This is a genomic window from Pantoea piersonii, from assembly GCF_003612015.1.
GTDB lineage: Bacteria > Pseudomonadota > Gammaproteobacteria > Enterobacterales > Enterobacteriaceae > Pantoea > Pantoea piersonii.
Genome location: NZ_RARB01000002.1, coordinates 249,590 through 307,260 on the forward strand (window position 1 = coordinate 249,590; position 57,671 = coordinate 307,260).

General features: G+C 54.6%; 54 protein-coding genes and 1 other annotated feature (2 of these 55 running past the window's edge). Of the genes, 30 read left to right on the top strand and 24 right to left on the bottom strand.

Going from position 1 to position 57,671, the window contains the following annotated elements:
- The 16 genes from D7S44_RS06920 to gndA form a co-directional block, all read left to right on the top strand.
- On the top strand, nt 1-49 hold the 3' end of the coding sequence (locus tag D7S44_RS06920; RefSeq protein WP_120453302.1) for a phage tailspike protein. 2,198 nt of this gene lie to the left of the window's left edge; the window shows 49 of its 2,247 coding nt (coding positions 2,199-2,247); its start codon lies beyond the left edge, outside the window; it ends in the stop codon at nt 47-49.
- 235 nt (nt 50-284) lie between these two features.
- Nucleotides 285-1,547 carry a colanic acid biosynthesis pyruvyl transferase WcaK gene (gene wcaK / locus D7S44_RS06925; RefSeq protein ID WP_120453304.1) on the top strand — a complete coding sequence of 421 codons (1,263 nt, stop codon included), beginning with the start codon at nt 285-287 and terminating at the stop codon, nt 1,545-1,547.
- Nucleotides 1,548-1,551: 4 nt separating this feature from the next.
- The gene (locus tag D7S44_RS06930) at nt 1,552-2,775 is read left to right on the top strand and encodes a glycosyltransferase (RefSeq protein WP_120453306.1); all 1,224 of its coding nucleotides are present in this window, start codon (nt 1,552-1,554) and stop codon (nt 2,773-2,775) included.
- A complete protein-coding gene (locus D7S44_RS06935; protein WP_120453308.1) occupies nt 2,772-4,112 on the top strand; it encodes an MOP flippase family protein in 1,341 nt (446 codons plus the stop codon). The genes D7S44_RS06930 and D7S44_RS06935 overlap by 4 nt, the downstream gene beginning before the upstream one ends.
- Before the next feature lie 275 nt (nt 4,113-4,387).
- A complete protein-coding gene (galF, locus tag D7S44_RS06940) occupies nt 4,388-5,284 on the top strand; it encodes a UTP--glucose-1-phosphate uridylyltransferase GalF (RefSeq protein ID WP_120453310.1) in 897 nt (298 codons plus the stop codon).
- Nucleotides 5,285-5,337: 53 nt separating this feature from the next.
- Nucleotides 5,338-6,351 (top strand): UDP-glucose 4-epimerase GalE, encoded by a 1,014-nt coding sequence (gene galE, locus D7S44_RS06945; RefSeq protein ID WP_120453312.1) that lies wholly within the window; start codon nt 5,338-5,340, stop codon nt 6,349-6,351.
- Nucleotides 6,352-7,089: 738 nt separating this feature from the next.
- A complete protein-coding gene (gene rfbB / locus D7S44_RS06950; protein WP_120453314.1) occupies nt 7,090-8,169 on the top strand; it encodes a dTDP-glucose 4,6-dehydratase in 1,080 nt (359 codons plus the stop codon).
- Nucleotides 8,169-9,056, top strand: a complete 888-nt coding sequence (rfbD, locus tag D7S44_RS06955; RefSeq protein WP_120453316.1) for a dTDP-4-dehydrorhamnose reductase — start codon at nt 8,169-8,171, stop codon at nt 9,054-9,056. Before rfbB ends, rfbD begins: the two co-directional genes overlap by 1 nt.
- 47 nt (nt 9,057-9,103) lie before the next feature.
- Nucleotides 9,104-9,985: a glucose-1-phosphate thymidylyltransferase RfbA gene (rfbA, locus tag D7S44_RS06960; protein WP_120453318.1), complete on the top strand. Its 882-nt coding sequence runs from the start codon at nt 9,104-9,106 to the stop codon at nt 9,983-9,985.
- Entirely contained in the window at nt 9,985-10,533 is a 549-nt protein-coding gene (rfbC, locus tag D7S44_RS06965; protein ID WP_120453320.1) for a dTDP-4-dehydrorhamnose 3,5-epimerase, read from the top strand. The genes rfbA and rfbC overlap by 1 nt, the downstream gene beginning before the upstream one ends.
- Before the next feature lie 124 nt (nt 10,534-10,657).
- A complete protein-coding gene (locus D7S44_RS06970) occupies nt 10,658-11,491 on the top strand; it encodes an ABC transporter permease (RefSeq protein WP_120453322.1) in 834 nt (277 codons plus the stop codon).
- On the top strand, nt 11,481-12,863 hold the full coding sequence (locus tag D7S44_RS06975; protein WP_120453324.1) for an ABC transporter ATP-binding protein: 1,383 nt from the start codon (nt 11,481-11,483) through the stop codon (nt 12,861-12,863). The genes D7S44_RS06970 and D7S44_RS06975 overlap by 11 nt, the downstream gene beginning before the upstream one ends.
- A complete protein-coding gene (locus D7S44_RS06980) occupies nt 12,856-17,829 on the top strand; it encodes a rhamnan synthesis F family protein (protein WP_120453326.1) in 4,974 nt (1,657 codons plus the stop codon). The genes D7S44_RS06975 and D7S44_RS06980 overlap by 8 nt, the downstream gene beginning before the upstream one ends.
- Before the next feature lie 47 nt (nt 17,830-17,876).
- Entirely contained in the window at nt 17,877-18,797 is a 921-nt protein-coding gene (locus D7S44_RS06985; RefSeq protein ID WP_120453327.1) for a glycosyltransferase family 2 protein, read from the top strand.
- A gap of 14 nt (nt 18,798-18,811) precedes the next feature.
- A complete protein-coding gene (locus D7S44_RS06990; protein WP_120453329.1) occupies nt 18,812-19,624 on the top strand; it encodes a galactosyltransferase-related protein in 813 nt (270 codons plus the stop codon).
- Between the two features lie 314 nt (nt 19,625-19,938).
- Nucleotides 19,939-21,348 (top strand): NADP-dependent phosphogluconate dehydrogenase, encoded by a 1,410-nt coding sequence (gene gndA / locus D7S44_RS06995; protein ID WP_120453331.1) that lies wholly within the window; start codon nt 19,939-19,941, stop codon nt 21,346-21,348.
- Nucleotides 21,349-21,381: 33 nt separating this feature from the next.
- Here gndA and D7S44_RS07000 read toward each other — a convergent pair whose 3' ends face one another.
- The 12 genes from D7S44_RS07000 to hisL all read right to left on the bottom strand — a co-directional run bounded on the left by D7S44_RS07000 (nt 21,382) and on the right by hisL (nt 31,429).
- A complete protein-coding gene (locus tag D7S44_RS07000) occupies nt 21,382-22,680 on the bottom strand; it encodes a succinylglutamate desuccinylase/aspartoacylase family protein (protein ID WP_120453333.1) in 1,299 nt (432 codons plus the stop codon).
- A 106-nt stretch (nt 22,681-22,786) separates the two neighbouring features.
- Nucleotides 22,787-23,581: an ABC transporter substrate-binding protein gene (locus D7S44_RS07005; protein WP_120453335.1), complete on the bottom strand. Its 795-nt coding sequence runs from the start codon at nt 23,579-23,581 to the stop codon at nt 22,787-22,789.
- 62 nt (nt 23,582-23,643) lie between these two features.
- Nucleotides 23,644-24,120, bottom strand: a complete 477-nt coding sequence (locus D7S44_RS07010) for a YbaK/prolyl-tRNA synthetase associated domain-containing protein (RefSeq protein ID WP_120453337.1) — start codon at nt 24,118-24,120, stop codon at nt 23,644-23,646.
- A 77-nt stretch (nt 24,121-24,197) separates the two neighbouring features.
- On the bottom strand, nt 24,198-24,809 hold the full coding sequence (gene hisIE / locus D7S44_RS07015) for a bifunctional phosphoribosyl-AMP cyclohydrolase/phosphoribosyl-ATP diphosphatase HisIE (RefSeq protein ID WP_120453339.1): 612 nt from the start codon (nt 24,807-24,809) through the stop codon (nt 24,198-24,200).
- Entirely contained in the window at nt 24,803-25,579 is a 777-nt protein-coding gene (gene hisF, locus D7S44_RS07020) for an imidazole glycerol phosphate synthase subunit HisF (RefSeq protein WP_120453341.1), read from the bottom strand. The genes hisIE and hisF overlap by 7 nt, the downstream gene beginning before the upstream one ends.
- A complete protein-coding gene (gene hisA / locus D7S44_RS07025; protein ID WP_120453343.1) occupies nt 25,561-26,298 on the bottom strand; it encodes a 1-(5-phosphoribosyl)-5-[(5-phosphoribosylamino)methylideneamino]imidazole-4-carboxamide isomerase in 738 nt (245 codons plus the stop codon). The genes hisF and hisA overlap by 19 nt, the downstream gene beginning before the upstream one ends.
- The gene (hisH, locus tag D7S44_RS07030; protein ID WP_120453345.1) at nt 26,298-26,888 is read right to left on the bottom strand and encodes an imidazole glycerol phosphate synthase subunit HisH; all 591 of its coding nucleotides are present in this window, start codon (nt 26,886-26,888) and stop codon (nt 26,298-26,300) included. Before hisH ends, hisA begins: the two co-directional genes overlap by 1 nt.
- Nucleotides 26,888-27,955: a bifunctional histidinol-phosphatase/imidazoleglycerol-phosphate dehydratase HisB gene (hisB, locus tag D7S44_RS07035; RefSeq protein WP_120453347.1), complete on the bottom strand. Its 1,068-nt coding sequence runs from the start codon at nt 27,953-27,955 to the stop codon at nt 26,888-26,890. The genes hisH and hisB overlap by 1 nt, the downstream gene beginning before the upstream one ends.
- Nucleotides 27,952-29,028 carry a histidinol-phosphate transaminase gene (gene hisC / locus D7S44_RS07040; protein ID WP_120453348.1) on the bottom strand — a complete coding sequence of 359 codons (1,077 nt, stop codon included), beginning with the start codon at nt 29,026-29,028 and terminating at the stop codon, nt 27,952-27,954. Before hisC ends, hisB begins: the two co-directional genes overlap by 4 nt.
- Nucleotides 29,025-30,332 carry a histidinol dehydrogenase gene (hisD, locus tag D7S44_RS07045; RefSeq protein WP_120453350.1) on the bottom strand — a complete coding sequence of 436 codons (1,308 nt, stop codon included), beginning with the start codon at nt 30,330-30,332 and terminating at the stop codon, nt 29,025-29,027. Before hisD ends, hisC begins: the two co-directional genes overlap by 4 nt.
- A gap of 3 nt (nt 30,333-30,335) precedes the next feature.
- Nucleotides 30,336-31,235 (bottom strand): ATP phosphoribosyltransferase, encoded by a 900-nt coding sequence (gene hisG, locus D7S44_RS07050; protein ID WP_120453352.1) that lies wholly within the window; start codon nt 31,233-31,235, stop codon nt 30,336-30,338.
- A 50-nt stretch (nt 31,236-31,285) separates the two neighbouring features.
- Nucleotides 31,286-31,406, bottom strand: a sequence feature (His leader region).
- Nucleotides 31,382-31,429, bottom strand: coding sequence for a his operon leader peptide (hisL, locus tag D7S44_RS07055; RefSeq protein ID WP_100396937.1), 48 nt, complete (start codon nt 31,427-31,429; stop codon nt 31,382-31,384). It overlaps the preceding feature by 25 nt.
- 147 nt (nt 31,430-31,576) lie before the next feature.
- Here hisL and D7S44_RS07060 point away from each other — a divergent pair, with 147 nt between their 5' ends.
- Nucleotides 31,577-32,404, top strand: coding sequence for an SDR family oxidoreductase (locus D7S44_RS07060; RefSeq protein ID WP_120453354.1), 828 nt, complete (start codon nt 31,577-31,579; stop codon nt 32,402-32,404).
- Nucleotides 32,405-32,414: 10 nt separating this feature from the next.
- Here D7S44_RS07060 and D7S44_RS07065 read toward each other — a convergent pair whose 3' ends face one another.
- The 3 genes from D7S44_RS07065 to puuD are packed head-to-tail and all read right to left on the bottom strand — an operon-like array spanning nt 32,415 to nt 35,035.
- A complete protein-coding gene (locus D7S44_RS07065) occupies nt 32,415-33,692 on the bottom strand; it encodes an NAD(P)/FAD-dependent oxidoreductase (protein WP_120453355.1) in 1,278 nt (425 codons plus the stop codon).
- Nucleotides 33,693-33,716: 24 nt separating this feature from the next.
- On the bottom strand, nt 33,717-34,274 hold the full coding sequence (puuR, locus tag D7S44_RS07070) for an HTH-type transcriptional regulator PuuR (RefSeq protein WP_120453357.1): 558 nt from the start codon (nt 34,272-34,274) through the stop codon (nt 33,717-33,719).
- Nucleotides 34,271-35,035 (bottom strand): gamma-glutamyl-gamma-aminobutyrate hydrolase, encoded by a 765-nt coding sequence (gene puuD / locus D7S44_RS07075; RefSeq protein ID WP_120453359.1) that lies wholly within the window; start codon nt 35,033-35,035, stop codon nt 34,271-34,273. Before puuD ends, puuR begins: the two co-directional genes overlap by 4 nt.
- Before the next feature lie 209 nt (nt 35,036-35,244).
- Here puuD and D7S44_RS07080 point away from each other — a divergent pair, with 209 nt between their 5' ends.
- Both D7S44_RS07080 and D7S44_RS07085 read left to right on the top strand, forming a co-directional pair.
- Nucleotides 35,245-36,660 carry a glutamine synthetase family protein gene (locus D7S44_RS07080; RefSeq protein ID WP_120453361.1) on the top strand — a complete coding sequence of 472 codons (1,416 nt, stop codon included), beginning with the start codon at nt 35,245-35,247 and terminating at the stop codon, nt 36,658-36,660.
- Nucleotides 36,661-37,009: 349 nt separating this feature from the next.
- Complete coding sequence (locus D7S44_RS07085) at nt 37,010-38,365, top strand: APC family permease (RefSeq protein WP_033791508.1); 1,356 nt, start codon at nt 37,010-37,012, stop codon at nt 38,363-38,365.
- A 45-nt stretch (nt 38,366-38,410) separates the two neighbouring features.
- On the opposite strand, the gene D7S44_RS07090 is transcribed toward D7S44_RS07085, so the two are convergent.
- Nucleotides 38,411-39,676, bottom strand: a complete 1,266-nt coding sequence (locus D7S44_RS07090; protein ID WP_120453363.1) for an acid phosphatase — start codon at nt 39,674-39,676, stop codon at nt 38,411-38,413.
- A 105-nt stretch (nt 39,677-39,781) separates the two neighbouring features.
- The gene (gene ygbI, locus D7S44_RS07095; RefSeq protein WP_120453365.1) at nt 39,782-40,543 is read right to left on the bottom strand and encodes a DNA-binding transcriptional repressor YgbI; all 762 of its coding nucleotides are present in this window, start codon (nt 40,541-40,543) and stop codon (nt 39,782-39,784) included.
- Between the two features lie 262 nt (nt 40,544-40,805).
- Here ygbI and ltnD point away from each other — a divergent pair, with 262 nt between their 5' ends.
- The 6 genes from ltnD (at nt 40,806) to D7S44_RS07125 (ending at nt 46,982) form a co-directional block, all read left to right on the top strand.
- Complete coding sequence (gene ltnD, locus D7S44_RS07100) at nt 40,806-41,705, top strand: L-threonate dehydrogenase (protein ID WP_120453367.1); 900 nt, start codon at nt 40,806-40,808, stop codon at nt 41,703-41,705.
- 2 nt (nt 41,706-41,707) lie between these two features.
- Nucleotides 41,708-42,976: a 3-oxo-tetronate kinase gene (gene otnK / locus D7S44_RS07105; protein ID WP_120453369.1), complete on the top strand. Its 1,269-nt coding sequence runs from the start codon at nt 41,708-41,710 to the stop codon at nt 42,974-42,976.
- Nucleotides 42,969-43,595 (top strand): 3-oxo-tetronate 4-phosphate decarboxylase, encoded by a 627-nt coding sequence (gene otnC, locus D7S44_RS07110; protein ID WP_120453371.1) that lies wholly within the window; start codon nt 42,969-42,971, stop codon nt 43,593-43,595. Before otnK ends, otnC begins: the two co-directional genes overlap by 8 nt.
- Entirely contained in the window at nt 43,595-44,380 is a 786-nt protein-coding gene (locus tag D7S44_RS07115; RefSeq protein ID WP_120453373.1) for an HPr family phosphocarrier protein, read from the top strand. Before otnC ends, D7S44_RS07115 begins: the two co-directional genes overlap by 1 nt.
- 121 nt (nt 44,381-44,501) lie before the next feature.
- Nucleotides 44,502-45,857: a GntP family transporter gene (locus tag D7S44_RS07120; RefSeq protein WP_120453375.1), complete on the top strand. Its 1,356-nt coding sequence runs from the start codon at nt 44,502-44,504 to the stop codon at nt 45,855-45,857.
- Between the two features lie 99 nt (nt 45,858-45,956).
- A complete protein-coding gene (locus D7S44_RS07125; RefSeq protein WP_120453377.1) occupies nt 45,957-46,982 on the top strand; it encodes a Gfo/Idh/MocA family oxidoreductase in 1,026 nt (341 codons plus the stop codon).
- A 27-nt stretch (nt 46,983-47,009) separates the two neighbouring features.
- Here the strand turns inward: D7S44_RS07125 and sbcB are convergent, their stop codons facing one another.
- From sbcB to D7S44_RS07140, 3 genes are all read right to left on the bottom strand, one after another.
- A complete protein-coding gene (gene sbcB / locus D7S44_RS07130; RefSeq protein WP_120454183.1) occupies nt 47,010-48,434 on the bottom strand; it encodes an exodeoxyribonuclease I in 1,425 nt (474 codons plus the stop codon).
- Between the two features lie 142 nt (nt 48,435-48,576).
- Nucleotides 48,577-48,981 (bottom strand): type II toxin-antitoxin system HicB family antitoxin, encoded by a 405-nt coding sequence (locus D7S44_RS07135; RefSeq protein WP_120453379.1) that lies wholly within the window; start codon nt 48,979-48,981, stop codon nt 48,577-48,579.
- Nucleotides 48,982-49,044: 63 nt separating this feature from the next.
- Nucleotides 49,045-49,203 carry a type II toxin-antitoxin system HicA family toxin gene (locus D7S44_RS07140; RefSeq protein WP_371315477.1) on the bottom strand — a complete coding sequence of 53 codons (159 nt, stop codon included), beginning with the start codon at nt 49,201-49,203 and terminating at the stop codon, nt 49,045-49,047.
- Between D7S44_RS07140 and D7S44_RS23655 the strand changes: the two genes are divergently transcribed.
- Nucleotides 49,202-49,348, top strand: coding sequence for a hypothetical protein (locus D7S44_RS23655; RefSeq protein WP_167456954.1), 147 nt, complete (start codon nt 49,202-49,204; stop codon nt 49,346-49,348). The genes D7S44_RS07140 and D7S44_RS23655 overlap by 2 nt on opposite strands.
- Nucleotides 49,349-49,488: 140 nt before the next feature.
- Nucleotides 49,489-50,652 (top strand): serine-type D-Ala-D-Ala carboxypeptidase DacD, encoded by a 1,164-nt coding sequence (dacD, locus tag D7S44_RS07145; protein ID WP_179256389.1) that lies wholly within the window; start codon nt 49,489-49,491, stop codon nt 50,650-50,652.
- 34 nt (nt 50,653-50,686) lie between these two features.
- Here dacD and D7S44_RS07150 read toward each other — a convergent pair whose 3' ends face one another.
- The 3 genes from D7S44_RS07150 to D7S44_RS07160 are packed head-to-tail and all read right to left on the bottom strand — an operon-like array spanning nt 50,687 to nt 54,413.
- Nucleotides 50,687-51,904 (bottom strand): cytochrome c, encoded by a 1,218-nt coding sequence (locus tag D7S44_RS07150; protein ID WP_120453383.1) that lies wholly within the window; start codon nt 51,902-51,904, stop codon nt 50,687-50,689.
- On the bottom strand, nt 51,901-53,664 hold the full coding sequence (locus D7S44_RS07155; RefSeq protein ID WP_120453385.1) for a GMC family oxidoreductase: 1,764 nt from the start codon (nt 53,662-53,664) through the stop codon (nt 51,901-51,903). The genes D7S44_RS07150 and D7S44_RS07155 overlap by 4 nt, the downstream gene beginning before the upstream one ends.
- Entirely contained in the window at nt 53,661-54,413 is a 753-nt protein-coding gene (locus D7S44_RS07160; RefSeq protein ID WP_120453387.1) for a gluconate 2-dehydrogenase subunit 3 family protein, read from the bottom strand. The genes D7S44_RS07155 and D7S44_RS07160 overlap by 4 nt, the downstream gene beginning before the upstream one ends.
- A gap of 207 nt (nt 54,414-54,620) precedes the next feature.
- On the opposite strand from D7S44_RS07160, the gene D7S44_RS07165 reads away from it, so the two are divergent.
- Entirely contained in the window at nt 54,621-55,679 is a 1,059-nt protein-coding gene (locus tag D7S44_RS07165) for an FUSC family protein (protein WP_179256390.1), read from the top strand.
- A gap of 161 nt (nt 55,680-55,840) precedes the next feature.
- Nucleotides 55,841-56,161, top strand: coding sequence for a PTS system regulator TmaR (tmaR, locus tag D7S44_RS07170; RefSeq protein WP_103796801.1), 321 nt, complete (start codon nt 55,841-55,843; stop codon nt 56,159-56,161).
- Between the two features lie 74 nt (nt 56,162-56,235).
- Here tmaR and D7S44_RS07175 read toward each other — a convergent pair whose 3' ends face one another.
- Nucleotides 56,236-57,297: a LacI family DNA-binding transcriptional regulator gene (locus D7S44_RS07175; RefSeq protein ID WP_120453389.1), complete on the bottom strand. Its 1,062-nt coding sequence runs from the start codon at nt 57,295-57,297 to the stop codon at nt 56,236-56,238.
- A 93-nt stretch (nt 57,298-57,390) separates the two neighbouring features.
- Between D7S44_RS07175 and D7S44_RS07180 the strand changes: the two genes are divergently transcribed.
- A protein-coding gene (locus D7S44_RS07180; RefSeq protein ID WP_120453391.1) for a YdcF family protein crosses the window boundary here: on the top strand, nt 57,391-57,671 show its 5' portion. The gene runs 499 nt beyond the window's last position; only the first 281 of its 780 coding nucleotides appear in the window; it begins with the start codon at nt 57,391-57,393; the stop codon falls past the right edge of the window.

The following is a 57,671-nucleotide window of genomic DNA, read 5'->3' on the forward strand; positions in this document are numbered from 1 at the left end:
GCCGGGCAGGTCGATACCAGCAAGCCGAAAGGGTTTATCTCTATGGTGATTAACGGCGAACAGTGCGCCGTGCCCTATTTCGCCTTGAAAGGCTAGTTCGACATACCGCGCCCAGGGAAGGGCGCGAGCAGCATCCTCTGGAGCATTTTTTACATTGCATATTGGTTATTTTTTTAAACACAGAGTTTACTTTTGCCCGTCAGGACAGGGCGGCTTGTTTACCCGGCGCATCGCAGACGTCCAGGTCGGGTGAAAATTAAAAAAGAAATTTTTCGGAGTTTTTAATGAAAATTTTACTGGTGGGTAACCATACGTGTGGGAATCGCGGGGATGGCGCGATTCTCCGCGGGCTGATCGATTCGATACATGCCGCCCGCAGTGACATAGAGATTGATGTGATCAGCCGTTACCCAACGAGCTCTGGTTATTTGCTCCAGCAAGACATTCAGCAGGATTCGCTGTTTTTGCACAACAGTAAGTCAGCTAAGGGATTGATTGGAACGGTAAAGCGCAAGGTCGCTAACCGGCTGATGCCGAACATTATGATGGCGCATCTGGGAAAAGGTGGTCTGTTTAAATCTTTCGCCGTGCCGGCGCATCTTGAAGCCTTTACCGGCAGCCTGAAGCAGTACGACGCCATTATTCAGGTCGGTGGCTCGTTCTTCGTCGATCTCTATGGCGTGACGCAGTTCGATCATGCGCTCTGCGCCCTGATGGCGAAGAAGCCTCTCTATTTGATCGGCCACTCGGTCGGTCCCTTTCAGAATCCGCGCGTAAATGCACTGGCGAACTTCGTCTTTGACCGTGTTGACAGCCTGGTGCTGCGCGAATCGGTCAGCCTCGATCTGATGAAAAAAGATGGCGTCACCACGCGCAAAGTCGCGCCGGGCGTCGATACCGCTTTCCTGGTCCGCGCGCGCAGCGTCGAACAGCCGAGCCACAATCTGCTGCACTGGCAAAATATTATCAGCAGTCGCAAAACTATCGCGATTACCGTGCGTGAGCTGGCGCCGTTCGACAAACGCCTTGGCGTGACGCAGAAAGAGTATGAAGCCGCTTTTGGCCGCGTAATCAATGCGATGATCGCCGAAGGCTATCAGGTGGTCGCCTTCTCGACCTGCACCGGCATTGACAGCTATGCCAAAGATGATCGTATGGTGGCGCTGACGCTGCGCGACAGCATCGAGCGCCCGGAGCATTACCATGTCATCATGGATGAGTTTAACGACCTTGAGCTGGGCATCCTGCTGAGCCACTGTCATCTCACCATCGGCACGCGCCTGCACTCTGCCATTATCTCGATGAACTTCGGCACGCCGGCCGTCGCTATCAACTACGAACACAAGTCGATGGGCGTGATGAATCAGCTCGGCCTGCCGCAGATGGCGACCGACGTGAAGAGCCTGATGGACGGCTCGCTGATCGACAAAGTCAAAGACGTGCTGGCGAATTATGACGCGATTAAACAGCAGGTCGATACGGCGGTTGCGCACGAGCGCGAAGTCGGTAACCGGATCACAGAAGAGATCCTCAACGTATTGGGGTAATGCTATGAAACTCACTTTTTTCACCATGCGTTTCCCGGTCGCCTCTGAGACCTTCGTGCTGAACCAGGTGACTCATTTTATCGACGCTGGCTACGACGTAGAGATCATCTCGGTATTTCCCGGCGATCTGGTGAACCGTCACGCAGCCTTCGACGAATATCAGCTGGCGTCGCGCACGCACTATCTGCTGCCGGAAGAGAAAGTCTCAAATATCGACAAGCTCAACCAGCGGCTGAAGCTGGTGCTGCCGAAAGTAGCGAAGCCCGCGCTGATCCGCTCGCTTAACGTACGCCGCTACGGCGCGCAGTCCAGCAAGCTGCTGCTGCCCTCTATCGTGGCGAATACCCGCCAGCCCTATACCGCCGACGTGTTCCTCGTTCACTTCGGCTACGCGGGCGCGCTGGCGAATAAGCTGCGTGAGCTGGGCGTGCTGATCGGCAAGCAGGCAACGGTGTTTCACGGCGCGGATATTTCACGCCGCCATATTCTGGAAGAGCACAAGCAGGATTACGTCAATCTGTTCGAACAGAGCGAGCTGTTGCTGCCGATCAGCCATCTCTGGGAGCGCAAGCTGATCGAAATGGGCTGCCCGCCGGAGAAGATCCACGTCACGCGCATGGGCATCGAGCCGGAGAAGTTTAACTTCAAGCCGCGCAAGGCGTTTCACTCGCCGCTGCGCATCGTCTCCGTGGCGCGTCTCACTGAGAAGAAGGGACTCGACGTCGCGGTGAAGGCCAGCGAGCTGCTGAAACAGCGCGGCGGTCAGTTTGAGTTCACCATTATCGGCAACGGCGACCAGGATGCGATGATGCGCGAGCATATCGCCAACGCCGGGCTGGAAGATTGTGTCAGCATGCCGGGCTTCAAGCCGCAGGAGGAGATTCGCGCCGCCCTGAGCGAGGCGGATATCTTCCTGCTGCCCTCCAAAACCGCCGCCGATGGCGATATGGAGGGGATACCGGTGGCGCTGATGGAAGCGATGGCGGTGGGCTTGCCGGTGGTCTCCACCTTCCACAGCGGCATTCCCGAGCTGATTGAAAACAACGTTTCAGGCTGGCTGGTGCCGGAAGATGACGCCGAGGCGCTGGCCGATACGCTGTTCAGGCTGTCGCAGGGCGATATCGATGTGGCACCAGTGGTCGCGGCGGCGCGGCATAAGGTCGAAACGGAATTCAATCAGCATATCGCCTATGGAGAACTGGCGCGGCTGCTGGAGCAGCTGGCGTGAGCGGACTGAAAAAACAGGCGGTATGGCTGTTCGGCAGTACCTGTTTCGCCGCGCTACTGCAGGTACTGCAGCTCAGCGTGCTGGCGCGCAAGCTGGAAGCGCACGAGCTGGGGCTGCTGGCGATTATCAACGCCATTCTGGCGGTCGCCACCGTGCTGCAGGATATGGGGATGAGCAGCTATCTCGTGCATCGTCAGGAGATCACCCGGCGCGAGCAGAGCACCATTTACTGGGTTAACGTTTCGCTGAGCCTGGTGACCGGTTTGATCCTGCTCGGCATCGCGTATCCGGTCGCCTGGTTCTACCATCTGCCGGAGCTGGTAGGGCTGATTATGCTTACCAGCCTCAACTTCCTCGTGCTGGGTCACCTGTCGCAGTATCAGGCGCACTACATCAAAACCAAACGTATGGTGTTGCTCGCCAAAATCGAGATGGCGACCAAACTGTTCGCGTTTGCCTGTACCGTAGCGATGCTCTGCTTTACATCGCTGACGGTGGCGGCGGCGATCCTTGGGCTGTTTATCAACGCTTTTACCCGCATTCTCTGCATGATCGCCTTCGGCGAGAAGTCGTGGCGGCCCACGTGGGAGTTTGATAAAGCCACCTTTATCAGCGCGGTGCGTTACGGCATCTATCAGCTTGGTTCGCAGACCATCAATCAGCTGCGCACTCAGGCGGACGCCCTGATTGTCGGTAAGGTTATGGGCGCAGAGATGCTCGGCATCTATTCGCTGGCGAAAGAGCTGATCCTCCAGCCGCTCAAGCTGGTATCGCCGGTTATCAACCGCCTGGCGCTGCCGCGCTTCGCGGAGAAACAGCAGGATCCCGAGCAGCTCAAAAAGCTGTTCCTGAAGGGCACCTTCGTTATCATGCTCTTCAGCAGCGCGATGTACCTGGCTATCGGGATTCTTTCGCCGGTGATTGTGCGGGTGTTGTACGGCGCGTCGCACGAGCAGGTTTACCATCTGATCCCGCTGATGCTGCTGTTCGGCATGCTGCGCCCGATGGGCGGGCTGACCGGCGCTATTTCGCAGGCGAACGGCCGCACCAACGTCGAGTTCTACTGGAATATCGTGGCGAGTCTGGTGGTGCTGGCGGTGCTGGCGACCACTTTTATCTGGCCGAACGTGCTTTACGTGGCGCTGACGCTGTCGATCTCGCAGGTGCTGATCTCCGCCTTCGCGCATCCGTTCTTTATTAAGCCAGTTATCGGTATCCGCTTTATGCCCTATGCGCGACAGTGGGTGTCGGTGTCGGCGCTATTTATCGCGGTAATTGTGCTGGTGAATCATTTCGACCTGTTTGTTATGCCGGAGTGGTTCGAACGCTGGCTCTAATCAATGGGTGTTATCCCGGGCGGCCGCTGTGCCGCCCGATTCTTTTTTAGCCTGGCATTGCACCTGATCAGCCACCGTTGCTGAAGAGGGTTTTAACGCATGGTTTAGCGCTTGTCTTTACTCACTTTATGGCGTGTCTGAATAGTGGGAAAAAGATGAATTTCTAAGGGTTGACAGGCATTTAGTGTCGGATTTTCAGATAAAGATTATACTTGCTGTTCTGGCCGAGACTGCATAATCGACCACACGTATTCACTTCATGAAATGGAAAAAATATGACCAAGCTTAAAGCAGTAATCCCGGTTGCGGGTCTCGGTATGCATATGCTCCCGGCGACGAAAGCAATTCCAAAAGAGATGCTGCCTGTCGTTGATAAGCCGATGATTCAATATATCATTGATGAATGCGTTGCCGCGGGCATCAAAGAGATTGTGCTGGTCACCCATGCTTCCAAAAATGCGGTGGAAAACCACTTCGATACCACTTACGAGCTGGAAGCGCTGCTCGAAGCGCGCGTTAAACGTCAGCTGCTGAGCGAAGTGCAGTCTATTTGCCCGCCGGGCGTGACCATTATGAACGTGCGTCAGGCGCAACCGCTGGGTCTGGGTCACTCTATCCTGTGCGCCCGTCCGATGATTGGCGACAACCCCTTTGTTGTCGTCCTGCCGGACGTGCTGCTGGACGACTCCACCGCTGACCACCTGCGCTACAACCTGGCCGCTATGGTGGCGCGCTTTGAAGAGACCGGCCATAGCCAGGTGCTGGCGCAGCATATGCCGACTTCCGATCTCAGAGAGTACTCGGTAATTACCACCGAGCAGCCGCTGGATAACCCAGGCGACGTCAGCACTATCACCAATTTCGTTGAGAAGCCGGAAGAGCCGGCGCCGCTTAACTCCGATCTGGCTGCGGTCGGCCGCTATGTGCTCTCTGCAGACATCTGGGGCGAGCTTGAACGTACCGAGCCGGGCGCATGGGGCCGTATTCAGCTTACCGACGCTATCGCCAGCCTGAGCCAGAAGAAGCCGGTTGACGCCGCACTGCTGACGGGTCGCAGCTTCGACTGCGGGCGCAAGCTTGGCTATATGCAGGCATTTGTCTCTTACGGCCTGCGCAGCAACACCATGGGGCAGGAATTCCGCGCCGCCATCGAGAAAATTCTGGCAAAATAACCTTTTCTCACGTTTTGCCGCGCATCGACGCGGCAGCTTTGACAGGAGCACACATGGCTATTTTGGTAACGGGCGGGGCGGGATATATCGGCTCCCATACGGTGCTGGCGTTATTGCAGCGCGGCGACGACGTTGTAGTACTGGATAACCTGTGCAACGCCTCGCGCGAGGCGATCAATCGCGTCGAGAAGCTGGCCGGGAAAAAGGCGACCTTTGTGGAAGGCGATGTCCGCGACCGCGCCTGCCTGCGCGATCTTTTCGCCAGCAATGAGATCACAGCGGTTATCCACTTCGCCGCGCTGAAGGCGGTAGGGGAGTCAACCCGCATGCCGCTGGAGTATTACGACAACAACGTCGCTGGCACAGTCGTGCTGCTGGAAGAGATGCGCGCCGCAGGCATCTATAACTTTATCTTCAGCTCTTCCGCCACCGTCTATGGCGCCGACGCGCCGGTTCCCTATGTGGAAACCACGCCGATCGGCGGCACGACCAGCCCTTACGGCACGTCCAAGCTGATGATTGAGTTCGTGATGCGCGACTTCGCCTTTGCCGAACCAAAATTCAAAGCCATTGCGCTGCGCTACTTTAACCCGGTCGGCGCACATGAGTCTGGCGAGATCGGCGAAGACCCGACCGGCATTCCTAACAACCTGCTGCCCTATATCGCGCAGGTAGCGATTGGCCGTCTGCCGCAGCTCGGCGTGTTCGGCGGCGATTACCCGACGCCGGACGGCACCTGTCAGCGCGACTACATTCACGTTGTCGACCTGGCGGAAGGGCACCTGAAGGCACTCGATCATCTGCCGAAAGTCGAGGGTTATAAGGCTTACAATCTCGGCGCGGGCAAAGGCTACTCAGTGCTTGAAATGATCAAGGCGTTTGAGGCAGCTTCTGGTAAACAGATCCCTTATGAGATCAAACCGCGTCGCGACGGCGATCTGGCAGCCTTCTGGGCTGATGCGAGCCTGGCGGACAAGGAGCTGGACTGGCGCGTGTCGCGCGGGATCGAAGAGATGATGCGCGATACGTGGAACTGGCAGAGTAAGAACCCGGATGGGTTCCGCTGAATAATATCAATTTAATAACGAGCCTGGTCTAAGACCGGGCTTTTTTATTTGTATAAGTTATCAGATATAACGCTTAAGTGAGTGAACAGAATAGATGCCTACGATAAAAATCAATTAACTCTCTTGAAACGTTCAAAAACAGATTTATCTGATGCGAACTAGCATTTAAGCTTACAGTCTTACTCAATGTGAGATAGCTCTTTGAATGAATTTCGCCCAAGTGAAACTTAAATGGTAATACTTAAATTTCAGAGGGTTAAAGTGAGAATCACATAGCGGTTGTGTGGAGCCATGGAAGGTAGCGACTGACCATAGAAACCTGTGTTAATTTGCTACTACACAAGGTACTATTTACGGTTGTGAATTATCACCTGGTAAGTTTTGGGTGAATAATATACGAAGGTTAAAGGTTAGTAGTAATAATATATTTTCGCATATTGCATTGGCGCTTACATGCCAAGGGCGGTAGCGTGGTCATTTTCTCTCTTCTTGGTTAATATTTAGCCATCGATGCTGGTATGACCTGGAAGTTAAGGGATCTAGCGGTGCCTTATTAAGCTTTGGCTTGTTCTGTATTTTGTATGCATTGAACTGAGCTTTTCAGTTTGAACCGAAACAGCCAGTAGCTTGCTTTAAACACATGGTGTAAACAATATTCAGTTCTATCCTGCAGCTAAGCGTTTGAGTTGCTTCTGAATGCGCGCAGGTAGAGGTGTCGTAAAGGATGAATGGAAAACTATGAAGATTTTAGTAACGGGTGGCGCGGGCTTTATTGGATCGGCAGTTGTCAGGCACATTATCAATGAAACTCAGGATGAAGTCATTAATGTGGATAAGCTGACTTATGCTGGCAATCTTGAGTCTTTAAAAGAGGTTGCAGACAGCTCGCGCTATCAGTTCCGACAGGCAGATATCTGCGATACTGCGGCGATTTCAGCCATTCTGAATGAGTTCCAGCCCGATGCTGTTATGCATCTTGCAGCGGAAAGCCATGTTGACCGCTCAATCACTGGACCAGCAGAATTCGTCCAAACCAACGTTGTTGGCACCTATAGCCTCCTGGAAGCAAGTCGCCAATATTGGTCTGGGCTTGATGAACAGCGCAAACAAGCGTTTCGTTTTCATCATATCTCTACTGATGAAGTCTATGGCGATCTGCCGCATCCAGATGAAATGAGTGGTGAGCTGCCTCTCTTCACAGAAACTACGCCATACGCACCCAGCAGCCCTTACTCTTCCACCAAAGCAGCCAGCGACCATCTGGTACGTGCCTGGGGAAGAACCTATAAATTGCCGGTTATCATTACTAATTGTTCTAACAATTACGGTCCATATCATTTTCCAGAAAAACTGATTCCTTTGATTATCAGCAACGCCCTGGAAGGCAAGCCTCTTCCGATTTATGGAAAAGGTGATCAAATTCGCGACTGGCTCTATGTCGAAGACCATGCTCGCGCACTCTATATTGTCGTAACTCAGGCTCAGCCGGGCACGACTTATAACGTTGGTGGTCACAACGAAAAGAAAAACATTGATGTGGTTTATAAGGTGTGTGAATTACTTGATGAATTGATGCCGAAGCCTGAAAAATATCAGCAGCAGATCACTTATGTAGCTGACCGACCAGGCCACGACCGCCGTTATGCTATCGACTCAAGTAAAATTCAGCGTGAGCTGGGCTGGAAGCCTGCGGAAACTTTTGAAACGGGTCTACGTAAAACGGTCGAGTGGTATCTTGCTAATGCTGACTGGGTAAACAATGTCAAAAGTGGTGCTTATCAAAACTGGATCGAACAAAACTACGAGAAGCGCGATTGATGAATATTTTATTGTTTGGCAAAAATGGTCAAGTAGGTTGGGAACTACAACGTGCGCTCGCGCCATTAGGTAATGTGATAGCTCTTGATTCGCGTTCCACTCACTACTGTGGCAATTTCAATGATCCTGAGGGTGTAGCAGAAACGGTCAGGACCATTAAGCCGCAAATTATTGTCAATGCAGCCGCTTATACAGCTGTTGATAAAGCTGAAAGCGAACAAGAAAGCGCCAAATGTATCAATACATTAGCGGTAATTGAAATCGCTAAAGCGGCAGAAGAAGTTGGTGCATGGTTTATCCATTACTCAACAGATTACGTGTTTAATGGTCAGGGCGTCAGGGCCTGGAGAGAAGAGGATGCAACAGGCCCGTTGAGTGTTTATGGTCAGACTAAGTTAGAAGGTGAAAAAGCAATTCAACGTTATTGCGCACGTCACCTGATATTTCGTACTAGCTGGGTTTACGCGGCAAAAGGTAATAACTTTGCTAAAACCATGATTAAACTGGCAAAAGAGCGCGATACTCTATCTGTGATAAATGACCAACATGGTGCGCCAACAGGTGCGGATCTGATTGCTGATTGTACGGCGCATGCAATCAGAACAGCTATTGTGGATAACAACGTTGCAGGTATCTATCATTTAATTGCATCGGGCGAAACTACATGGCATGCCTATGCGACTAAAGTGATCAACATAGCCAGAGAACAAGGCGTAGAATTAAAAGTCCAGACTATTAATCCGGTGCCTACCAGTTCGTTTCCTACACCAGCAAAACGACCAGCAAATTCCCGGCTCAATACAGAAAAATTTCAGCGTACTTTCAATCTAACCTTACCAGAATGGCAAATGGGTGTTGAACGTATGTTAATTGAAACTCTCGGATAATAAATAGTAACGGGCAATTTAAATTTGCCTGAAAATAAGGTGGTAATGTGAAAAAGAATAAAGGTATTATTCTCGCTGGCGGCTCAGGAACACGCCTTTACCCGGTAACTATGGCTGTAAGTAAACAACTTCTGCCGGTGTATGACAAACCGATGATTTATTACCCGCTTAGTACGCTTATGCTGGCTGGTATTACCGATATTTTGATCATCAGCACGCCGCAAGATACCCCGCGTTTTGAAAGTCTATTGGGAGATGGTTCGCAATGGGGCTTATCCATTCAGTATAAAGTGCAGCCAAGTCCAGATGGGTTAGCGCAAGCATTTATTATTGGTGAAGAATTTATCGGTGACGACTCGGTTGCTTTGATCCTTGGTGATAATATTTTTTATGGCCATGATCTTAATAAACAACTGGAGGCAGCGTCCGAGAAAGCGCAGGGAGCTACTGTTTTTGCATATCACGTTATGGATCCTGAACGATACGGCGTAGTAGAATTTGACAAAGATGGAAAAGCTGTTTCTCTGGTGGAAAAACCTGAGAACCCTAAAAGTAATTACGCTGTAACTGGTCTCTACTTCTATGACAATAGCGTCGTTGAAATGGCTAAAAAGCTACAACCTTCGCCACGCGGTGAATTAGAAATCACAGACATTAATCGTATTTATATGGAAAAAGGACAGCTGTCTGTTTCTATCATGGGGCGGGGCCATGCCTGGTTAGACACTGGAACACACCAGAGTTTAATGGAAGCGAATAATTTTATTCAAACTATTGAGTCGCGTCAGGGGCTTAAAATTGCTTGCCCCGAGGAAATTGCATACCGTATGAAATTTATCGATAAAGAAAAGCTAAAGGAATTGGCTAAGCCATACCTAAAAAATGAATACGGTAAATATTTAATGGCGCTTGTTGAAGGACGTTTGTAATGAAAGTTATTAATACTGATATTGCCGATGTGAAAATTATTGAACCTGCAGTTTTCGGTGACGAAAGAGGTTTCTTTATGGAAACCTGGCAGCAAAAAAAATTTGAGGAACTTGTTTGTCCACGGCAGTTTGTTCAGGACAACCATTCTAAATCAGCGAAAGGCATTTTACGGGGCATGCATTACCAAACGGAAAATACCCAAGGCAAGCTGGTTCGCGTTATTGCTGGGGAAGTCTATGACGTAGCTGTGGATATGCGACGCTCTTCGCCAACGTTTGGGAAATGGGTAGGGGTAATACTATCAGCTGAAAACAAACGTCAGCTTTGGGTACCCGAAGGTTTCGCACATGGTTTTTATGTTACCTCTGAAAGTGCAGAGTTTGTTTATAAATGTACGAATTATTATAATCCCGCAGCTGAGCATTCTCTTCTCTGGAATGATGATTCAATAGGTATTGAGTGGCCCATTGCGAATGGTGAAGTGCCTTTATTATCTGCTAAAGATAAAGAAGGTAAAAGCTTTCAAAGCGCAGTATATTTCAACTAAATATATTTGAAGATACATTTACTGGCGGTAAGTAAAATATCTCACCGCCTTGTTTTAGAAATCTCTACTGCCAATTTCACTGTATTTATGCTGACTGAAATGTTTAGATTTTAAGAGAGTTTAAATGGATCCTCATTCTTTAAAGCCAACTTCTTTCATATCAATTTTAAGAAGCTGTTATAATAACCGAAACTTAATTTATCAGATGACCAAGCGTGAGATTACCGGACGCTATCGCGGCTCAGTAATGGGGGTTTTTTGGTCATTTATCAATCCAGTCCTTATGCTTCTTGTTTATACATTTGTTTTTTCAGTTGTGTTCAAAGCAAGGTGGGGCACCGGTGTCACAGGAGAGTCAAAAAGCGACTTTGCTGTAATCTTATTTGCAGGGTTACTAGTGCATACCCTGTTTGCAGAAGCCTTAAGTCGAGCACCAACCTTGATAATTGGCAATGCTAATTATGTAAAAAAAGTAGTCTTTCCACTAGAATTGCTTTCCGTAAGCAGTTTATTAAGCGTCATATTTCATACAATAATTAGCATTGTTGTTTTATTGATTGCTTTTGTTTTATTTAACGGATATCTACATTGGACCGTAGTCTTAATACCTGTAGTATTGTTTCCTTTAATCATCTTTACCCTTGGCATATCCTGGTTATTGTCTTCACTGGGTGTTTTTTTGAGAGATGTTGGACAGACAATTTCTATTATTGTCACTGTTTTAATGTTTTTATCGCCTATCTTTTACCCTATTAGTGCACTTCCAAAAGATTTTCAGCCTATAATTATGCTTAATCCATTGACGTTTATTATAGAGCAGTCCCGAAATGTATTGATTTGGGGTAAATTACCGGACTTTATGGGGCTGGCAATTTATTCAGTGATTGCCCTAGTCATTATGTGGCTATGCTACGTCTGGTTTCAGAAAACGAGAAAAGGCTTTGCTGATGTCCTCTAAAGATAATGCTATTGAAATCTATAACGTAGGTAAATGTTATCAGGTTTATGAAAACCCAGTACATCGTTTGAAGCAATTCATTTTTCCTCGTATCGACCGTGCGTTTGGAAAAACAGCTCGAAGTTATCACGATGATTTTTGGGCCTTAAAAGATGTCTCTTTTGAATTGCCAAAAGGGCAAACAATGGGCATTGTTGGGCGTAATGGTTCAGGTAAATCTACATTATTGCAAATCATTGCTGGTACGCTAAGCCCGAGCTGTGGAAATATTAATGTCAGAGGACGTGTAGCTGCACTGCTTGAACTTGGAGCTGGTTTTAACAGTGATTTTACTGGCAGAGAAAATATTTACCTGAACGCATCCTTGCTTGGGTTAACCCGAGAAGAGACTGATAGTAAACTCGATGATATTCTTGCTTTTGCTGATATAGGACGCTTTATTGATTCTCCTGTTCGCTCTTATTCAAGCGGGATGCTGGTAAGGCTGGCGTTTGCTGTACAGGCCCAGATAGATCCTGAAATACTGATTGTAGACGAAGCGCTGGCAGTGGGAGACGCAAAGTTTCAGGCTAAATGTTTTGCGCGTTTAAAAAAATTAAAAGAAAATGGCACTTCGATCCTTTTGGTTTCTCACGCAACGGAGCAAATAGTTACGCATTGCGATCTTGCGTTATTGCTTGATAGTGGCGTTGTAAAAGGTTCAGGTAAACCAAAAATCGTAATTAACCAATATCTTGATCTGCTATTTGGTAAGAAAAAGAAAAATGATAACCAACGTTCAGATATTGATAAACAAATTGAATATGCTTCAGCTGGAGAAAAAGAGCGGCTTGAGCGTAGTGAAGATAATTCACCAGATTCAGAAAATGTCATATCAAAGCTAAACGGACGCTTTGAAAACAGATTTAATTACAATCCAGCGGAATATCGATGGGGCGATAAATCCGCCATTATTGAAGATTTTTTTATTGAACAAAGTGGAACATCTTATCCATCCTCTTTCGAGCACCATCAAAAAATAAATCTTTCTATTAAAATAAAGTTTAATGATTTAGTGATTAGACCAATATTTGGTTTTGCTGTAAAAAATAAAGAAGGTATTACAATTTATAATACTAACAGCGAATGGCAGGAGGTAGCTAATTTAGATGAAGCGAAAGCGGGAAGCGAAACAGTTGTGAACTTTTCTTTCCCTAATTTGCTGTACGAGGGGGATTATTTCATTTCATTAGGTGTTGCAAGCAGTGATACCAATGGTGAGATAATCCCTCATGATCGTCGTTACGATTCCATTCATATTTCTGTAGCGCCAGTAAAGAAATTTACTGGATTTACAGATTTAAGCGCAAAAATTGAGATTGTTCATGAATAGTATTTGTCAAATTTTAAGCAATGCTAATTTCGTACAAAACGATGATCGTGTTTGGCATCCACTTCATATAAAAGAATTTGCATATAATGATGGAGATCAGGCTGAATTATATCTTCTCAACGCTATTCGCGAAGCTACAGATAAGAGTAGCCGTTCACCAGAATTAGCCGCAAAAATGATCGATTGGCCATCTACTTATCATTTAACCTCTCGTCGATCTAATCTGCTAAGACCTTTTGAGGCACAACTTAAAAATAAAAAAGTTCTTGAAATAGGTTGCGGTTGTGGAGCTATTACTCGTTTTCTCGGCGAGGCGGGAGCACAGGTTGTATCGGTTGAAGGTAGCCTCCGTCGGGCAACAATTGCGCGGGCTCGCTGTGAGGATCTTGACAACGTAGAAATTATTTGCGTTCCGAGTGATGAACTACCCGATATAGGTGAGTTTGATTTCGTACTGCTTATTGGCGTTTTAGAATACGCACGCGTTTTTTTGGGTGAGTCAGGTCAAAAACTTTTACTTGATAGCTGTTATTCACGGTTAAATGAAAATGGAAAGCTTTTTGTTGCCATCGAAAACAAGCTAGGTATTAAATATTTTGCTGGCGCTGCAGAAGATCATGTTGGTCAACCAATGTTCGGCGTTAACAACAGTTATGATGATACTGGCGTGATGACTTTTGGCAGGGCGGAGCTAAAAGAAATATTAGGCTGTTCAGGATTCAGTTATATTGAAGAGTATTTACCCTTACCTGATTATAAATTACCTACAGAAATAGTCACGCCTTTAGGATGGAAAAAATACTCTACTCAACTAACACAACTTGCCATTGAAAGCGCTCATAAAGATGTGCAGGGCATAGCTGAACCTGTTTTTTCAGTTGAGCAGGCTTTAAAAAATATTTGGCAAAACAATCTTGCGGCCGATTTGTCTAATTCATTCCTTTTTTTGGCAGCAAAAAAAGAATTTTTTTCAGAAAACAAAATATTACTGCATCATTACTCAGATGGACGTTTACCTGAATATAATAAAGAGCTGATTGTTACCGTTAACGATAATGATTTAGAAGTATTAACCTATAGCATATCAAAAAATAGCAATGTAGTTAGTACGCAAAATACCTTCAAGCATAAAATTGAGGAACAGTCTGCCTTTTTTGAAGGCGAAAGTTTATGGCTTTCTTTACTCAATATTGTAAATAAGCCAGGCTGGACTGTGGGAGCTCTTCAGAACTGGTTGAAGAAATGGTTGGATTGTCTTGCGCGTGAAGAAAATATCTCAACAGAGTTAGATAAAGATACATTATTGCCAGGTAAATACAATGATGCGATGCCATTTAATATCTTAATCGATAAGAACGATAACGTAAAATTCATTGATTTAGAGTGGGTTTCGACCGATAAAATTTCTTTAGGTTATGTGATTTTTAGAGGTGTACTTCATTCCCTCCTACGCATTACTTCTGTTGCTGCATCCCCTGAAGGGGAGAACAGGAACTTACAACTACTTCTGGAAGAAATCCTAACAGGTTCAAATCTTAACATTAACAAAGAAGATCTTGAATCGTACTGGGAACGTGAATTTGAGTTTATGGAACAGACTCAAGTCGGAAACGTTGGTTATATCAGGAGTGCTTTCAAAACGGCGGTCTTGAAAACTAGGATTTCTCTGATAGAATATGCAACTCGTAATGCTGATCTAGCTTCAAAAATCAACAATTGTGAGAATAACTTGAACATTTCATTAGACAAGGAAAGTGCAAGGCTGAAGGCTATTCATCAAGAAGAAATGGCGTCGATGACTGCAGCCAACAACGAGTTAGCAGAAAAAAATGCGTTATTAATTCATGAAACACAAAGCAAAATGCTTGAAAATCAAAAGATGCATGAAGAAATTAGCTACCTTAAAAATTTAATAAGAGAGCTAAATGATAAAATCAATATGCATCATTCAAATGTTTCAGATGGTAATGAACGATATATTCATCTGGAAAGAATTAGCCATGAACAAGATAAAAAAATAAAAGAACTTAGCGATGAAATAAATCGCCTGTTATCTACCAATTCATGGAAACTTACTAAGCCATTAAGGTTTTTAATGAGACTGGTTCGTGGACAGCATCAGGCTGCACTCGACCCTTTCAAAAAAATCACCAGACAGCAGCTAAAGAAACTATATTATAAAACACCGGTGCAATACAGAAATAAACTTCTTCATACCGCATTCAAGTTGCGACCTGGCTGGTTTTTACATCACCCTGAATATCAAAGAATAAATGGCACATTTACGGCTGCAAATGTAAATAATCAACAATTATTGACAGATTTTAGCTTGCTACCTGCAAAATTAGAACGTCACCCACAAAATGTTGCTTTGCATTGCCATATTTACTATTTCGATCTGATTGACGAGTTCGTTCATCATATCGCGCAGGTCCCTTTTAGTCTTGATGTGTTTGTTTCTGTTACGTCAACTGAAGGACAGATGGTTTGTAAAGACAAACTCTCAAAACTTGCTAATATTAATAATCTGTTTGTCGAAATCGTGCCTAACAGGGGGAGAGATATTGGGCCCATGTTTGCGCATTTTGGAAGCCGTTTAAAGACATATGATTTTGTCGGGCATATTCAGAGTAAGAAGTCGCTTTACAATGCTGGAGCTACGCTCGGTTGGCGGGAGTATCTTTTCAACGCTCTTTTAGGATCAAAGGAAAATATTGAGAAAATTTTCCATCAGTTTGAATTAAACAAAGGCTTGGGCATAATCTATCCTCAGGCTTTCGTGCAAGTACCATATGCAGCATTTACCTGGCTTGCGAACAGAGCTGATGGGCACAGACTGTGTTCCAGGATGGGTATCGAAATGCCGGATGCTTATTTTAACTTCCCGGCCGGTTCTATGTTTTGGGCAAGAGTAGATGCACTACGTCCGTTGTTTGATTTGAATCTAAAATGGGAAGATTTCCCAGAAGAATTAGCGCAAAATGATGGCACTGTTGCTCATGCTATAGAACGTTTACTTGGCGTTGTCCCAACAGCATTAAATTATGAGTCGTTGATTATTAAAGATCATCAGTCTCCATCCTGGACAACTTTTAGGTTTGACCAACAATATTTTGGTCGTACGTTTGATACATATCAGTATCTTATCAACGACGCCGATACGCATATTGTCGCTTTTGACATTTTCGATACTATTCTTACTCGACCTTTATTAAACCCTGATCATACAAAAAATGTTGTAATGAACGCTCTTTCATCCGATGAAAAAGTGTTATTTAAACAGTATCGCGCTCAGGCGGAAGCAGTTGCAAGAGATACTGCTGGCAGAGATATCGATATTTATGAAATTTATAACGTTTTTGCGAAGCTTACTAAAATTTCTGCGGAACGGTGCACAGAGATAGCTCATCTCGAAGCAAAAACCGAATATTCCTCAGTTTACCTAAGAGCTGATGCAAAGGAATTGATGAGCCGTGTTAAACGAGCTGGCAAAAAAGTTGTCTTAATCAGTGATATGTTTTTGCCTCGTGAAACGGTTGTCAGTATGCTCGACAAATTTGAGGTCAAAGACTGGGACGAACTTTACCTTTCCTCTGATATTGGTCTTCGCAAGGATACTGGTAAGTTATATGAGTATATGTTTGAAAAAGAAGGTGTTGCTGGGAGCAATGTAGTAATGATTGGTGACAACGAGCGATCCGATCTACAGTTGCCGTCAGATTTCTATAAAGTAAGATGTTTACATTTATTACGTGCTAATGATATTGCTAAATCTTTAACAGATTATCAGATTTTTATGAAAGATAGAACAATTGAGCAGGATTTAAATAATGAGCTCACGTTGGGTCTGATCATACAGAAAAATCTTAATAAAGTAGCAAATATAGAGCCTGATGATTTGCGTCTATATAGCGAAAGGGCTTACCAGCTTGGTTATAACCTTGTAGGGCCGCTTTTGATTTCTTTCTGCGAATGGCTTTGTCAAAAAGCTGTTGAAAACAAAATTGAACATCTTTATTTTCTTGCTCGCGAGGGCAAAATCATTAAAGAGGTGTTCGATCGCTGGTATCAGAGCCATAACAGTAATGCTATTAAATCTTCATATCTTCAAGTATCAAGACGGTCTGTGAATGTTCCGAAAATCAGAGAATTCAAACAGATTGCTGATATAGCATCTATTGATTTTTCATCTAACGGGATTGAAACCTTTCTGTTTGAAAGATTTGGCTTTGAATTAGAATCAGCTAAATGGCAAGAAATTTATACTCGTAACCTTTGGTCCGCTGATAAATTAGTCGAGATTCGGAATAAGGATATTTCTTCAATCGAACCTCTGCTTAAATATTTATCTGAGGATATTATTAAAAGCGCAATGATTGAATATGATGCCATGAACCATTATCTTGAAGGTACAGGCATCAAGGGTAATGATAGTTCGGCTATTGTAGACGTAGGATATTCAGGTACTATCCAAAAGTCTCTCAATGAGCTTCTTAAGAAACCTGTTCATGGGTTTTATATGGCTACTTCTCATCTTATTCGAGATGGCATGCATCCTTCATCATTAACTGAAGGTTGTTTTGTTAGCAATGGAGAAGCTAACTTTATTGACTCACGTATTTTCAGTAAAAGTTTTGCGCTTGAGCAATTGTTAAGTGCGAACGATGCGCAGATTGCAAAATATGTTCTCAATGAGCATGGTTTGCTGGATAAAGTCTTTAAACCCTTAAGGGATGAAGAGAAAGCTACTCAGCCTGTCCGTAACGACTTACAACGTGGCATTATGGAATATGTGAGTGATGCGCTTGAGCTAAAAGAAAATTTTTATCCAGAATTTGCACCATCGTTATCGGTCGCGAATAAGCTTTATTCGGGCTTTGTCGATTCGGGTAAAGATAAGCAAAACAGCGTATTACAACAACTTGTGCTTGATGATGACTATTGTGGTCGTGGGCTGGTAAGTTAAGAATATAAGGATGCCTTTGGGCATCCTTTATCTTTCGGGCGGTTTTTATGAGCAATTCTCATCTGGCTATTTTAATGTGTACCTTTAATGGCGAGAGATATATTGATGAGCAATTAAGCTCAATTACAAAGCAAGATTTTAAAAATTGGCACTTGTGGATTTCTGACGACAACTCTTCTGATAATACCTTAAATATAATTAAATCGCATCTTGGTTATTTGAGCGGTGATATTACCATCCTTAGTGGGCCAGCCCGCGGTTTTAGTGAAAATTTCAAATATTTAATACATTACTCACCTGTCTCTTCGCATTATTATGCTTTTGCTGATCAAGACGATATTTGGTTATCAGACAAACTAACTCGTGCGGTTAAATGGCTAGATGAGATACCAGAAAATACCCCTGCTATGTATTGCAGCCGTACAGAATTGATAGATGAAGAGGGTAAAGTAATTGGTTACTCTCCAGACTATTCAAAACCTCCGGCTTTGAGAAATGCTCTTCTTCAAAATATAGCCAGCGGTAATACAATGGTTTTTAACGATTGTGCCCTTAAACTTTTGCGTCAAGCGACTTCTGGATCGTTTGTTATTCATGACTGGGCGCTTTATCTGGCCGTTACGGCTTGCGGAGGTCGTGTTTATTTTGATCACCAGCCATCGGTTCGCTACAGGCAACATCGTGATAATCTCATTGGTAATGGCATGTCTTTTTTACGCCGTCTAAATAATTTTTTTCAGGCATGGAAAGGTCGAAAAGCGGAATGGAATGATAAAAATTGTGCAATGCTTGAAAACTTATCAGTTTTTATGACTGACGAATCTAAAGAGATACTCAGGTTTTATTCGTCTATCCGTGATAAAAATATCTTTGTACGATATCTTAATTTACGGAACTCAGGTGTATATCATCAGCAACTTATAGGAATGCTGACAACGATTGCTCACACTTTATTAAATCGTATGTAATAACTGGTGTTTTAGTGAAAATTATCGCATCGTTAGTTCTTTACAGGCATAGTTATGCAGATATCCAAAAAACACTGGTATCGCTTCTTGCTGAAGACAGTATTGATAAAATTTGCATTGTTGATAATGGCAATCATTGCAAGTGGTTAGAGGAATTAAAAGGGTCTAAGATTGAGATCATTAAACTTCCTGTAAATAAAGGATTTGGTAGCGGGCATAATGCTGTATTTGAGCGTTTTAAAAACAAATGCGAACATTTTCTTATTTGCAATCCAGATATTTCTTTCTCTCATGGTCAAGTCGATAATCTCTATATTTTTAGTAAAAAAAAGAATTGTGGACTGACGATACCTAAAGTTGTTTACCCGGACGGTAGCTTACAACATGGCTGCAAACTACTGCCGAAACCTTATCAGCTTTTTCTTCGTCGCTTCTGGCCATCACTTGCGGAGCGCATAAACTTTAATTACGAATTGCGTGGTGCAAATTATGAATGCTCTTTCTTTGCGCCTTCGCTGTCTGGTTGTTTTATGCTGCTTAGTCAGCAAGCGCTGAATAAAATAAATGGTTTTGATGAAAGATTTTTTCTCTATCTGGAGGACGTTGATTTAAGTCGTAGAGTAAGTTCTTCTTCTTTGTCTGTACAATATTGCCCTTCATCGATTGTCGTACATGAATCTCAGCGTCGCTCTTATCGGGATGTAAAATTTCTTATTTATCACATCATTTCTGCTGTTAAGTACTTTAATAAGTGGGGCTGGATATTTGATCAGGAACGTGAAAAGCTCAATCAACGCTGTCTGAGTCAATTTAAGCAACCTAGATAAAATACTCCTGACTGATGCTTCAATTTTGCTTACAAAATATTTTCTGACTATGTCGCCTTGTTATTAAAGTACAAGTCCATGGTTAATGGCGGTATTATTTATTGGAAGTAACTGCTTGCTGACCTTAGCCGTTTGTAAACTAAGTCTGGACGTTTGTAGGGCTATGCTTTTTATCTTACCGTGCCAATTGAGTTGATTCCTGTTTCAGGACTAATCACAACTACCGTAACCTGAATAGCTGAGTTAATATGAATGACGTATTTGTTCACGGCACGTTTATTGTGCAGTGAGTGACTTTCAGACAGGAGTATGTAATGTCCAAGCAACAGATCGGCGTTGTAGGTATGGCAGTGATGGGTCGTAACCTGGCTCTCAACATTGAGAGCCGCGGTTACACCGTCTCTATCTTCAACCGTTCACGCGAAAAAACAGATGAAGTTATCGCTGAGAACCAAGGTAAAAAGCTCGCTCCGTACTATACGATCGAAGAGTTTGTAGAGTCCCTTGAGAAACCTCGTCGTATTCTGCTGATGGTACAGGCGGGCGAAGCAACTGATAAAACTATCGCTTCCCTGACCCCGCATCTCGATAAAGGCGACATCCTGATCGACGGCGGTAACACCTTCTACAAAGACACCATTCGTCGTAACAAAGAGCTCTCTGAGCAGGGCTTCAACTTCATTGGTACCGGTGTTTCCGGTGGTGAAGAGGGCGCGCTGAAAGGTCCTTCTATCATGCCTGGCGGCCAGAAAGAGGCTTACGAGCTGGTTGCGCCGATTCTGGACAAAATCGCAGCCCGCGCTGAAGACGGCGAAGCCTGTGTCACCTATATCGGTCCAGACGGCGCTGGCCACTACGTGAAGATGGTGCATAACGGCATCGAATATGGCGATATGCAGCTGATCGCTGAAGCCTATGCACTGCTGAAAGGCGCGCTGGGTCTGAGCAATGAAGAGCTGGCGAAAACCTTCACCGAGTGGAATAACGGCGAGCTGAGCAGCTACCTGATCGACATCACCAAAGATATCTTCACCAAGAAAGATGATGAAGGTAACTACCTGGTTGACGTCATCCTGGATGAAGCCGCTAACAAAGGTACCGGTAAATGGACCAGCCAGAGCTCACTGGATCTCGGCGAACCGCTGTCGCTGATTACTGAATCCGTATTTGCCCGCTACCTCTCTTCTCTGAAGACACAGCGTGTAGCTGCATCTAAAGTGTTAAGCGGCCCGCAGGCGCAGGCTTTCACCGGTGACAAAGCGGAATTTATCGAGAAAGTGCGTCGCGCGCTTTACCTGGGCAAGATTGTCTCTTACGCGCAGGGCTTCTCACAGCTGCGTGCTGCTTCCGAGCAGTACAACTGGGATCTGCACTACGGCGAAATCGCGAAAATCTTCCGTGCTGGCTGCATCATCCGCGCACAGTTCCTGCAGAAGATCACCGATGCCTATGCAGAAAACGCCAATATCGCGAACCTGCTGCTGGCACCTTACTTCAAGAATATCGCTGACGAATACCAGCAGGCGCTGCGCGACGTAGTTGCTTACGCAGTACAAAACGGTATCCCGACACCGACTTTCTCTGCCGCTATCGCTTACTACGACAGCTATCGTTCAGAAGTATTACCCGCTAACCTGATTCAGGCGCAGCGTGACTACTTCGGCGCGCATACTTATAAGCGCATCGATAAAGAAGGTGTGTTCCACACCGAGTGGCTGGACTAATCATTAAAAAGGCTTCCATAAGGAAGCCTTTTTTTATCCCACCAGCAAATCCCCGCTCCTAATCTCTTTATCTCCCGCCAGCCTGACCACCAGCATGCCCGCCGTCGCGAACTTCGCCCAGTGCCTTGCATAGAGCACGCCGCCATGCTCTGCCACCAGCGGCGTCACGCTGTCGGTTATCGGATCGACTACCTCAGCGATTACTTCACCCGGACGAATATGCGCGCCCAGCTTTTTACGGTGCAGGATCAGGCCCGATACCGGCGAGTAAATATATTCGCAGCCTGCCAGCGGCGTTGCGGGATGTTTAAGGGCAGGGGAGACAGCGGCTGCGCCCTCAGTGTGACGCTGCTTAATAACGCTCACCTCTTCCGGCATATCTACCGCTTCCAGCGCGCTCGCCGCAGCGCTGCTCTCCGCCATACCTGCAATGTCGTCAGCATTTGCCGTCACCAGCGCCAGTTCATCGCCGCCAATCACCGGGGCGGCCACTTCTGCTGATATCAGGGTCTCTTCAGCCACGATATAACCACCTTCGCGCAGCGCAGCGATAATTGCATCCGCGTCATGCTCCGCCTGGTCAGGATCGACATCACGTACCCCGCGCAGCTCAAGCGTCACCGGCAGCAGGCCGCGCGGCATTGGATAGCTGTCGCCAAAACGCTCCGCCAGCGTCAGCCAGGGCTCGCAGCAGGCTTCATCGAAGGGTTCCCCGCCTGAAACCTGCGCCAGCAGCTGCACCTCGCTGCCCAGCCAGCGCGCCAGCGGCTCGATATCGGGCCAGGCATGCGGCGTGGTGTAGAGATGGGGCAGCGCTTCCCAGTCGCAGTGCAAATCAATCATCAGATCCGCCTGGCTCGCCATGCGCATCAGGGTAAACCGCTGCGCCTCCAGTTCGTTTTTGGCAATTACATCGCGATAGTGGCGATCGATCGCATCGCGGATCAGCCGCTTGTTGTCGCCTTCGTTCGGCGACAGCGAGCCGGCCAGCTCAGCCGCCAGCTTTTCGCCCAGCGCGGGGAAGCGACGGTTGAAGTCCTGACCAGACTCGCAGTGAAAACGTCCCAGATGCGTGCCGTTCCAGTGCTGGCTCAGCGCCAGCGGGTTCGCCACCGGCACCAGCGTAAAGCTCGCACGCAGCCTGCCAGCGGACTCCAGCGCCGCCAGCTTCTGCTTGAGAAACCAGGCGACCGCCATACCGGGGATCTCATCGCCGTGCAGCGACGCCTGGATATAAACCTGTTTATGTTTTTCTTCGCCGAAGTGGAAGCTGACGATTTCGCGCTGAGTGCCCAGCGAGGCGCTAAGAAGAGGATGATGTTGTTGATGCATGAGGCGCTGAGTATCCTGTCATTTAGAAGGGGCGCAGCTGCGCCCTGGAAATGAAGAAAAGTATAGTGCCGAATTAAAGCGGGCGACCAGTTGCGTCGCCTCAGGGTTACGGCTGGACAGAAATGTCAGTAGCGAAGTACTGCTTTTGGATCTTGTCGAAGGTGCCGTTCTTTTTGATTTCGGCGAAGGCGTTATCCATCGCGGTTTTCAGTTCGGTATCGCCTTTACGCAGGCCAATCGCGGTTCCCGGACCGATAATCGGATCCTGTACAATCGGGCCGGCCAGTTCGAAATCTTTGCCCTGCGGGTGTTTCAGGAAGCCATTCGCCGCCTGCGCTGCATCGGTAAATACCACATCCAGACGGCCAGAGATAAGGTCGCTCTCTACCTGTGCCTGATCGCCATAGGGCACGACGTTCACGCCGTACGGCTGCCATTTGGCGCGTGCGTAACGCTCCTGCACTGTGCCTTGCTCCACGCCGACGGTTTTACCCTTCAGCGACTCGGCGGTTGGCAGCAGGCCGGAACCTTTACGCGCAATCAGCTGGGTATGGGTGTCATAGAGCGGTACGGTAAAGTCGATCTGCTTCAGACGCTCTTCGGTAATGCCCATATCTGACAGGATGGCGTCGAACTTACGCGCTTTGAGCGCCGGGATCATGCCGTCGAACTGACTTTCCACCCAGACGCATTTTGCCTGCATCTGCTGGCACAGCGCATTGCCCAGATCGATATCGAAGCCGACCAGCTTGCCCTGCGGGGTTTTGGACTCAAACGGAGGATAGGTCGGATCAACCGCGAAGCGGACCTGTTCGATTTTCGCCTGCGCGCCAAAGGCGCAGCCTGCCAGCAGGGCGGTCATCAGCGCAGCGCGCAGACGTGAGGGAGTGTAAATAGCCATTTAATCTTCTTTTATCGTGATGTTGAATTAAGGAGAGTACCTGCCCGCTATCACGATGACAATTACTGGATTATTTTCACTACGTTAGCATTACAGAGGCGGCGATAATCGTCGGTATTGACTATAACCGACCTGTCCAGCCGACCGGCGTTAAAGGCGATCTCCTCAAAACGCTCGAACAGCAGCGGATCGACTACCAGCTTTAGATCGGGATGAAAAGAGAAGGGCGGAATAGCGCCGAACACACAGCCGGTCAGCGCATCCACTTCCGCCGGGCTGGCGAGCGAGGCACGCCGACCGGCAACCGCCTCCGCCACTCTGGTTAAATCTGCCTGCTGATCTGCAGGCAGCACCGCCAGCACGTGCTGTTTGACACCGTTGCCTTTGACGTGGCACACCAGCGCTTTTGCCCCCTGGCCCACCGCCGTGCCGCGGATCGCCGCCACCGCCTCGCATTTACCGGTCGCTTCATGCGTAATCAGCCGATAGCGCGCCTGATGCCGATCCAGCAGGGCGAGCAGTTTTTCATGGGTTGTCATCGCGGTTCCTGAGAAAAAATACGCTCGGTGTTGCTCAAGGCCCGGTGCCTTTCCCGGTCTTGAGCAACGTAACCTGGCTACTTATGACGCGCGCGCAGATTATTAATGACGGTGCTGAGGTCGAGATCCTGGTCCTGTAGCAGCACCAGCAGGTGATAGAGCAGGTCAGAAGCCTCGTTAGTCAGCTCGTGGCGGTCGTTAACCGTCGCTGCCAGCGCGGTCTCGACGCCTTCTTCACCCACTTTCTGCGCGATACGCTTGGTGCCGCTGGCATAGAGCTGCGCGGTGTAGGAGCTGGCGGGATCGGCGCTTTTGCGCGACGCCAGCAGCTGCTCAAGCTGATAGAGAAAGGCCCAGTCGGGCGTAGCGGGCGAGAAGCAGCTTGAGGTGCCGCGGTGACAGGTCGGGCCGACAGGATCGGCCAGCACCAGCAATGTGTCGTTGTCGCAGTCCGGCGTGATGCTCACTACCTTAAGGAAATGGCCGGAGCTTTCGCCTTTGGTCCAGAGACGCTGTTTGGTACGTGAGAAAAAGGTGACGTTGCCTTCGCTGAGGGTTTTCGCCAGCGCGTCCTGATTCATATAGCCGTGCATCAGCACTTCGCCGGAAACGTTGTGCTGCACGATAACGGGCATCATGCCCTCAGTTTTGGCCCAGTCGAGGCGGGCCAGTTGCTCTTCAGTTAACACGCGCGAATCTCCACTCCGTTTTCTTTCAGAAAGCTCTTCAGCTCGCCAATATTGATAATTTGCTTGTGGAACACCGAGGCGGCCAGCGCGCCGTCGACGTTCGCCTGTTCAAAAGCGTCAAGGAAGTGCTGCATGGTGCCTGCGCCGCCGGAGGCGATCAGCGGCACGTTGCAGACGTCGCGTACTTTTTTCAGCTGCACCAGATCGTAGCCGTTGCGTACGCCATCCTGGTTCATCATGTTCAGTACGATTTCGCCTGCGCCCCGCTTTTGCACCTCCTGCACCCACTCCAGAGTTTCCCACTGGGTCACGCGCGTGCGCGCTTCGTCGCCGGTATACTGATTTACATGATATTTGCCGCTTGCCTCGTCGAACCAGGTATCAATTCCCACCACGATGCACTGCACGCCGAAGCGATCCGCCAGGCGGGTGATGAGCGAAGGATCGGCCAGCGCAGGTGAGTTAACAGAGATTTTGTCGGCACCGAATTCCAGAATGCGCGCCGCGTCCTGCTCGCTTTTAATGCCGCCTGCCACACAGAAAGGAATATCGATCACTTCCGCTACGCGCGACACCCAGCTTTTGTCGACCACGCGGCCGTCGCTGGAGGCGGTAATATCGTAGAAGACCAGCTCGTCCGCGCCTTCCTGCGCGTAGCGCTGCGCCAGCGGCACGATATCGCCGATGATCTCATGGTTGCGGAACTGGACGCCTTTGACGACCTGACCGTCGCGCACGTCAAGACAGGGAATTATGCGTTTTGCCAGCATGCGATAGCCTCCGAAACCGTGAATTTACCTTCCAGTAAGGCGCGTCCGACAATCACGCCCTTGACGCCGCTGCCGCGCAGCGCTGCGATATCCTCAATGCCGCCGATGCCGCCGGAAGACTGAAACGCAATATCGGGATAGCGCGCGGTCACTTCCTGATAGAGCGCGACGTTAGAGCCGCTCAGGGTGCCGTCGCGCGAAATATCGGTGCAGAGCACATGCTTCAGGCCCACCGGCGCAAACTGCGCGATAACCTCTTCCAGCGTGACGCCCGCCGCTTCCTGCCAGCCGCTGATGGCGACCTCTTTACGGTTCGCCGCGTCGATGCGCACATCCAGCGCCAGCACGATCGCCTCGGGGCCAAATTCGCTAAACCACTTTTTCACTTCCTCCGGCTCTTTCACCGCCGTGGAGCCGACCACGACGCGGCTGGCGCCGGCATCCAGCAGCGCCCTGACGTCGTTGCGCGTGCGAATGCCGCCGCCGACCTGCACGATCGCCTCAACGCCGTTAAGCAGCGTTTGCAGCAGCGGGATCTGGCGCTGTGCCGGATCCTTTGCGCCGGTCAGGTCTACCAGATGCAGCACCGTCGCGCCCTGGCTGGCATACTCCTGCAGGCGCGGCAGCGGATCGCTGCCGTAATCGCGCTGCTGGCCATAATCGCCCTGATGCAGACGCACCACTTTGCCGTCAATTAAATCTAACGCGGGGATAATCATTACATCTCCAGGAAGTTTTTCAGCAGCTGCGCGCCCGCTTTGCCGGAGCGCTCGGGGTGGAACTGCACGCCAAAGAAGTTATCTTTCTGCACCGCTGCGGTGAAGGGCTGGCCGTAATCGCACTGGGCGATGGTGCTGGCGTTCACCGGCATGGCGTAGCTGTGCACGAAGTAGAAGTAGCTCTCTTCATCGATGCCGCGAAACAGGTGATTGCCCGCCTGAGCGATAATCTGGTTCCAGCCCATATGCGGCAGCGGCAGGCCCTGGGTATCCATCAGCCCGCAGGCCGCGTCGATAATGCCGAGGGTATTGATGCCGCCGTTCTCCTCGCTGCTGCTGCCCAGCAGCTGCATGCCGAGGCAGATGCCCAGCACCGGCTGGGTGCAGGCTTTGATCAGATCCACAAGGTCGCGCTCTTCCAGCTGGTTCATTGCCGCCTGCGCGGTGCCGACGCCCGGCAGAAACAGTTTGTCGGCGCGCAGCACCACGTCAGGGTCGCGGCTGACGTCAGGCGTGTAGCCAAGACGCTCCACCGCCCACTTGACCGACGAGAGGTTGGCGCAGCCGGTATCGAGGATCACCACGTTCATTACAGCACTCCTTTCGAGCTGGGCAGGGTGTTGCCCTCAACGCGGATCGCCTGGCGCAGCGTGCGGCCGAAGGCTTTAAACAGGCTCTCCACGCGGTGGTGATCGTTCTTGCCCTTGGTTTTAAGGTGCAGGGTGCTCATCATGGCGTAGGAGAGCGAGCTGAAGAAGTGCTCCACCATCTCGGTGCTCATATCGCCGACGCGCTGATAGCTGAACTCCGCCTTGAATTCGAGGTGCGGGCGGCCGGAGATATCGAGCGCGCAGCGCGCCAGACACTCATCCATCGGCAGCACGAAGCCGAAACGGCCGATGCCGCGCTTGTCGCCCAGCGCCTTCAGCAGCGCCTCGCCGAGCGCCAGCCCGGTATCTTCAATGGTGTGGTGATCGTCGATATAAAGATCGCCTTTCACTTCGATATTCATGCGGAAGCCGCCGTGCACCGCAATCTGGTCCAGCATATGGTCGAAGAAGCCGACGCCGGTGTTGATTTTGCTGCCGCCTTCGCGGTCCAGCCAGACCTCGACCTGAATCTGCGTCTCTTTGGTGTTGCGGTTAACCAGCGCATGGCGGTCGCGTCGGGTCAGCCGCGCCTGGATAGCGTTCCAGTCCTCGCCGTCACGGCCGAAGCGGATGCCCTGGATGCCCATATTCTGCGCCAGCTGGATATCGGTCAGCCGGTCGCCGATAACATAGCTGTTTGCCACGTCGATAGCGCCTTCCGCCAGCCACGCCTCGACCATTTTGGTCTTCGGCTTGCGGCAGTCGCAGTTATCTTCCGGCTTGTGCGGACAGATCAGCACGTCGTCAAAGTGGATGCCCTGCGAGCTGAGCACCTGCATCATCAGGTTATGCGGGCCGTCGAAATCCGCCTGCGGAAAGCTGCTGGTGCCCAGCCCGTCCTGATTGGTGATCATCACCAGCCGGTAACCGGCGCTCTGCAAAGCCAGCAGCGCCGGGATGACGTTGGCTTCAAACGCCAGCTTCTCCAGGCGATCCACCTGAAAATCCTCAGGCGGCTCGACGATAAGGGTGCCGTCGCGATCGATAAAAAGGGTCTTCTGACTCATGCTCTCTCCACAGATAAAGCCTGTAACGCGGCGATCAGGCGCTCGCACTCTTTACGCGTGCCGATTGAGATGCGCAGACATCCCGCAAGGCCCGGATTTTTGTTCTGGTCGCGCAGAATAATGCCCTGATCCCACAGGGATTTAAACACCGCAGGCGAATTGTCGAAGCGCGCCAGAATATAGTTGGTTTCGCTCGGAAAGACCTGCTGCACGATGCTGAGCCGGGAGAGCTGCTCCAGCAGCCAGGCGCGGCTGGCGTTCAGCTCGGCGACGTGCTGGCGCATCAGCGCGATGCCCTGGTCGCTCAGCGCCTGACCAGCGACGTCGGCGACCGGCGTCGCCAGCGGGTAGGGCGCGATCACCTTCATCAGCAGGTCGATGACCGGCGGGTTCGCCAGGGTAAAGCCGCAGCGCAGACCGGCCAGCGCAAAGGCCTTTGACAGCGTGCGCAGGATCACCAGGTGCGGGTAATCCTTCAGCCAGCCGCTCAGCGTCGCCTGCGGACAGAATTCAATATAGGCTTCATCGGCCACCACCAGCGCCTTTCCTGCGGTCATCTCCAGCAGCGCGCGGATGTCGTCCGGGTTGATCAGGTTGCCGGTCGGGTTGTTGGGGCTGCACATATAGACCACTTTCACGCCGTCGAGCTGTTCCGCGATGGCGGGCAGATTAAGCTGCCAGTTCTCCAGCGCGGGTACGGTGCGGTACGCAATGCCGATGGTTTCCGCACTGACGCTGTACATGCCGTAGGTCGGCGGGCAGAAGAGAATCGCGTCTTTGCCCGGCTCGCAGAAGGCGCGCATCACCAGTTCGATGCCTTCGTCCGCGCCGCGGCTCACCAGCACCTGTTCCGGCGTCAGCCCCGCGTAGGCGGCGTAGCGCTCAATCACAAGCTTCGGCTGACATTCCGGGTAGCGGTTCAGCGTCTGCTGCGACAGCTCAAATTCCACCGGCAGCGGAAATTCGTTGGCGTTGAGCCAGACGTCGCCGTTGCCGCCCAGGCGGCGCGCGGACTGGTAGGGCGTCAGGGCGCGCACGTTATCGCGCGCCAGCTCTTCAATATTCCGGCTCATGCCTGCTCCTTATTCAGCGCGGCAACGCGCAGGGTAACGGCGTTTTTATGGGCCTCAAGCTGCTCAGCGGCGGCCAGGGTTTCAATCGTAGCAGCGAGATTCAGGAAGCCCTGCGGCGTCAGCTCCTGCACCGTCATGCGCTTCTGAAAATCGGCCAGGCCGAGGCTGGAGCTGGTGGCGGTGTAGCCATACGTCGGCAGCACATGGTTGGTGCCGGAAGCGTAATCGCCCGCCGACTCCGGCGACCAGTCGCCAAGAAACACCGAACCGGCGCTGGTAATGGCGTCTACCAGATCGCGCGGCTGGCGCGTCTGAATAATCAGATGCTCCGGGCCGTACTGGTTAGAGATCGCCACGCACTCCGCCAGATCGCGTGTGACGATGAGACGGCTGCTCGCCAGCGCCTGACGCGCGGTTGCAGCGCGCGGCAGGGCCTGCAGCTGCGCCTCGACTGCTTCAGCGACGTTCTGGGCCAGCGTCAGCGATGGCGTCAGCAGAATTACCTGGGAGTCGGGGCCGTGTTCCGCCTGCGACAGCAGATCGGAAGCGACAAAGTCGGGCGTTGCACCTTCATCGGCAATAACCAGCACTTCCGACGGGCCGGCGGGCATATCGATCGCCGCGCCGTCGAGACGCTGGCTCACCTGGCGTTTCGCTTCGGTGACCCAGGCGTTGCCCGGTCCAAAAATTTTGTCTACTTTCGGCACGCTCTCGGTGCCGAAGGCGAGCGCGGCGATCGCCTGCGCGCCGCCGACCTGAAATACCTCTTCAACGCCGCAGAGCTGCGCTGCATAGAGGATCTCATCGGCGATCGGCGGCGGCGAGCAGAGCGCCACGCGGCTGCAGCCAGCGATGCGCGCCGGGGTCGCCAGCATCAGTACGGTAGAGAAGAGCGGGGCGGAGCCGCCGGGAATATAGAGGCCGACCGAGCGCACCGGACGGGTGATCTGCTGGCAGCGCACGCCGGGCTGGGTCTCGATATCCACGGCCGCCAGCTTCTGTGCGTTGTGGAAGGTTTCGATATTGGCGACGGCGGCGGCCATCGCCTGTTTAAGGGCGTCGCTCAGGCGCGCACCGGCGGCCGCTATCTGGTCGGGCGTGACGCGCAGCGCCTCCACCTGCGCCTTGTCGAAGCGCGCGCTGAACTCGCGCAGCGCCGCGTCGCCGTTGCTTTTTACCTGCTCCAGCACATCGCGCACCGTGGCGCTGATGGCGTCGGAAGCGGCGATAGCCGGACGCTGCAGCAGCGCCTGCTGCTCTTCCTCGCTGCACTGCTGCCATTCGACGGGGGTCATAAAGGACATGGCTTACTCCATCATCTTTTCAATCGGCAGCACCAGAATCGAGCTGGCGCCCAGCGCTTTCAGTTTTTCCATGGTTTCCCAGAACAGCGTTTCGCTGCTGACCATGTGCATTGCCACGCGGCTCTGATCGCCCGCCAGCGGCAGTACGGTCGGACGCTCGGCACCGGGCAGCAGCTGGATCACCTCTTCCAGACGCTCGCTCGGCGCGTGCATCATGATGTATTTGGATTCGCGCGCCTTGATAACGCCCTGAATACGGGTCATCAGCTTATCGATCAGCTCCTGCTTCTCTGGAGCCATTTCGCCGTCGCGCTGGATCAGCACCGCCTTTGAGCGGTAGATCACTTCAACTTCACGCAGGCCGTTGGCTTCCAGCGTGGCGCCGGTTGACACTAAGTCGCAAATCGCGTCCGCCAGTCCGGCGCGCGGCGCGACTTCCACCGAGCCATTCAGCATGCAGGGTTTGAAATTGAGGCCTTTTTTGTCGAGATACTGTTTCAGCAGGTGAGGATAAGAGGTGGCGATGCGGGCATTATTCAGACACTGCGGGCCGGTGTACTCTTCATCTACCGGCATCGCCAGCGACAGGCGGCAGCCGCCGAAGTCCAGGCGACGCAGGGTAAAATAGCGCGGGTCGTCGCCCTGCGCGCGGCGCGTCAGCAGCTCCTCTTCCAGCACGTTTTCGCCAATGATGCCGAGATCGACCACGCCATCCATCACCAGACCGGGAATATCGTCATCGCGCACGCGCAGAATATCGATCGGCATGTTCTCTGCGAAGGCGATCAGGCGCTGCTGCTGCAGGTTGATTTTAATGCCGCAGCGCGCCAGCAGTTCGCGTGAGTCATCGCTTAAACGACCAGATTTTTGCATAGCTATGCGAATGCGCTTGTTATCTAACATCGGTCCCGTCCTCTTTTTCATTCCTGTCTGAAAAGGTATTGCGTCAGCCCATAAAAAAACCCCCGGAAGACGATCTTCCGGGGGTTCTCTTTGCGTTCGCACCACTGGAAGATCTGAATGTCTCCCAGCACACATCGCCTGAAAGACTAGTCAGGGTGATGGTGGTGATGATGGTTGAACTGAACGCGTGTCATAATAAATTCCGTTGCTGAATGAGTATTCATTTGCGTGCTGATTAACCTAGCGAAGATAGCTGCGATGCGCAACCCTTTTTTAATCTTTGCGGTTCGGCAGCGCCGCGCACTAAGATGAACAGCAGTGAGGCAAGCGCAGGAGAGAATATGAAGAAGGTCGCAATTATCGGTCTGGGATGGCTGGGCATGCCGCTCGCGCTCGCGCTGGCGGCGCGCGGCTGGCAGGTCACCGGCAGTAAAACCACGCCGGACGGCGTTGAGGCGGCGCGACGCTGCGGCATTGACGCGGTGCAGCTGCGGCTGACGCCGGAAACAGAGTGCGATGCCGAGGATCTCGCCATGCTGTTCAGCGTCGACGCGCTGGTGGTCACCTTGCCCGCCAGCCGTACGGCGGAAGGGGGCGAGAGCTATATGCAGGCGGTGCAGAACGTAGTGAACAGCGCGCTGGCGAACCAGGTGCCGCGCATTATCTTCACCAGTTCGACTTCGGTCTACGGCAGCGGCAACGGCGTAATGAAAGAGAACAGCGCGCTGCAGCCGGAAACGGTGGCGGGCAAGACGCTGGCGGAACTGGAAAGCTGGCTGCACGATCTGCCCGGCACCCAGGTCGATATTCTGCGTCTTGCCGGTCTGGTAGGGCCGAGTCGCCATCCGGGCCGTTTTCTGGCAGGGAAAACCGGGCTGAGTAACGGCTCCCACGGCGTGAATCTGGTGCATCTGGACGATGTTGTAAGCGCGATTACGCTGCTGCTGCAGACGCCGAAAGGCGGGCGGGTCTATAACCTCTGCGCGCCGAAACACCCGTCGCGCGACGCCTTTTACCCGGCGGTATCGCGCCAGCTGGGCCTGACGCCGCCGACCTTTTTACCTTCGCCATCCGGCGAGACCGGCAAGCTGATTGACGGCTCGCGTATCTGCAACGAGCTGGGGTTTGAGTACAGCTACGACGATCCGGCGAAAATGCCGCTGGCGTAATCTCTGCCTCTCACACGCCGAGCCGATCGCGCAGCGCATACCAGGCGGCACCCATTGCGGTCAGCGGCACCTTAAAGCGCCGTCCGCCAGGAAAGGGCAGGTGCGGCAGCTTCGCAAAAGCGTCGAAGCGTTCCGCATCGCCGCGCAGCGCTTCGCAAATCAGCTTCCCGGCGAGATGGGTACAGGTAACGCCGTGGCCGCTGTCTCCCTGCATAAAGTAAACGTTGTGTTCCAGCCGCCCAAACTGCGGCAGCCTGGAGAGGGTGAGCAGGAAGTTGCCGCTCCAGCGATAGCTGAAGGCGATATCGCGCAGCTGTGGGAAGGTACGCAGCAGCTTGGGACGGATCAGCGCGTCGATATCACCCGGATCGCGCGCGCCATAGACGACGCCGCCGCCATAAAGCAGCCGGTTATCGGCCGTCAGCCGGAAATAATCGAGCAGATAGTTGCAGTCCTCGACGCAGTGATTGTTCGGCAGCAGCGCCAGCGCCCGATCGCGACTCAGTGGCTCACTGGTGATGATTTGCGAGCCGCATGCCATGCTTTTCCGCGTCAGACGCGGCTCCAGCTGCGAAGGCAGATAAGCATTCCCCGCGAAAATCACGAAGGTCGCGCTCACCTCGCCGTGGGCGGTGGTGATCCGATTCGGCGCGCCATACTTCAGCGCCGTCGCCGCCGAGCCTTCATAGATGCGCCCGCCGTGACGACGGATCGCTTCGGCTTCGCCCAGCGCCAGGTTAAGCGGATGCAGATGGCCGCCGCGCCGATCCAGCAGACCGCCGACATAACGGTCGGTCGCGATTTCGCGCCGGATACCGCGCTCGTCCAGCAGTTCCAGATCGCGATTGCCATACTTTTCCCACAGCCGCTGCTGGTGGCGCAGATGGTTCATCTGGCGCAGGTTGAGCGCGGCGAAAATATTGCCGGGCCGGTAGTCGCAGGCGATGGCGTAGCGGTCGATGCGGTCGCGAATAATTTCGGCGCCCTCAAACATCATGCTGCCGAGCATACGCGCGCTCTCTTTGCCGTAGCGCTGCTCGATCACGTCTACATCGCGGCTGTAGGAGTTCACCACCTGCCCGCCGTTGCGGCCGCTGGCGCCGAAGCCGACGCGCGCCGCCTCCAGCACCACGACGTCGTAGCCCGCCTCAGTCAGGTAGAGCGCGGCGGAAAGACCGGTAAAACCTGCGCCGATAATACAGACGTCACACTGGATACTCTCCTGCAGCATCGGCCAAGGCGCATGATCGTTGGCGGACGCCGCGTAGTAGCTTTCAACGTGTTGCATCACAACCTCCTGCGTGCGGATGCGTCAGAAATTGGCGGGCGTATGGGCGCTGACGATACGGCAGGGCTGCGCGGAGAGATTGGTAAAGCTGTGCGGCAGCCCGGTATCGATCACGTAACTTTCGCCCGCGTTAAGGTGGTAAGGTTGTCCGTTAACCACCAGGGTGATTTCTCCCTCCAGCAGCGTGCCGGTCTCTTCCCCTGGATGACGCAGCTTTTCCCCGGTGCTGGCGCCGGGCTGATAGGTCTCCAGCAGCATGCCGATTGACCGCTGCGCCTGCCCGTTGTCTACCAGCTTCAGCGACACGCCCTGACTGCCGATCTCTACCAGATCCTCCTGGCGGACAATCACCTTCGGCGTGTCATACCCCTTAGGCTCGGAAAAGAACTCCGACAGCGACAGCCCATAAACTTTTAATAGTTTCTGCAGCGTGCTGACCGCCGGGCTAACCTTGTCCTGCTCGATGGTGCTGATTGCGCTGTGGGTTAAGCCTGACAGTTCAGCGGCGCGGCGCTGAGACAATCCCAACTCTTGCCGGATTTGCGATAAACGTCGTCCGGGTGCCAGAGCGGCATCGTTCATGGTGTTTTTTCCTTGTGATAGTGCTGTGCGGCGTGAATAAACCCCGCGAAAATCGCGCGCGAGGCGTCGTTATGTTCCGGCTGCCATTCAGGATGCCACTGCACCGCGAGGGCAAAGGGATGGCGGCGCAGGCTGACCGCTTCGATCAGGCCATCCGGCGCGCGCGCCTCAATGCGCAGCTGCGGGCCTGTCTCGCGGATGCCCTGATGATGCAGTGAATTAACCGCCAGCGGCGCGTCGCTCCCCAGCAGCCTCGTCAGTAGCCCATCCGCTTCGGGAAAAACGTCATGCGTCGGCGCGTACTGTACGTTTAACGGCTGCGTCGCCTCTTCATGGTGCGTCAGACCTGATTTTAGCTGGTCGAGATCGCGCCACAGCGCGCCGCCGTTGGCCACGACCAGCTCCTGCATGCCGCGACAGATGCCAAACAGCGGCATCCCGCGGCTGGTGGCCCAGGTAATAATGGCGAAGGCGAGCCGGTCGCGGCCGGGATCGGCATGCGCCTCTTTACCCGCTTCGCCATACTGCCAGGGTTCGATATTGCTTGGGCTGCCGGTCAGCAGGACGCCGTCGAGCGCCGCCAGCGCCTGTTCCAGCAGAGAAGGCGTCGCGCAGAGCTGATGAGGCAGGGCAAGGGGCACGCCGCCCGCCTGGGTTATCGCCGTCAGGTATTTGTTATGCACCGACTGCGTGGGATGGCCGCCATTATCGATCTGGCACATCGCTACGCCGATCAAGGGGTTGTTAAAAATAATGCCCATCTCATTCCTCGACTCGCTGTTCAAAAAATTCACCGATCGAGCACGCAAAGGGTAAAAGTGTGCAATATTTTTCCAATCTAGCAACGCACTGTTTGTTTCTCAAACAGTTTTGTTACATTTGCACACTTTTTGTGTTGGCGCTATGTTAGAAGAGTGGCTGTTATTTTGAGCATTGCGCAAACCAACTAACGGTAGAAGGCGGGTGGGACATGACGAACCTCGTGGAAGTTGAAGACTTCACGCGTCACAGTGAAGAGAGACGAACCAGCGCGTTCCAGCTTGAGGTGAAAACCTGGCTGGAACGCCATCCTGAAACGCAGTATGTCGATATCTTATTAAATGATTTAAATGGCGTCTTTCGCGGTAAGCGCATCCCGGTCGCCGCGCTGGCGAAACTGGAAAAAGGGTGTTATTTCCCGGCCTCGGTTTTCGCCATGGATATCCTCGGTAATACCGTCGAAGAAGCCGGCCTCGGACAATCTCTCGGCGAACCTGACAACCTCTGTATGCCGGTTCCCGGCACCTTAGTTCCCTCTGCTTCCGATCCTGAACACATCGCCCAACTGCTGTTGACCATGTGCAACCAAGATGGCACTCCCTTTGACGTTGAACCCCGCAATGTCCTTAACCGACTGTGGCAGCAGCTGCGCAATCGAGGGCTGTTTCCGGTGGTAGCGGTAGAGCTGGAGTTCTATCTGGTAGACAAGGCGCGCGACGCCGAAGGCTATATTCAGCCGCCGTGCGCGCCGGGCAGCAGCGAACGCAATATGCAGAGCCAGGTTTACTCCGTCGATAACCTGGATCACTTTGGCGCAGTCCTGCGCGATATCGACGCGCTGGCGCGTCAGCAAAATATCCCCGCCGACGGCGCGCTGGCGGAAGCCTCGCCAGGCCAGTTTGAAATCAACCTGCGTCACACCCGCGATGTGCTGAGCGCCTGCGACCATGCGGTACAGCTTAAAAGGCTGATCCGTCAGGTAGCGGAGAACCACGGCATGACCGCGACCTTTATGGCTAAACCCTATGAAGAGTATGCGGGTAGCGGCATGCATGTGCATATCAGCATGCTGGACGCCGCCGATCATAACGCCTTCGCTACTGACGACGGCAGCGACTCGCCGCTGTTAAAGCGCGCGCTGGCGGGCATGCTCGATCTGATGCCGGCGTCGATGGCGCTGCTGGCACCCAACGTCAACGCTTATCGCCGCTTCGTGCCAGAAGCCTATGTGCCGCTACGGGCCTCCTGGGGACATAACAACCGCACCGTGGCGCTGCGCATTCCCTGCGGCGACGTGGAAAATCACCGCGTGGAGTATCGCGTCGCGGGCGCAGACGCCAATCCTTACCTGGTGATGTCGGCGATTCTGGCGGGCATTCTGCACGGGCTGGATACCGCGCTGCCGCTGCCCCAGCCGGTACAGGGCAACGGCCACGAGGCGGAGGGCATTCCGCTGCCGGTGCGTCAGAGCGAGGCGCTCTGTGAATTTGAAAGCAGCTATCCGCTGCAAAAACTGCTGGGCGAGCGTTTCGGCGCGGTGTGGCACAGCTGTAAGCACCACGAGATGATGCAGTTCGAGCGACTGGTCACCGCCACGGAGATAGACTGGATGTTAAAAAACGCCTGAGAAAAAAGTCGCTATACTTATTAGCGGGTCTTGTGTTTTTCCTGCGTTTTGGGGCAAAATACGCGGCCTGCAAAAATCCGAATATAACCGATGCTTTTAAGAGCCTCGGTTATTTTTTTTGCATGTACTTAGCCGATTCGCATGAGGCCGGGCGCGCCCGGATAGATACTCGTTAAAAAACGCGCAAGCGTACGACCTGAGGATACAAAGATGGGGATGTTTTTCATTCAGCCGGCCCGCGCTGGCTCTCGTTTCCGTGATGACTACGGCGCCGCGCTGGCTCATAACGCCGCCTTCCTTGCTCCCGTGATGCAATCCAGTCAGGTTGCAGCTCAGGGAGGTCTGAAACATGTCGCTTGATACCTCAGCACCACAGCGTGCGCACCTGAAAAAATCTCTGACCCTGCTTCCGGTCGTCATGATTGGCCTCGCCTACATGCAGCCGATGACCCTGTTTGATACCTTCGGTATCGTCTCGGGTCTGACCAGCGGTCACGTCGCCACCGCCTACGCCTTTGCGCTGATTGCGATTCTGTTTACCGCCGTAAGCTACGGTAAGCTGGTACGCCGCTTCCCATCTGCGGGCTCCGCTTATACCTACGCTCAAAAGGCGATCAGTCCGCACGTCGGCTTTATGGTCGGCTGGTCATCTCTGCTGGACTACCTGTTCATGCCGATGATCAATATCCTGCTGGCGAAAAACTATTTCGAAGCGCTGGTGCCCGGCATTCCGTCGTGGATTTTCGTGGTGCTGCTGGTGGCGTTTATGACGATGTCCAACCTGCGCGGCATTAAAACCGTGGCGAACTTCAACAGCGTTATCGTTGTGTTGCAGGTTGTGGTGATGATCGGTATCACCGGCATGGTCATTTACGGCGTGGCGCACGGCGAAGGCGCGGGGACGCTCACCAGTTCGCAGCCGTTCTGGTCCGCTGACGCCCATGTGGTGCCGATGATTACCGGCGCGACAATTCTCTGTTTCTCGTTCCTTGGCTTTGACGGCATCAGCTCGCTGTCGGAAGAGACGAAAGATGCAGAACGCACCATTCCGCGCGCGATTTTCCTGACGGCGCTGATCGGCGGTCTGATCTTTATCGTGGCCTCATACTTCCTGCAGCTTTACTTCCCGGATATCTCGCGCTTTAAAGATCCGGATTCGTCACAGCCTGAGATCATGCTGTACGTTGCTGGCCATGTGCTGCAGTTCGGCATTCTGATCTTCTCAGTGGTGACCGTGCTGGCGTCAGGTATGGCGGCGCACGCGGGCGTTTCGCGTCTGATGTATGTGATGGGCCGCGACGGCGTCTTCCCGGAGCGTTTCTTCGGCTATATCCATCCGAAGTGGCGCACACCGTCGCTGAACGTGCTGCTGGTCGGTGCCGTTGCGCTGATGGCGATTCGTTTCGATCTGGTGACGGCGACGGCGCTGGTTAACTTCGGCGCGCTGGTGGCGTTTACCTTTGTTAACCTGTCGGTGATCGCTCAGTTCTGGATCCGTGAGAAGCGTAACCGCACGCTGCGCGACCACATTAACTATCTGGTGCTGCCGGTGCTCGGCGCGCTGACGGTTGGCGCGCTCTGGATTAACCTGGAAGAGAGTTCGATGGTGCTGGGCCTGATTTGGGCCGCCGTGGGGATTGTTTACCTCGCGTTTGTTACCCGCAGCTTCCGCAATCCGGTGCCGCAGTACAGCGAAGAAGTCTAATCCGCTGATGGTTAAAAAGGGTGAGGCGCAGGCCTCACCCTTTTTTTATCCGCGATGTCCCGCCTGCGCGAAGGCCGCGCTGAGATCCAGCCGCTGCCAGAACTGCTGCTCTGGCGTGTTGCCCGACAGCGGATAGCCTGCCGGCAGCGCCGTCTTCTCCATCAATGCGCGACGCTGCGCCGCCGAAAGCTGCGGCAGTGCCGACTCCAGCAGCACCTCCGCTCCCTGTGGCACGCTGAGCGCGTGCGCCTGAACGTGCTGTCGCGGCAGGTTATAGGTCATAGTGAAGCGGTAGAACGTCTTCATTGCCGGATCCTGATAGTTGTCATCGCCTTTTACGGTTTGCGCGCATACCGCCAGCGAAGTGCCGCACTCTTTCTCCAGCGCGCTGCGCAGCTGGTCGCGCGCCTCGCTGAACAGCCTGCGATAGGCTGGATCGTTAAGAAAGTGCGCCACGTTGCGCTCGGCCACCATGCGTGAACCCATCACGTCGAGCGGGTAGTGCACGCCAAGCACGATACGGGAGTAGCCATAGCGCGCGCCGCGCACCAGCAACGCCTGAAAACGCTCCGGGATCATCTGCGCCAGCAGCAGCGAGTCAGTTACGCCCGTACTGGTATGCCCGCTGGGAAAGGATCCGCCGTCGGCGGTGTAGGGTTTACCATCTTTTACCACCACATCGTCTGGCACCAGATGGATGGTATTGTCCGCCGCCAGGAAGGGGCGCGGATAGTTAAAGTGTTTTTTCGCCGCGCTGGTGCTGATCTCGGTCGCTTTAATCAGCGCCGCCGCTTTGCTCAGCTCGCCTTTATCGTAGGCGGCCAGAAAGGCTTTGCCGAGGCGCGGGCCGAGCGCGTCAGCGGTGAAATAGAGATAGCTGATGCCTTCCGCGTCGGCCAGCGCCTGGTGTCGCGCGCCCTGGGTGGCGTTAAGGTTAATTTCCGCAACCGTGGCGCGGTTAGCATCCAGTGCCGTTTTCGGCAGCGCCGTAAAGCTGGAGAGCAGGGCGCTGCCCGCCTGCTGGTTAGCTTTTACCTGAAAGTCGTAGCCGCTCGCCTTGAGCCAGGCGCTGTCCGCCTGCGCGTGAGTTTGCTTCGCCTTTTCCAGCGCGTCGCGCGTCAGCGTCGGCGCGCCATTCTGCAATGCCTGACGTTCCGCCTGCAGGATCTGCTGCTCCAGCGCGTTAAAAGCCGGGCTATTCGATTCGGGGGTAGTGGTGCGCGCCAGTGCCGCCGCCTGCGGTAGCGTGGTTGCCTGCGCCTGCTGCGCCAGCAGTAGCGCCGCAGCGATAAACGTAAAACGTAATTTCATGTTTTTATCCTGTTATTCAGAGAATTACCTTGCCGGTTTTGACGGTAACTCCGCAGGATGACGTTTTTATTGCAGCGCTGAGGTTCGAGGGGATTTAGCGCGCCGCTATTCCGCCAGCACCAGCTCCCAGCTCCCCTCGCTCAGCGCGCTGCGTGCGGCGGCGCTAAGCTGCGTATCGGTAATGATGCTGTCGAAGCAGCGCAGCGGCAGCGCCAGAAAGGTGGCGATCTTGTTGTACTTTGAACTGTCGCTCAGCAGTACGCGCTTGCTGCTGACGTCGCTTACCGTCTGTTTCACCGTGACCTTATCTTCATCGGGCGTAAACAGCCCGCGCGGGCCCCAGCAGGAGGCGGAGATAAAGGCGATATCGATCGCCAGATGGCGCAGGCTGCGCGCCGCGCTTTCGCCCACGCAGGAGCGGTTGTCGCGGCAAACCGTGCCGCCGGTATGGATCACCCGGCAGTCGCTCGCCTCCATCAGCAGGTTGGTCACCATAAAGTCATTGGTGACCACCAGCAGATCCTCGCGGTCCAGCAGCTCGCGTGCCAGCGCCAGCGTGGTGGTGCCTGCATCCAGATAGATGCAGCTGTTGCGCGGAATATGCTGGGCGGCATAGCGGCCGATAGCGTTCTTCTCGGCGTTGTAAAGCGTAGTCTTCGTCTGATGCGACGGCTCCGCCGCCAGCCGGTCGGCCGAACGCACGCCGCCGGAAACCGACAGCACCGCGCCTTGCTCTTCCAGCTTCTGCACATCCCGGCGAATGGTCATATGCGATACGCCGAGCCGCTCCGTCAGTTCGGCAATGCTCACCACGCCGCGTTCGGCGACCAGCGCCAGAATCTGCTGATGGCGTTCAATCGGTATCATCTTTTGCACTCCTTGCTTATCAATTTTTCACAGTTTAAAGCATTTGCTTTGCCAGTCGAATGAAAATTTTTGCCGCGTTGAAAGCGTGGACAACCTGTTAAAATCCCTAAATATCATAAAGATGAGTGGATTGTGAAGAAATGTTCAATTCTAGTCTGGTTAGTGAAAATATGTGACGCATAGCACGTTTATCCACCAGTGATCCTGCCAGAATTAACAACATTCAACAAATAATCACTTAAATTAACAGCGGAGGATTACGGTGCCACTCTCAAACGTCTGTGTTATCGGTTTAGGTTCAATGGGAATGGGCGCGGCGACTTCCTGTATTCGCGCCGGGCTGAATACCTGGGGCGTGGATCTTAATCCCGCCGCGCTGGACACGCTGCGGCAGGCTGGTGCGCGCGACGCGCAAACCTCGGCCGACGGGTTTGTCGAACAGCTGGACGCGGTGCTGCTGCTGGTGGTCAATGCCGCACAGGTTAACGCCATTCTGTTCGGCGAAAACGGCCTGGCGGCGAAGCTGAAGCCCGGCACCGTGGTTATGGTCTCGTCCACTATCTCCGCCCAGGATGCGCAGCAGATCGAGCAGCAGCTGGCGCAGCACCAGCTGCTGATGCTGGACGCGCCGGTCTCCGGCGGCGCGGCGAAAGCGGCCACGGGCGAAATGACGGTTATGGCGTCCGGCAGCGACGCGGCGTTTGAGCGCCTGCAGCCGGTGCTGGATGCGGTAGCGGCGAAAGTCTACCGCATCGGCAGCGAAATCGGCCTCGGTTCGACCGTTAAAATTATTCATCAGCTGCTGGCGGGGGTGCATATCGCCGTTGGCGCCGAAGCGATGGCGCTGGCGGCGCGCGCCGGCATCCCGCTGGAGACTATGTATGACGTGGTGACCAACGCGGCGGGTAACTCCTGGATGTTTGAGAACCGCATGCGACACGTGGTGGACGGCGACTACAGCCCGAAATCCGCCGTCGATATTTTCGTCAAAGATCTTAGCCTGGTGGCGGATACTGCCAAATCGCTGCACTTCCCGCTGCCGCTCGCCTCCACGGCGCTCAATATGTTTACGGAAGCCAGCAACGCTGGTTACGGCCGTGAAGATGACAGCGCCGTGATTAAAATTTTCAGCGGCATTCAGCTGGCGCAGGCGAAGGAGTGAGCATGACGCGTTTAGGCATCATCGCCGACGATTTTACCGGCGCTACCGACATCGCCAGTTTTCTGGTGCAGAACGGGCTGCCCACCATCCAGTTTAACGGCGTGCCGCAGCAGCATGACGCGCTGACCGCGCAGGCGATCGTCATCAGCCTGAAGTCACGTTCCTGCCCGGCGGAGCAGGCGATCGCCCAGTCGCTGGCCGCGCTGCGCTGGCTACAGGAGCAGGGCTGCGATCGCTTTTACTTCAAGTACTGCTCGACCTTCGACAGCACCGAGCAGGGCAATATCGGTCCGGTAACCGACGCGCTGCTGGCAGCATTGGGCGAAACTCAGACGGCGATCTCTCCGGCGCTGCCGGTCAATGGCCGTACCGTCTATCTCGGTCATCTGTTCGTCGGTGAGCAGTTGCTGAGCGACTCAGGTATGCGCCACCATCCGGTGACGCCGATGCGCGACAGCAATCTGCTGCGTCTGATGGAACGTCAGGCGGCTGGCAAAGCGGGCCTTATCGCCGCGCCGCTGCTCGACCAGGGCGCGCAGGCGGTGCGCGACGGGCTGAGCGAGCTGAAAGCGCAAGGCGTTAACTATGTGGTGCTGGATGCGCTCCATGAGCAGCATTTGCTGACGCAGGGCGAAGCCCTGCGCGACATGCGTCTGGTTACCGGCGGCTCGGGACTGGCTATCGGTCTGGCGCGCCAGTGGGCGACGGCCGACAGCGACCGCGCCGACGCGGAAAACGCAGGGCGTCCGCAGGGCGAACGCGCCGTGGTGATCTCCGGCTCCTGTTCGCAGATGACCAATCTCCAGGTCAGCGCCTACCGTCAGCAGGCGCCGGCGCGCGAGGTTGAAGTCGCGCGCTGTCTGGATAACGTCGAGGCCTACGCACAAACGCTGTGCGACTGGGTGGTCACCCACAGCGACCAGCCGCTGGCACCGCTGCTCTACGCCACCGCCGACGCGCAGCAGCTGCAGGCGATTCAGCACGAGTATGGCGCGCAGCGCAGCAGCGAGGCGGTGGAACAGCTCTTTGCCGCCGTAACGCGCGAACTCAAGGCGCGCGGCTGGCAGCGCTTTATCGTGGCGGGCGGCGAAACCTCCGGCGTAGTGGCACAGAGCCTCGGCGTCACGGCGTTTCATATCGGGCCGACGATTTCACCCGGCGTACCCTGGGTCCGCGATATCCATCAGCCGTTGTCGCTGGCGCTGAAGTCCGGCAATTTCGGCGACGAACACTTTTTCCGCCGCGCACAAACGGAGTTTGCATATGACTGAACAACAGGCCCGCGAAGAGATGGTGAAGCTGGGCGCCTCCTTTTTCGCCCGCGGCTACGCCACCGGCTCTGCGGGCAATCTTTCTCTGCTGCTGGATGATGGCAACCTGCTGGCGACGCCGACCGGCTCCTGCCTCGGCGAGCTGGAGGCCGATCGCCTGTCGAAAGTGACGCTGGCAGGGGAGTGGCTCTCCGGTGATAAGCCCTCCAAAGAGATCGCCTTTCACCGCGCGCTCTACGCCAGGGATCCCGAATGCAAAGCGGTGGTACATCTGCACAGCCACTACCTGACCGCGCTCTCCTGTCTTGAGGGGCTGGATACGCAAAACTGTATCCGTCCGTTCACGCCCTACGTGGTAATGCGCGTTGGCGACGTGCCGGTAGTGCCTTACTACAAACCCGGCGATCAACGACTGGCGGACGATCTGTCGCGGCTGGCGGGCCAGTATCGCGCCTTTCTGCTGGCGAACCATGGGCCGGTTGTGGTGGGTAAATCGCTGCGCGAAGCCGCAGACAATACTGAAGAGCTGGAAGAGACCGCCCGACTGATGTTTACCCTGGGCGACCGCGCCATTCGCTACCTTAGCGCGAGCGAAGTGGCGGAATTAAGGAGTCGATAATGCCGAAGTTTGCCGCAAACTTATCCACCCAGTTCAATGAAGTTCCTTTTACCGAGCGCTTCGCCGCCGCGGCGCAGGCCGGTTTCGACGCGGTGGAGTTTCTCTTTCCCTACGACTATCCGGCGGCGCAGCTGAAGCAGCTGCTGGATGAAAACCATCTGAAGCTGGTGCTGTTCAACACCGCGCCGGGCAACGTGGCGGCGGGCGAGTGGGGCGTATCGGCGATTCCCGGCCGCGAAGCGGAAGCGCGCGCTGATATCGACCGCGCGCTGGAGTATGCGCTGGCGCTTGAGGTGCCGCAGGTGCATATCATGGCGGCGACGGTACCGCCGGGCGCGGATCGCGCGGCATACGCCGACACCTTTGTGCGCAATATGCACTATGCGGCGGAGCGCTTCGCGCCCCACGGCATTAACCTGCTGCTGGAAGCGCTCAATCCGGTCACTAAACCGAACTATCTCTATGCCAGTCAGTACCAGACGCTGGAGATGGCGGCGCGCATCGATCGCCCCAACGTCTTTACCCAGCTCGATCTGTTCCACGCGCAGCTTGTGGACGGCAATCTCAGCCGTCTGATCCGTGAGAACCTCGGTCGCTACCGCCATATCCAGATCGCGTCCGCGCCGGACCGCCATGAGCCGGATGAAGGGGAGATCAACTATCCCTGGCTGTTTACGCTGCTGGATGAGGTGGGCTACGACGGCTGGATCGGCTGCGAATATATCCCGCGCGGCAACACGCTGGACGGCCTCGGCTGGTTTGCGCCCTGGGCGAAAAAACGCTGAGTGTTCTGATAAGCCCGGCGCTGCGGCGCCGGGATGCTTTCATCCGTTTGTCATCCTGCGCCTGTTCCAGGCAGCACTGTACGCCTTATTCATAAAAAAATAACGATATCTGAGGATTACCATGTCCACCGCACTGCTGTTAGCCATTGCGACCGCCAGCATCGTCATACTGCTGCTGCTGGTCATTAAAGCCAGAGTCCATCCTTTTGTTGCGTTGCTGATCGTCAGCCTGCTGGTTGCCGTCGCGACAGGCATCCCCGCCGAGAAGATCATGGATACCATTATGAGCGGCATGGGCGGCCTGCTCGGCCATATCGCCATTATTATCGTGCTGGGGGCGATGCTCGGCGCGGTGATCGAAGCCTCTGGCGGCGCAGAGTCGCTGGCGCAACGCTTCAGTAAAAGCCTCGGCATTAAGCGCACCGTCGCCGCGCTGACCATGGCGGCATTTATCCTCGGCATTCCGGTCTTTTTTGAGGTCGGCTTTATTATCGTTATCCCGTTGATCTACGGCTTTACCAAGGTAGCGCGCGTCTCACCGCTGAAGTTTGGTCTGCCGATGGCGGGGGTGATGCTGACCGTACATGTGGCCCTGCCGACGCATCCGGGGCCAGCGGCCGCCGCGGGCATTTTACACAGCGATATGGGCTGGCTGATGATGATCGGCTTGGCGATTTCAGTGCCGGTCGGCATCGTCGGTTACTATGTGGCGAAGCTGATGAATCGCCGCCACTACCATCTGTCGGTTGAAGTATTGGAGCAGCTGCAAATGGCGAAGCCGGAAGGCGCGGAGAAAAAGAATGAGCCCGCGCCGCCGGGCGCGCTCACTATCGCGGGTTTGATTGTGGTGCCGATCCTGCTGATCGTCGTGGGCACGCTCTCCCACTCGCTGCTGGCGGCCGACAGCCTGCCGGGCAAAGTGATGACGGTTATCGGCACGCCGCCAATCGCGCTGCTGATCGCCCTCGCGCTGGCAGCCTGGCTGCTGGGCGTACGCCGCGGCTGGAGCAGAGAGAAGCTGGAAGATTTGACCGGCCGCGCTATTCCGGGATCGGCGAGCGTGATCCTGGTGGCGGGTGCGGGCGGCGCCTTCGGTAAAGTGCTGGTGGAGTCGGGCGTCGGCAAGGCGCTGGCGACGACGCTGGAGACGCTGCATCTGCCGCTGGTGCCCGCCGCGTTTATTCTGTCGCTGGCGCTGCGCGCCTCGCAGGGATCGGCCACGGTGGCGATCTTGACCACCAGCGGCCTGCTTACCTCCGCGGTCAGCGGGGCCAGCGATATGGCGCGCGTGCTGGTGACGCTGGCGGCCTGTTTCGGCGGTCTGGGGTTGTCGCACGTTAACGACGCGGGCTTCTGGGTCGTGACGCGCTATCTGGGACTGTCCGTGGGCGACGGCCTGAAAACATGGACGGTGCTGACGACGCTGATGGGTCTGACCGGCTTTGCGCTGACCTGGCTGGTCTGGGCGCTGGTGTAGCGCTAAGCGCCCCGTGCGGGCCTGACAGACGCCGCGCGCTGGCGAACCGGCCACGCGTTGCTTACTCTTAATCCTTTAACAAAAGGGAGGAGTGACCTGATGAAAATTGGACTGGTAGGTTATGGCACCGGCGGGCAGCATTTTCACGCGCCCTTTATCTGCGCCGCGCGCGGCGTTGAACTGGCGGGGATCGTCGCCCGCGCGCCGGCGACCGTCGCTAAAGTAAAGCGCGATTTCCCCGATATCCCCGTTTATGACGATCTCAAATCGCTGCTTGAGGCGGGGGTCGATGCCGTCACCATTACGACGCCGCCCCATACCCGACGGGAACTGGTGCTGGAGGCGATCGCCGCAGGCGTTGCGGTTATTGCCGACAAGCCCTTTGCGCCGGATGCCGAAACCGGGCGTGAGCTGGCCGCCGCGGCGGAGAAAAAAGGGGTGCTGCTGTCGGTCTATCATAATCGCCGTTTTGACGCCGATATTCTGACGGTGAAAAAGCTGCTGGAGCAGCAGCGTCTGGGGCGGCTCTGGCGCGTCCACAGCCGCATGGATTATAACGATCCGGACACGCTGGAAGCGGGCGAGCAGGGCGGCCTGCTGCGTGATATCGGCAGCCATCTGGTTGATCAGGCGGTGTGGCTGCTCGGGCCAGTAAAAGCGGTATTCGCCCAGACGGACAAGATCGCGCGCCCGGAAGGGCCAACGGTCGCCAGCTTCGTTATCACTCTGATCCATGAGAGCGGCGTTCACTCCCATCTCTCCTCAACCAAAACCTGCTACCTCAACGCGCGTGAGTGGCGTCTTTATGGCGAGGAAGGAAGTTTTTTTTCGCTCGGCACCGACGTGCAGGCGCAGGCTATTTTCGCGGGTAAGCGTCCGGCGGACAATCTCAGCGAGTGGGGCTACGAGCAGCCGGATCGCTGGGGCGTGCTGCGAACGGCCGAGGGCGAAACGCGTGTGGAGTCAGAGCAGGGACGGTATCACGCCTACTACGAGGCGTTCGCCGAGGCCTTCCGAACCGGCTCGCCGCCGCCGGTCACGACTGAACAGGCGATACGCACACTGGAAGTGCTTGACGCTGCGATGCTCAGCGCCGAGCGCGGCGAGCTGGTCACGCTGAGCTAAGGGCAGGGCGCGCCTGCCCTGAAGGCGTCAGGAAACCAGCTCCTGCGCATAGTGGTAAAGCGCCTTAAGCTGCGCCATTTTTTCTGCGTCCTCTTCGTGCAGGCTCGCCAGCGACTCCAGCTCCAGCAGGAACGCCTGCACCCGATCGGCGTTCAGCGCCTCGCGACGGTGCTGCAGCCAGCGCTGCTGCTCGGCGTCGTCCAGCGTGCCGGGGAAGTTGCGGGCGCGATAGCGGAACAGCAGCTTCGCCACGCGCGCATCCTGGAAGCTAAGGTCCATTGCCGGCAGGTTAGCGGGCGCAGTCTGGCGCAGGATAGTCATGCCCGCGCGGTCAGCGTCGCTGAAGAAGCCGTCGTATAGCTGAGCGTCCACGTCGTCTGACGGGGTAAACGGCTCTGCTTCAGCGAACAGCGCGACGACCTTTTCCCGCACCTCTGCATGCTGGCGCAGCAGCGCCAGATTAGCGAGGCACGCGTCGCGGTCGATGCCGAGCCGCGCCGCATCTTCCGGGCGCAGCGTATTGGCCGGGGCCAGCACCGGGCATTTATTGATATGCACCAGCTTGATCGGCACCGGAGACTCGCTGTCGTCCAGCTCGCTTTTGCGGGTATAGAGCCGCTCGCGCAGCGCATCCGCATCCATCTCCAGCAGCGGCGACATATCGCCCGCCAGATCGGCGACAATCAGCGCATTGCGGTTGTCGGGATGCCACGCCAGCGGCACGATCCAGCTGGTGTTGCCGCGCGCCGCGCCAAACATGCCCGAAACGTGCACCAGCGGCTTCATTTGCGGGATGTCGATAAGCGTCATTAGCTTATTTTTGTTGCGATGCGTAAACAGGAAATCGAACAGCTTAGGCTGTTTCTCCTTCACCAGCTTCGCCATCGCCAGCGTGGCATAAACATCGGACATGGCGTCGTGCGCATTCTCATGCGCCACGCCGTTGGCTTTGGTGAGGTGCTCAAGTTTAAAGCTGGGGAAGCCATCCTCGTTTTCCGGCCAGACGATACCGTCCGGACGCAGCGCATAGCAGGCGCGCATCACGTCCAGCAGATCCCAGCGCGAGTTGCCGTTCTGCCAGCTCCAGCCGTAGGGATCGTAGAAATTGCGGTAGAAGATATTGCGCGTCACTTCATCATCAAAGCGCACATTGTTGTAGCCCACCACGCAGGTTTGCTCTTCGGTAAAAAGGGCATAGATACGGGCGGCGAATTCCGCCTCCGATACGCCGCGCGCACGCGCTACCTGCGGCGTGATGCCGGTAATCATCACCGCTTCCGGCTGCGGCAGATAATCGTCGGCGGGACGGCAATAGAAAATCTGCGGCTCGCCAACCGGGTTAAAGTCGCTGTCGGTGCGCAGCGCGGCGAACTGCGCCGGACGGTCCAGCGACGGGCTTTTACCGAAGGTTTCATAATCGTGAAACAAGAAAGTGCGTTCAGAGGCGGGCACGAGCATATCCTGTACTGGGAAAACAACGCACAGCATAGTCGCTTGCGTCGCCAGTCACAACCACGCCAGAGCAGGTTGCGTGTAGCTGCGCGGTCTGCCGGCTCAGGGCATGATTAATGCCCGAGCATCGCGCAGCGATAAGTTATCTTTTTGCCAGTTCGCGACGCGCCAGTTCGGCTAAAAAACCGCTTCTGGAGCTAAATTCCTGGTGTGATTCAACGAAACGGTCGATGCGCGTCAAAAGACTTTGCGGCAGGGTAATATTCAGCTTTACCGCCTTACCCTCATACTTGCTGATATCAATATCGATAACGGCCCATATGCCGCCCTGGCACTCGTCACTCTCTAAGTAAAATGCCATGCCTTTGGTGTGAGGCACGGGCATGCCGCTCTCCGCCAGGGCTTCCAGATGAATATCTATCGCTGCGCCTGCATCAAGAATAGCGTCATCTACCGTCTCGCCCGCAAAAAAACAGCCTTCAATATCAGGTACAAAACCTGAATAGCTACCCGAGTCGGTCTGGTGCAAGTAAACCGGAAATCTCATTACCGTGTCCTTCTTCATCGCTTCAACAAATCGCAAGTTGTAAAAGCCGGGAGCCTGTCCAGGTCAGTTAATCAGCTTCATGATTTTTCTTAACGTACCGGCAGCCAGGTCCTTTTCCGGATGAGGAAGCGTTATATGATAATTTTTACCAGGCTTAACAAATAGATGATGGCTTCCCCTGATGCGGACAAGCTCCCAGCCATGCTCCCTGAGGAGCTTCATGACCTCTTTACTGCTCAAGAGCACCTCCCTGTGCCATGTGGCTCAATTTTATACCCACTATAACCACAAAACAATCATCGCCCGTATTGGGATGAAATCAGCGCTGAAATACAGAACAGAACGGCAGCAAGCATGGACGGCATGACCTTCTGAAGAAAGCGCAGAACGCTGCTTCTGCGGCGCAGCCCGCCGCCGATCACACTTTTTTTCAATTTATTCAAACCTGTTTATGCCTTTTGCCGTAAAACGAGCCGCTGTTTTCCCTGTAACCTTGAGGATGAAGTGTTGAAAAGGCGTCTGTTGATCACTGTAACTGGAACTCTCCTTTTGGCTTCGCTGGCGCACGCCGACGATATGCCGTTTCCCCTGACGCCCCCGTCGATTGATGCTGCCTCCTGGGTACTGATGGACGCCACCACCGGGCAGGTGCTGACTGCAGGCAACCCTGATGAGCGCCGCAACCCCGCCAGCCTGACCAAGCTGATGACCGGCTACGTTGTTGACCGCGCCATCGACGCAAAAAAAATCACCCGCGACGACGTTGTGACCGTCGGCAAAGACGCCTGGGCAGCAGGTAATCCGGTGTTTAAAGGCTCTTCGCTGATGTTTATTAAGCCCGGCGACAAAATAACGGTGCGCGATCTGAGCCGCGGCGTGATTATCGACTCCGGCAACGACGCCTGCGTGGCGCTGGCCGATTACGTGGCGGGCAGCCAGCAGAACTTCGTCAATATGATGAACCAGTACGTGCAGAAGCTGGGACTGACCAACACCCACTTTGAAACCGTGCACGGCCTGGATGCGCCGGGCCAGTTCTCCTCTGCGCTGGATATGGCGAAGCTGTCGCGCGCCATTATCAGCGGCGAACCCGATTTCTACGCCATGTACAGCGAGAAAACCCTCAGCTGGAACGGCATCACTCAGAACAACCGCAACGGCCTGCTGTGGGACAACAATCTGCATGTCGACGGCCTGAAAACCGGCCATACCGAAACGGCGGGCTTTAATATCATCGCCTCAAACGTCGTCGGTCAGCATCGTCTGATCGCGGTGGTGATGGGCGGAAAAAGCGCGAAAGGGCGTGAAGAGCAGGCGCGCAAGCTGCTGGTCTGGGGCCAGAATACCTTTGATACCGTACAGCTGTTCCATGCGGGTAAGAAAATCGGGACGGAAAACGTCTGGTACGGCAATCCGCACAGCGTCGCCGTCGGCACCGCGAATGATGTCTTCCTGTCGCTTCCGCGCAGCGAGATCCAGAACGTGAAGGCCAAGTATGTGATTAATCGTAAGGATCTGGACGCGCCGCTGAAGGCTAACGAAACCATTGGCGAGATTCAGGTGATGGATAAAGACAAACAGCTGGCAAGCTATCCGCTGGTAACGCTCTCTGCGGTAGAAGAGGCGGGGCTTATCACGCGTGTTCAGGATTACCTGAAGCAGAAGTTCTGATAACAGCAGGCGGCCTCCGTGCCGCCTGCTGCGCTTACTTCAGATCGTCCTTCACATCCTTGACGTCGCTGGCCGACACCGGCGCGGCGGCGTTGCCCCAGCTGTTGCGCACATAAGTCAGTACGGCGGCGATCTGCTCGTCATCCAGTACGCCTGCAAAGGCCGGCATGGCAGGTGCGGTCGGCCGCGCGTCGGTATCCACGCCGCGGCTGCCTGCGCTCACCACACGGATCAGCGAGGTGGCGTCCGGCTGGTTGATCAGCGGGTTGGCGGCAAGCTGCGGGAAAATATTCCTTTCACCGCGTCCGCCTGGGCTGTGACAGGCTGAGCACTTCGCCTCATAAATCTGCGCGCCGAGCTTCATACGATCGTCGCTGGCGGCCAGCGGCTGCGGCACCTTCTCATCGTGGGTTTTACCCTCTTTCAGGAAGGTCGCTACCGCGCGCAGATCCTCGTCGCGCCAGTACTGGGTAGAGTGACGTACTGCGTCGGCCATCGGTCCAGAGGCGATGGCGTAGCGGTTCACGCCGGTGCGCAGATAGCTGACGATATCCTCCTGCGTCCATTTGCCCAGTCCGGTATGCGCATCCGCGCCAAGGTTAGGCGCATACCAGCCCTCCACCGCGCCGCCGCTGATAAAGCGATCGCTCTTGTCGCCGCCAAGAAAGTTTTTCGAGGTGTGACAGGTGCCGCAGTGGCCGAGGCCCTGAACCAGATAGGCGCCGCGATTCCACTCCGCTGACTTCTTCGGATCGGGCTTAAAAGTCCCTTTATCAAAGTTAAGCCAGTTCCAGGCAATAAGGCTGGTGCGGATATTGAACGGGAAGGGGAGCTGATTGGTCTCTACTTCGTGATGGATCGGTTGCAACGTCTGGATCCATGCCCAGAGGTCCTGCAGGTCCTGCTCGGACATTTTGGTATAGGCGGTAAAGGGCATTGCGCCATAGAGCCGCTTGCCGCCGTGGCCGATCCCTTCCGTCATGGCGCGGCGGAAATCGTCATAGCTCCAGGCGCCGATGCCGGTCTCGCGATCCGGCGTGATATTCGCGCCAGCCAGCACGCCGAAAGGCGTATTGATTTTGACGCCGCCCGCATAGGGCTGTTTCGCATCGGTGGTATGGCAGGCGGTACAGTCGCCAAGCGTGGCGATATAGCTGCCGCGCGCATACTGGTCATATTCCGGCTGCGCCTGACTGCTGAAGCTGGCGGCAAGCAGCAGCGCGGCGGCGGAGAGTGCATTCAGCGTTTTCATGCGGTAATCATCTCCCCCGGACGTTTCAAATACCAGGTGCGGATAGCATGCGCCGCCTTGAACGCCAGCGCGCCCACGGTGCCGGTCGGGTTATAGCCGGGATTTTGCGGAAAGGCGGAGGCGCCCACCACAAACAGGTTCGGCACGTTCCAGACCTGCAGATGCTTGTTGACCGAGCTGGTGCTGGGATCGGCGCCCATAATAAAGCCGCCGACAACGTGAGAGGACTGATAGGGCACGCTGCTCCAGTGGCCGGTCATCGGCTTGACGATCATCTCGCGCGGGTTCATCGTTTTGGCAATTTCCGCCACCTTGCCGGTGCAGTATTGCGCCATTTTCAAATCGTTCTGCGAAAAGTCGAAGGTAATGCGCAGCAGCGGACGGCCGTGCGGATCTTTGTAGTTAGGATCGAGCGAAAGGTAATTAGTGCGCGTGGTGTAGCTGCTCGCCTCGCAGCCGATAGACATGGTGCTGAGGTAGTTATCTTTCAGCGCGCGCTTCCATTTCGATCCCCACTTCGGCGTGCCGGGCGGCAGCGGACGATAACCGATAGGCGCGGAGCCGATCGGCGTGACGCGGATGCTGCCACCGCCGAAAAAGCCCAGCCCGCTGTGGTCGAAGTTATCGTTGTTGAACTCATCGATGCCCATACCGACCGCGCCCGCGCCGATAAAGGGGTTAAAGTTCTTGTCATCAAAGAACAGCGTCACGTTGTTGGCGGTCTGGTAGGCGTAGTTACGGCCGGTGGTGCCCTTGTTAGTGACCGGATCGTAGGCTTCGCCGATTTTTGAAAGCAGCATCAGCCGAACGTTCTCAAAGGTAAAGGCGGCGACAATCACCAGATCGGCAGGCTGCTCCCACGTATCGCCGGAGGAGTCGATATAGGTTACGCCGGTGGCTTTTTTACCGCTGGAGTCGGTCAGAACTTCCAGCACTTCGCAGTTGGTATAGGCCGTGAAATTCTCTTTGCGCATCAGCGCGGGCAGCACGGTGGTGATGGCGCTGGCTTTAGAGTAGTTGGCGCAGCCGTAGTTAGTGCAGAAGCCGCAGAAAGTGCAGGGCCCCATGGTGACGCCGTAGGGATTGGTATAGGCCTCGGAGACCAGAGAAGAGGGAACGGGGAAGGGCTTATAGCCCATATTTTTTGCCGCCTGGGCGAACAGCGTCGGGCTGTAAGGCTGACGCAGCGGCGGCGTCGGATATTCGCCGCTGCGCGGGCCTTCAAACGGGTTGCCGCCTTCGCGCTTCTCGCCGTTGAGGTTGCCCGCATAGCCGGAGGTGCCCGCGACGCGCTCGAACTGCATATAGTGCGGTTCCATCTCTTCCCAGGTAGTGCCCCAGTCCTGTAAAGCCAGCTCGCCGGGCATCGCGTCAGCGCCGTAACGCTCGGTGAGATAGCTTTTCAGCTGAAATTCATGCGGCTGGAAGCGAAAGGTAATCCCCGCCCAGTGGTTGCCCGCGCCGCCGGTGCCGTTACCGGGGTGAAACGATCCCCAGGTGCGCATCGGCAGCGCGGTCTGGGAAGGATTATTGCGCATGGTGCAGGTGTTCTGTCGCGTGCGCAGCATCAGCTCTTCGCGCATGACATAGCGCAGCTCGTCGGTAACCGTGCCAATATTAAAATCGCGCGCGGTGTCGCGCCACGGGCCGCGCTCGATGCCAATGACCTCCAGCCCCTCATCGGCCAGCTCATTGGCAATAATCGATCCTGCCCAGCCGAGGCCGATCACCACGACATCCGTTTTGGGTAATTTTTTCATGGCTTATCCTTGGCTTTCCACTGGCCGATGCTGATGGGCTCAAGATGCAGATCTTCGTTATGACGTTCGATGTAGGGGCGATAGTCGTAGCGCGCGCCAGGGAAACCCAGCATTTTCCACGAGGCCATATCGCGGTTGCCGCCATAGATAGGATCGGCGAAAAAGCCCTCCATGGTGTTATTCAGCACCTCAAGAAACAGCGACTGCGCCTCAAAGCCTTCAAAGTGCACTTTGCCCGCTTCCATCGCTTCCAGCAGCGCGTCCTGCTGCTGCGGCGTCAGCTCTTTAAAGCTTTTTTTAGAGGTCTGCTGGACGTAGCGGTTAAGCGCGGCGAGGCCCTGGCGATAGCGCTGTTGCGGCACCAGCGCGGACTGATCGCCCTGCTCGGTAGTGCCTTTCTGGAACGGACCTTCCATATAAAGGCGTTCAAAGGTGCCGTAAAAACCATGCAGCTGACGATCGATAAACTGTGCGCATCCTGCCTCTTTACCGCCCACGCTCAGTTCATCGGCGGGGATCAGGCGATCAACGATAGCTTCAACGGTTTCGGCCTCTTCCTGCGTGAAAAAGAGCCAGCCGGGCTGATCGAAGGTTTCAGGGGGATTATCGGAGAAGGGCGTCCAGCCCGGCGAACCTTTCAGAGAGACGGCATCGGCCGCCCGCGTGACGGTGGCGGCTACGCCTAACGTCGACCAGGTCAACACCTGCCGTCGCGTGACCCCTGGCAGAGTTTTGGCTCTTTTCTTCATATCGCTTCCTTTAGTCGTGTTATCAAATAAACGAAAATGGAATAAGTGGTTATACGGTTGTTTTTATGGTTTTGTGTGCTTGTAAAGGCTGTGTTGAGAATTGTAAGAAGGCGTCAAAACTGTATTGAAATGTAGAAGCGGCAGTAAGCCTTAGCAACGTCATGGGATAAAATAACGCACTTTATGATCCTCACCCGGAAAGCCATCTTGCGCCCAGATAAGCCCATATCGAATATCGAGTTCTGGCTCTACCGCCACTACCGCAGCGTGCATGGCGTACGCATTGCTATCGCCTTTTTACTCACCTTTTTGCTGGTGCGGCTCACTGGTATTCCGGAAGGCACCTGGCCGCTGATTACGCTGGTGGTGGTGATGGGGCCGATCTCAACCTGGGGCAACGTTTTTCCGCGCGCCATTCAGCGCATCTGCGGCACCTTCGCCGGGTCGATTTCAGGCCTGATCGCGCTCAAGCTGGAGCTGATGTCGTTGCCGGTCATGCTCGCGTGGTGCGGTATCGTGATGATGGTGTGCGGCTACCTGACGTTAGGGAAACATCCCTATATGGCGCTGCTGATTGGCATTACGCTCAGCGTGGTGGTGGGCGCGCCAGCAGGCGATTTTACCGTCGCGCTGTGGCGCGGCGGCGACGTCATCCTCGGCTCGCTGCTGGCGCTGCTGTTCAGCGCCATCTGGGCGCAGCGCGCCTATACCCACTGGCGCATCCAGCTGTCGGACTCGCTGGCAGAGATCGCAAAAATTTATCACGCCGGTTTTTCGCCGAACCTGATTGAGAAGCCGCGTCTCAAAAAGCCGCTGGGCAAGCTGCTGACCAGCGTGGTGAAAATGCGCGCGCTGCTGGTGCCTGCCAGTAAAGAGACGCGTATACCGAAATCGGTGTTTGAGGCGATTCAGACCATTAACCGCAATATGGTGAATACCGTCGAGATGCAGATCGAAGCCTGGTGGGCCTCGCGCGAAACGCATCTGATTTTGCTTAACGCGGCGACGCTGCGGCGCACCCAGCAGATGACTGAAAAGACGCTGCGCGCGCTGTCGGTGCTGGCGCTGCGCGGCGAGACAGACGAGGTGGTGGCCAACAGCCACGAGCTGACGGAGATTACCCGCGAGCTGAAGCAGCTCATTGCCGATGCGGGCAGCGAACGGCTGGAAGAGACGCCGATCTATGGCTATGTCTGGCTGAGCCTGGAGCTGGCGAAACAGCTGGAGCGCATGACCGATCTCATCCGTCTGGCGCTGCGCAAATAATCACCTTGGACAATGACTTAATGCGAAAGGCGCATTCTTTGCGCTAAGATAAGCGCCAGTCCGATTTTAGCGGCGACAATTGTCGCCCCGGCTGGCGAACCGCTAAGCTGAAGGTTATGACTCTACCCCCTGCGTAAGCAGGCCCAAAAAAAGGTGCCACCATGGAAAATGCCAAGCAATCATTTCAGGACGTACTGGAGTTTGTGCGTATGTTCCGTCGTAAAAACAAACTGCAGCGTGAAATCACGGATAATGAAAAGAAAATTCGTGATAACCAGAAGCGCGTTCTGCTGCTGGACAACCTGAGCGAGTATATTAAGCCGGGCATGAGCATTGAAGCGATTCAGGAAATCATCGCGTCAATGCGTTCCGACTATGAAGACCGCGTCGATGAATACATCATCAAAAACGCCGATCTGTCGAAAGAGCGTCGCGACCTGTCGAAAAAACTGAAAGCGATGGGCGAGCCGAAAGCGCAGTAAGTTCATGCATTACCGTTGAAACCCACGCGTCTGCGTGGGTTTTTTTTCGCTGAAATTCGCGCCTCGCCGCTGGATTAGCGGTTTTGCAACTGACGCGCTATCCGCTGCAGCTGTTGCGCCAGCGCAGCGAGATCGGGCGATGCGCTGCGCGGCGCGGCGGTGGTTTCGCGCAGCATCAGCGACGGCTCCAGCGGCCTTTGCGGCGGCGCTTCATCCTGCATCTGCGCCAGCAGCGTCTCGACGCTTGCTTCGCCCAGCGCCTGCAGATCCTGACGCACCGTGGTCAGAGGCGGCTGATACCAGGCGCTTTCGGCGGTATCGTCATAGCCGATGACGGAGATCTGCTCTGGGATGGCGACGCCGTGCTGGTGCAGCGCGCGCATCGCGCCAAGCGCCATCTGATCGTTCGCCACCAGCAGCGCCTGCGGCAGGCGATCCGGCAGCTGTTGCAGCATGGCCTGATAGCCGGACTGTGCGCTCCAGTCGCCCTGCAAGATGCAAAAGGGCGTCAGCTGGTGCGCCGCCAGCGCCTCGCGCCATGCCGCTTCCCGGATTTGCGCTGAGATCGCCTGCTGTGGACCGTTCAGCAGGCCAATCTGGTGATGTCCCAGCGCAACCAGATGCTCAACGGCAGCCCGCGCGCCGCGCGCGTTAGAGTATTGACACTGCGGCACCTTCGCCTGCGGTTCGACATCCATAAAAATAACCGGCTTATCGCCGCACAGGGTCTGAATCTGCTCCGCTTCTGCGGCAACCAGCGGCAGATTAATCATCAGCGCATCCACGCGCTGCGCCAGCAGTTCATTGACGGTCTCGGCGGCGCTGTTATGGCTGCGCATGGCGATCACCAGATGATAACCGGCGCGGCTGGCGCGCTGCTGTATCGCTGAGGCGATCTGCGCCGGTGCCATTAGCGCCAGATCGCTGGTGGCGAGACCAAGCGTACGCGTTGCCTTGCCCGCCAGTTGCTGCGCCACGCGGTTTGGCACATAGTTGAGCTGCTGCATGGCCGCTTCCACTTTCGCCCGGGTGCGCGGCGACACCTGCGGCGAATGGTTCAGCACGCGGGAGACGGTCTGGTAGGAGACGCCAGCAAGGCGAGCGACGTCATCAAGAGTGATAGGGCGGGAAGTCATTGATTTCTCCACAGGACAGAGGCGGCCAGTGTAGCAAAATTTTCAGGCGCAGGCGTTCCGTCGCGTCTGCGAACAACCCGAACCGGAGGAGAGATGCAACTCAGTCATCAGGCTATTCAGGATCTCAATCTTATCGCCGCATGGCTGGCGCTGGACGATATGCCTGTCGAAGGCGACATTGAAGCCGATATGGCGATACTGGCCGGGCACGCGGTGCTGCCGAATATCGAAGGCGCCATAGCGCTGGCAAAGAGGTTTGGGCTTCCTCTGCTGCTCAGCGGCGGCATCGGCCACGCCACCGGCGCGCTGGCGCAGGCGATGGCGCTGCATCCTTTCTATCGCGATATCGAGACGCGCGGCAAAAGCGAGGCACA

Coding starts and splice junctions, on each gene's coding strand:
- wcaK (WP_120453304.1), top strand. CDS start 285: ATGAAAATTTTACTGGTGGGTAACCATACGTGTGGGAATCGCGGGGAT.
- D7S44_RS06930 (WP_120453306.1), top strand. CDS start 1,552: ATGAAACTCACTTTTTTCACCATGCGTTTCCCGGTCGCCTCTGAGACC.
- galF (WP_120453310.1), top strand. CDS start 4,388: ATGACCAAGCTTAAAGCAGTAATCCCGGTTGCGGGTCTCGGTATGCAT.
- galE (WP_120453312.1), top strand. CDS start 5,338: ATGGCTATTTTGGTAACGGGCGGGGCGGGATATATCGGCTCCCATACG.
- rfbB (WP_120453314.1), top strand. CDS start 7,090: ATGAAGATTTTAGTAACGGGTGGCGCGGGCTTTATTGGATCGGCAGTT.
- rfbD (WP_120453316.1), top strand. CDS start 8,169: ATGAATATTTTATTGTTTGGCAAAAATGGTCAAGTAGGTTGGGAACTA.
- rfbC (WP_120453320.1), top strand. CDS start 9,985: ATGAAAGTTATTAATACTGATATTGCCGATGTGAAAATTATTGAACCT.
- D7S44_RS06970 (WP_120453322.1), top strand. CDS start 10,658: ATGGATCCTCATTCTTTAAAGCCAACTTCTTTCATATCAATTTTAAGA.
- D7S44_RS06975 (WP_120453324.1), top strand. CDS start 11,481: ATGTCCTCTAAAGATAATGCTATTGAAATCTATAACGTAGGTAAATGT.
- D7S44_RS06980 (WP_120453326.1), top strand. CDS start 12,856: ATGAATAGTATTTGTCAAATTTTAAGCAATGCTAATTTCGTACAAAAC.
- D7S44_RS06985 (WP_120453327.1), top strand. CDS start 17,877: ATGAGCAATTCTCATCTGGCTATTTTAATGTGTACCTTTAATGGCGAG.
- gndA (WP_120453331.1), top strand. CDS start 19,939: ATGTCCAAGCAACAGATCGGCGTTGTAGGTATGGCAGTGATGGGTCGT.
- D7S44_RS07000 (WP_120453333.1), bottom strand. CDS start 22,680: ATGCATCAACAACATCATCCTCTTCTTAGCGCCTCGCTGGGCACTCAG.
- D7S44_RS07005 (WP_120453335.1), bottom strand. CDS start 23,581: ATGGCTATTTACACTCCCTCACGTCTGCGCGCTGCGCTGATGACCGCC.
- D7S44_RS07010 (WP_120453337.1), bottom strand. CDS start 24,120: ATGACAACCCATGAAAAACTGCTCGCCCTGCTGGATCGGCATCAGGCG.
- hisF (WP_120453341.1), bottom strand. CDS start 25,579: ATGCTGGCAAAACGCATAATTCCCTGTCTTGACGTGCGCGACGGTCAG.
- hisA (WP_120453343.1), bottom strand. CDS start 26,298: ATGATTATCCCCGCGTTAGATTTAATTGACGGCAAAGTGGTGCGTCTG.
- hisH (WP_120453345.1), bottom strand. CDS start 26,888: ATGAACGTGGTGATCCTCGATACCGGCTGCGCCAACCTCTCGTCGGTC.
- hisB (WP_120453347.1), bottom strand. CDS start 27,955: ATGAGTCAGAAGACCCTTTTTATCGATCGCGACGGCACCCTTATCGTC.
- hisC (WP_120453348.1), bottom strand. CDS start 29,028: ATGAGCCGGAATATTGAAGAGCTGGCGCGCGATAACGTGCGCGCCCTG.
- hisD (WP_120453350.1), bottom strand. CDS start 30,332: ATGTCCTTTATGACCCCCGTCGAATGGCAGCAGTGCAGCGAGGAAGAG.
- hisG (WP_120453352.1), bottom strand. CDS start 31,235: ATGTTAGATAACAAGCGCATTCGCATAGCTATGCAAAAATCTGGTCGT.
- D7S44_RS07060 (WP_120453354.1), top strand. CDS start 31,577: ATGAAGAAGGTCGCAATTATCGGTCTGGGATGGCTGGGCATGCCGCTC.
- D7S44_RS07065 (WP_120453355.1), bottom strand. CDS start 33,692: ATGCAACACGTTGAAAGCTACTACGCGGCGTCCGCCAACGATCATGCG.
- puuR (WP_120453357.1), bottom strand. CDS start 34,274: ATGAACGATGCCGCTCTGGCACCCGGACGACGTTTATCGCAAATCCGG.
- puuD (WP_120453359.1), bottom strand. CDS start 35,035: ATGGGCATTATTTTTAACAACCCCTTGATCGGCGTAGCGATGTGCCAG.
- D7S44_RS07080 (WP_120453361.1), top strand. CDS start 35,245: ATGACGAACCTCGTGGAAGTTGAAGACTTCACGCGTCACAGTGAAGAG.
- D7S44_RS07085 (WP_033791508.1), top strand. CDS start 37,010: ATGTCGCTTGATACCTCAGCACCACAGCGTGCGCACCTGAAAAAATCT.
- D7S44_RS07090 (WP_120453363.1), bottom strand. CDS start 39,676: ATGAAATTACGTTTTACGTTTATCGCTGCGGCGCTACTGCTGGCGCAG.
- ygbI (WP_120453365.1), bottom strand. CDS start 40,543: ATGATACCGATTGAACGCCATCAGCAGATTCTGGCGCTGGTCGCCGAA.
- otnK (WP_120453369.1), top strand. CDS start 41,708: ATGACGCGTTTAGGCATCATCGCCGACGATTTTACCGGCGCTACCGAC.
- otnC (WP_120453371.1), top strand. CDS start 42,969: ATGACTGAACAACAGGCCCGCGAAGAGATGGTGAAGCTGGGCGCCTCC.
- D7S44_RS07115 (WP_120453373.1), top strand. CDS start 43,595: ATGCCGAAGTTTGCCGCAAACTTATCCACCCAGTTCAATGAAGTTCCT.
- D7S44_RS07120 (WP_120453375.1), top strand. CDS start 44,502: ATGTCCACCGCACTGCTGTTAGCCATTGCGACCGCCAGCATCGTCATA.
- D7S44_RS07125 (WP_120453377.1), top strand. CDS start 45,957: ATGAAAATTGGACTGGTAGGTTATGGCACCGGCGGGCAGCATTTTCAC.
- D7S44_RS07135 (WP_120453379.1), bottom strand. CDS start 48,981: ATGAGATTTCCGGTTTACTTGCACCAGACCGACTCGGGTAGCTATTCA.
- D7S44_RS23655 (WP_167456954.1), top strand. CDS start 49,202: ATGACCTCTTTACTGCTCAAGAGCACCTCCCTGTGCCATGTGGCTCAA.
- D7S44_RS07140 (WP_371315477.1), bottom strand. CDS start 49,203: ATGAAGCTCCTCAGGGAGCATGGCTGGGAGCTTGTCCGCATCAGGGGA.
- D7S44_RS07150 (WP_120453383.1), bottom strand. CDS start 51,904: ATGAAAACGCTGAATGCACTCTCCGCCGCCGCGCTGCTGCTTGCCGCC.
- D7S44_RS07155 (WP_120453385.1), bottom strand. CDS start 53,664: ATGAAAAAATTACCCAAAACGGATGTCGTGGTGATCGGCCTCGGCTGG.
- D7S44_RS07160 (WP_120453387.1), bottom strand. CDS start 54,413: ATGAAGAAAAGAGCCAAAACTCTGCCAGGGGTCACGCGACGGCAGGTG.
- tmaR (WP_103796801.1), top strand. CDS start 55,841: ATGGAAAATGCCAAGCAATCATTTCAGGACGTACTGGAGTTTGTGCGT.
- D7S44_RS07175 (WP_120453389.1), bottom strand. CDS start 57,297: ATGACTTCCCGCCCTATCACTCTTGATGACGTCGCTCGCCTTGCTGGC.